At 52.6% G+C, this 57,671-nt stretch carries 48 protein-coding genes (2 of these 48 cut by a window edge); 22 read left to right on the top strand and 26 right to left on the bottom strand.

Annotated features, from left to right (window positions below; translation table 11 throughout):
• The 5 genes from deoA to BLW37_RS14035 form a co-directional block, all read right to left on the bottom strand.
• On the bottom strand, window positions 1-142 hold the 5' portion of the coding sequence (deoA, locus tag BLW37_RS14055) for a thymidine phosphorylase (protein ID WP_091343956.1). It extends 1,175 nt beyond the left edge of the window; the window shows 142 of its 1,317 coding nt (coding positions 1-142); its start codon is at window positions 140-142; its stop codon lies beyond the left edge, outside the window.
• A gap of 3 nt (window positions 143-145) precedes the next feature.
• A complete protein-coding gene (locus BLW37_RS14050) occupies window positions 146-580 on the bottom strand; it encodes a cytidine deaminase (protein WP_091343954.1) in 435 nt (144 codons plus the stop codon).
• 94 nt (window positions 581-674) lie between these two features.
• Window positions 675-1,247, bottom strand: a complete 573-nt coding sequence (locus BLW37_RS14045) for a hypothetical protein (RefSeq protein ID WP_245785745.1) — start codon at window positions 1,245-1,247, stop codon at window positions 675-677.
• Window positions 1,244-2,032 carry an amidohydrolase gene (locus tag BLW37_RS14040; protein ID WP_091343953.1) on the bottom strand — a complete coding sequence of 263 codons (789 nt, stop codon included), beginning with the start codon at window positions 2,030-2,032 and terminating at the stop codon, window positions 1,244-1,246. The genes BLW37_RS14045 and BLW37_RS14040 overlap by 4 nt, the downstream gene beginning before the upstream one ends.
• Window positions 2,020-3,171 carry a pyridoxal phosphate-dependent aminotransferase gene (locus BLW37_RS14035; protein ID WP_091343951.1) on the bottom strand — a complete coding sequence of 384 codons (1,152 nt, stop codon included), beginning with the start codon at window positions 3,169-3,171 and terminating at the stop codon, window positions 2,020-2,022. The genes BLW37_RS14040 and BLW37_RS14035 overlap by 13 nt, the downstream gene beginning before the upstream one ends.
• Before the next feature lie 173 nt (window positions 3,172-3,344).
• Here BLW37_RS14035 and BLW37_RS14030 point away from each other — a divergent pair, with 173 nt between their 5' ends.
• Genes BLW37_RS14030 through BLW37_RS14020 form a run of 3 tightly spaced genes read left to right on the top strand, consistent with a single transcriptional unit; the run spans window position 3,345 to window position 5,217 of the window.
• The gene (locus BLW37_RS14030) at window positions 3,345-3,986 is read left to right on the top strand and encodes a methylthioribulose 1-phosphate dehydratase (RefSeq protein ID WP_091343949.1); all 642 of its coding nucleotides are present in this window, start codon (window positions 3,345-3,347) and stop codon (window positions 3,984-3,986) included.
• On the top strand, window positions 3,983-4,657 hold the full coding sequence (gene mtnC / locus BLW37_RS14025) for an acireductone synthase (RefSeq protein WP_091343947.1): 675 nt from the start codon (window positions 3,983-3,985) through the stop codon (window positions 4,655-4,657). Before BLW37_RS14030 ends, mtnC begins: the two co-directional genes overlap by 4 nt.
• A gap of 17 nt (window positions 4,658-4,674) precedes the next feature.
• Window positions 4,675-5,217, top strand: coding sequence for a 1,2-dihydroxy-3-keto-5-methylthiopentene dioxygenase (locus tag BLW37_RS14020; protein WP_091343945.1), 543 nt, complete (start codon window positions 4,675-4,677; stop codon window positions 5,215-5,217).
• A 166-nt stretch (window positions 5,218-5,383) separates the two neighbouring features.
• Here BLW37_RS14020 and mtnA read toward each other — a convergent pair whose 3' ends face one another.
• On the bottom strand, window positions 5,384-6,415 hold the full coding sequence (mtnA, locus tag BLW37_RS14015; RefSeq protein ID WP_091343943.1) for an S-methyl-5-thioribose-1-phosphate isomerase: 1,032 nt from the start codon (window positions 6,413-6,415) through the stop codon (window positions 5,384-5,386).
• Window positions 6,416-6,501: 86 nt separating this feature from the next.
• On the opposite strand from mtnA, the gene mtnK reads away from it, so the two are divergent.
• The 4 genes from mtnK (at window position 6,502) to BLW37_RS13995 (ending at window position 11,291) form a co-directional block, all read left to right on the top strand.
• Window positions 6,502-7,710, top strand: coding sequence for an S-methyl-5-thioribose kinase (gene mtnK / locus BLW37_RS14010; RefSeq protein ID WP_091343941.1), 1,209 nt, complete (start codon window positions 6,502-6,504; stop codon window positions 7,708-7,710).
• Between the two features lie 258 nt (window positions 7,711-7,968).
• Window positions 7,969-8,685 (top strand): DUF5020 family protein, encoded by a 717-nt coding sequence (locus tag BLW37_RS14005; protein WP_091343939.1) that lies wholly within the window; start codon window positions 7,969-7,971, stop codon window positions 8,683-8,685.
• Between the two features lie 17 nt (window positions 8,686-8,702).
• The gene (locus BLW37_RS14000) at window positions 8,703-10,358 is read left to right on the top strand and encodes a methyl-accepting chemotaxis protein (protein WP_091343938.1); all 1,656 of its coding nucleotides are present in this window, start codon (window positions 8,703-8,705) and stop codon (window positions 10,356-10,358) included.
• A gap of 36 nt (window positions 10,359-10,394) precedes the next feature.
• Window positions 10,395-11,291 carry an exo-alpha-sialidase gene (locus BLW37_RS13995; protein WP_245785744.1) on the top strand — a complete coding sequence of 299 codons (897 nt, stop codon included), beginning with the start codon at window positions 10,395-10,397 and terminating at the stop codon, window positions 11,289-11,291.
• A 9-nt stretch (window positions 11,292-11,300) separates the two neighbouring features.
• Here the strand turns inward: BLW37_RS13995 and BLW37_RS13990 are convergent, their stop codons facing one another.
• The 8 genes from BLW37_RS13990 to BLW37_RS13960 all read right to left on the bottom strand — a co-directional run bounded on the left by BLW37_RS13990 (window position 11,301) and on the right by BLW37_RS13960 (window position 23,544).
• The gene (locus tag BLW37_RS13990; protein ID WP_091343936.1) at window positions 11,301-13,397 is read right to left on the bottom strand and encodes a peptidase domain-containing ABC transporter; all 2,097 of its coding nucleotides are present in this window, start codon (window positions 13,395-13,397) and stop codon (window positions 11,301-11,303) included.
• Window positions 13,397-14,638, bottom strand: coding sequence for a beta-barrel domain-containing protein (locus BLW37_RS13985; protein ID WP_091343935.1), 1,242 nt, complete (start codon window positions 14,636-14,638; stop codon window positions 13,397-13,399). Before BLW37_RS13985 ends, BLW37_RS13990 begins: the two co-directional genes overlap by 1 nt.
• A gap of 289 nt (window positions 14,639-14,927) precedes the next feature.
• On the bottom strand, window positions 14,928-18,071 hold the full coding sequence (locus BLW37_RS13980; RefSeq protein WP_171907633.1) for a lantibiotic dehydratase: 3,144 nt from the start codon (window positions 18,069-18,071) through the stop codon (window positions 14,928-14,930).
• A gap of 28 nt (window positions 18,072-18,099) precedes the next feature.
• Window positions 18,100-19,287 carry a lanthionine synthetase LanC family protein gene (locus BLW37_RS13975; RefSeq protein ID WP_171907632.1) on the bottom strand — a complete coding sequence of 396 codons (1,188 nt, stop codon included), beginning with the start codon at window positions 19,285-19,287 and terminating at the stop codon, window positions 18,100-18,102.
• A gap of 72 nt (window positions 19,288-19,359) precedes the next feature.
• A complete protein-coding gene (locus tag BLW37_RS13970) occupies window positions 19,360-20,187 on the bottom strand; it encodes a serine aminopeptidase domain-containing protein (RefSeq protein WP_091343930.1) in 828 nt (275 codons plus the stop codon).
• Between the two features lie 3 nt (window positions 20,188-20,190).
• Window positions 20,191-20,355, bottom strand: coding sequence for a hypothetical protein (locus BLW37_RS18730; protein ID WP_171907631.1), 165 nt, complete (start codon window positions 20,353-20,355; stop codon window positions 20,191-20,193).
• Between the two features lie 445 nt (window positions 20,356-20,800).
• Window positions 20,801-21,403 carry a redoxin domain-containing protein gene (locus BLW37_RS13965; RefSeq protein WP_245785743.1) on the bottom strand — a complete coding sequence of 201 codons (603 nt, stop codon included), beginning with the start codon at window positions 21,401-21,403 and terminating at the stop codon, window positions 20,801-20,803.
• A gap of 68 nt (window positions 21,404-21,471) precedes the next feature.
• Window positions 21,472-23,544, bottom strand: coding sequence for a protein-disulfide reductase DsbD family protein (locus BLW37_RS13960; protein WP_091344124.1), 2,073 nt, complete (start codon window positions 23,542-23,544; stop codon window positions 21,472-21,474).
• A 261-nt stretch (window positions 23,545-23,805) separates the two neighbouring features.
• Here BLW37_RS13960 and BLW37_RS13955 point away from each other — a divergent pair, with 261 nt between their 5' ends.
• Together BLW37_RS13955 and BLW37_RS13950 are read left to right on the top strand one after the other, a co-directional pair.
• Window positions 23,806-24,693 carry a LysR substrate-binding domain-containing protein gene (locus tag BLW37_RS13955; protein ID WP_091343929.1) on the top strand — a complete coding sequence of 296 codons (888 nt, stop codon included), beginning with the start codon at window positions 23,806-23,808 and terminating at the stop codon, window positions 24,691-24,693.
• A gap of 106 nt (window positions 24,694-24,799) precedes the next feature.
• Window positions 24,800-25,297 (top strand): hypothetical protein, encoded by a 498-nt coding sequence (locus tag BLW37_RS13950; RefSeq protein ID WP_139243727.1) that lies wholly within the window; start codon window positions 24,800-24,802, stop codon window positions 25,295-25,297.
• A 42-nt stretch (window positions 25,298-25,339) separates the two neighbouring features.
• Here the strand turns inward: BLW37_RS13950 and BLW37_RS18725 are convergent, their stop codons facing one another.
• Complete coding sequence (locus BLW37_RS18725; protein WP_171907630.1) at window positions 25,340-25,510, bottom strand: hypothetical protein; 171 nt, start codon at window positions 25,508-25,510, stop codon at window positions 25,340-25,342.
• Window positions 25,511-25,686: 176 nt separating this feature from the next.
• On the opposite strand from BLW37_RS18725, the gene BLW37_RS13945 reads away from it, so the two are divergent.
• Window positions 25,687-27,018 (top strand): outer membrane protein assembly factor BamB, encoded by a 1,332-nt coding sequence (locus tag BLW37_RS13945; RefSeq protein WP_171907629.1) that lies wholly within the window; start codon window positions 25,687-25,689, stop codon window positions 27,016-27,018.
• 1 nt (window position 27,019) lies between these two features.
• On the opposite strand, the gene BLW37_RS13940 is transcribed toward BLW37_RS13945, so the two are convergent.
• Together BLW37_RS13940 and BLW37_RS13935 are read right to left on the bottom strand one after the other, a co-directional pair.
• Window positions 27,020-27,448 carry a GNAT family N-acetyltransferase gene (locus tag BLW37_RS13940; protein ID WP_171907628.1) on the bottom strand — a complete coding sequence of 143 codons (429 nt, stop codon included), beginning with the start codon at window positions 27,446-27,448 and terminating at the stop codon, window positions 27,020-27,022.
• An 89-nt stretch (window positions 27,449-27,537) separates the two neighbouring features.
• Window positions 27,538-28,758, bottom strand: a complete 1,221-nt coding sequence (locus BLW37_RS13935; protein WP_091343922.1) for an amidohydrolase family protein — start codon at window positions 28,756-28,758, stop codon at window positions 27,538-27,540.
• A gap of 371 nt (window positions 28,759-29,129) precedes the next feature.
• On the opposite strand from BLW37_RS13935, the gene BLW37_RS13930 reads away from it, so the two are divergent.
• Complete coding sequence (locus tag BLW37_RS13930; RefSeq protein WP_091343920.1) at window positions 29,130-29,963, top strand: alpha/beta hydrolase family protein; 834 nt, start codon at window positions 29,130-29,132, stop codon at window positions 29,961-29,963.
• On the opposite strand, the gene BLW37_RS13925 is transcribed toward BLW37_RS13930, so the two are convergent.
• Window positions 29,960-31,411 carry a winged helix-turn-helix domain-containing protein gene (locus BLW37_RS13925; RefSeq protein WP_171907627.1) on the bottom strand — a complete coding sequence of 484 codons (1,452 nt, stop codon included), beginning with the start codon at window positions 31,409-31,411 and terminating at the stop codon, window positions 29,960-29,962. The genes BLW37_RS13930 and BLW37_RS13925 overlap by 4 nt on opposite strands.
• Window positions 31,412-31,660: 249 nt before the next feature.
• On the opposite strand from BLW37_RS13925, the gene BLW37_RS13920 reads away from it, so the two are divergent.
• Window positions 31,661-32,410: a MipA/OmpV family protein gene (locus BLW37_RS13920; RefSeq protein ID WP_091343917.1), complete on the top strand. Its 750-nt coding sequence runs from the start codon at window positions 31,661-31,663 to the stop codon at window positions 32,408-32,410.
• Window positions 32,411-32,448: 38 nt separating this feature from the next.
• Here the strand turns inward: BLW37_RS13920 and BLW37_RS13915 are convergent, their stop codons facing one another.
• The 4 genes from BLW37_RS13915 to BLW37_RS13900 form a co-directional block, all read right to left on the bottom strand.
• On the bottom strand, window positions 32,449-33,945 hold the full coding sequence (locus tag BLW37_RS13915; RefSeq protein ID WP_091343915.1) for a winged helix-turn-helix domain-containing protein: 1,497 nt from the start codon (window positions 33,943-33,945) through the stop codon (window positions 32,449-32,451).
• 50 nt (window positions 33,946-33,995) lie between these two features.
• The gene (locus tag BLW37_RS13910; RefSeq protein WP_091343913.1) at window positions 33,996-35,621 is read right to left on the bottom strand and encodes a serine hydrolase; all 1,626 of its coding nucleotides are present in this window, start codon (window positions 35,619-35,621) and stop codon (window positions 33,996-33,998) included.
• 322 nt (window positions 35,622-35,943) lie between these two features.
• Complete coding sequence (locus BLW37_RS13905; protein ID WP_091343911.1) at window positions 35,944-36,168, bottom strand: hypothetical protein; 225 nt, start codon at window positions 36,166-36,168, stop codon at window positions 35,944-35,946.
• A 199-nt stretch (window positions 36,169-36,367) separates the two neighbouring features.
• On the bottom strand, window positions 36,368-39,199 hold the full coding sequence (locus tag BLW37_RS13900) for a TonB-dependent receptor plug domain-containing protein (protein ID WP_091343910.1): 2,832 nt from the start codon (window positions 39,197-39,199) through the stop codon (window positions 36,368-36,370).
• Between the two features lie 258 nt (window positions 39,200-39,457).
• Between BLW37_RS13900 and BLW37_RS13895 the strand changes: the two genes are divergently transcribed.
• Together BLW37_RS13895 and BLW37_RS13890 are read left to right on the top strand one after the other, a co-directional pair.
• Window positions 39,458-40,591 (top strand): sensor histidine kinase, encoded by a 1,134-nt coding sequence (locus BLW37_RS13895; RefSeq protein WP_091343908.1) that lies wholly within the window; start codon window positions 39,458-39,460, stop codon window positions 40,589-40,591.
• Entirely contained in the window at window positions 40,588-41,346 is a 759-nt protein-coding gene (locus tag BLW37_RS13890) for a LytR/AlgR family response regulator transcription factor (protein ID WP_091343906.1), read from the top strand. The genes BLW37_RS13895 and BLW37_RS13890 overlap by 4 nt, the downstream gene beginning before the upstream one ends.
• A gap of 47 nt (window positions 41,347-41,393) precedes the next feature.
• On the opposite strand, the gene ppc is transcribed toward BLW37_RS13890, so the two are convergent.
• Window positions 41,394-44,024 (bottom strand): phosphoenolpyruvate carboxylase, encoded by a 2,631-nt coding sequence (gene ppc / locus BLW37_RS13885; protein WP_091343904.1) that lies wholly within the window; start codon window positions 44,022-44,024, stop codon window positions 41,394-41,396.
• A gap of 236 nt (window positions 44,025-44,260) precedes the next feature.
• On the opposite strand from ppc, the gene BLW37_RS13880 reads away from it, so the two are divergent.
• Window positions 44,261-45,142, top strand: a complete 882-nt coding sequence (locus BLW37_RS13880) for a TraB/GumN family protein (protein ID WP_091343902.1) — start codon at window positions 44,261-44,263, stop codon at window positions 45,140-45,142.
• Between the two features lie 20 nt (window positions 45,143-45,162).
• Here BLW37_RS13880 and BLW37_RS13875 read toward each other — a convergent pair whose 3' ends face one another.
• Both BLW37_RS13875 and arfB read right to left on the bottom strand, forming a co-directional pair.
• Complete coding sequence (locus tag BLW37_RS13875; RefSeq protein ID WP_091343899.1) at window positions 45,163-45,942, bottom strand: substrate-binding periplasmic protein; 780 nt, start codon at window positions 45,940-45,942, stop codon at window positions 45,163-45,165.
• A gap of 72 nt (window positions 45,943-46,014) precedes the next feature.
• Window positions 46,015-46,434 carry an alternative ribosome rescue aminoacyl-tRNA hydrolase ArfB gene (gene arfB, locus BLW37_RS13870; RefSeq protein WP_091343897.1) on the bottom strand — a complete coding sequence of 140 codons (420 nt, stop codon included), beginning with the start codon at window positions 46,432-46,434 and terminating at the stop codon, window positions 46,015-46,017.
• A gap of 144 nt (window positions 46,435-46,578) precedes the next feature.
• Between arfB and BLW37_RS13865 the strand changes: the two genes are divergently transcribed.
• The 6 genes from BLW37_RS13865 (at window position 46,579) to dbpA (ending at window position 53,135) form a co-directional block, all read left to right on the top strand.
• Window positions 46,579-48,423: a GNAT family N-acetyltransferase gene (locus BLW37_RS13865; protein ID WP_091343894.1), complete on the top strand. Its 1,845-nt coding sequence runs from the start codon at window positions 46,579-46,581 to the stop codon at window positions 48,421-48,423.
• Between the two features lie 3 nt (window positions 48,424-48,426).
• Window positions 48,427-49,344, top strand: a complete 918-nt coding sequence (locus tag BLW37_RS13860) for a histone deacetylase family protein (RefSeq protein WP_091343891.1) — start codon at window positions 48,427-48,429, stop codon at window positions 49,342-49,344.
• Window positions 49,345-49,537: 193 nt separating this feature from the next.
• Window positions 49,538-50,149 carry a DUF6795 domain-containing protein gene (locus tag BLW37_RS13855; RefSeq protein WP_091343889.1) on the top strand — a complete coding sequence of 204 codons (612 nt, stop codon included), beginning with the start codon at window positions 49,538-49,540 and terminating at the stop codon, window positions 50,147-50,149.
• 176 nt (window positions 50,150-50,325) lie between these two features.
• Window positions 50,326-51,336: a lipase family protein gene (locus BLW37_RS13850; protein ID WP_171907626.1), complete on the top strand. Its 1,011-nt coding sequence runs from the start codon at window positions 50,326-50,328 to the stop codon at window positions 51,334-51,336.
• Between the two features lie 62 nt (window positions 51,337-51,398).
• Window positions 51,399-51,641: a hypothetical protein gene (locus BLW37_RS13845; protein WP_139243726.1), complete on the top strand. Its 243-nt coding sequence runs from the start codon at window positions 51,399-51,401 to the stop codon at window positions 51,639-51,641.
• Between the two features lie 114 nt (window positions 51,642-51,755).
• Window positions 51,756-53,135: an ATP-dependent RNA helicase DbpA gene (gene dbpA, locus BLW37_RS13840; protein ID WP_091343882.1), complete on the top strand. Its 1,380-nt coding sequence runs from the start codon at window positions 51,756-51,758 to the stop codon at window positions 53,133-53,135.
• 31 nt (window positions 53,136-53,166) lie between these two features.
• On the opposite strand, the gene BLW37_RS13835 is transcribed toward dbpA, so the two are convergent.
• On the bottom strand, window positions 53,167-54,870 hold the full coding sequence (locus tag BLW37_RS13835) for a methyl-accepting chemotaxis protein (protein WP_091343881.1): 1,704 nt from the start codon (window positions 54,868-54,870) through the stop codon (window positions 53,167-53,169).
• A 233-nt stretch (window positions 54,871-55,103) separates the two neighbouring features.
• Here BLW37_RS13835 and BLW37_RS13830 point away from each other — a divergent pair, with 233 nt between their 5' ends.
• A protein-coding gene (locus BLW37_RS13830) for a M14 family zinc carboxypeptidase (RefSeq protein WP_091343879.1) crosses the window boundary here: on the top strand, window positions 55,104-57,671 show its 5' portion. Its footprint extends 108 nt past the window's final position; 2,568 of the gene's 2,676 nt are visible here — the first part of the coding sequence; its start codon is at window positions 55,104-55,106; its stop codon lies beyond the right edge, outside the window.

The raw sequence follows: 57,671 nt of genomic DNA, 5'->3' as shown, positions 1-57,671 counted from the left end.
GGTAAATCGCCATCGCCAGTGCTGCCGCCTGACTGTCGCTGAAGCTGCCATCGGTTAATCCTTTGGCAAATTGCTGAATATCGGCCTGGCTAAGGGTTTTGCCATCACGTTTGATTTTGATAATTTCCTGTGGAATTGGCATAGCTTACTCCGTCGGCACCTTGGTGCTGTTGGCTAAATACAAAGGGGTGAAGGCATCTGGTAGCAATTGCTGTACTGTCCAGCTCTGCAATTGCTGCAGATGATTGCTGCTGTATATGTTGGTGTTCGGCAAAAAGAATTCGGCAATGACCTGACGGCACAGGCCACAAGGTGGCGTTAACTTATCTTGCGGGGTGTAGACCATTAAGGCATCAAACTGGCGCTTGCCAGCCACCACACCTGCGGCAATGGCATTGCGTTCGGCACAGACGGTAGCGCCATAGGAGGCATTTTCTACATTGCAGCCGGTGTATATACGACCATCCTGGGCGCGCACCGCTACCCCTACCGGAAACTGACTGTAAGGCGCATAAGCCTGGTCTGCGGCCGCTTTGGCGGCCTGATACAAGGGTTCAAGCTCTGGAGTTAGTGCTGTCATTCGTTGTTCTCATCCAAACTGGTCATAAAGACCCGGACCAACAGTTATGACGGCAAACCAGACTCAGATCAAGGGAAGGGTGGAACTATTGCATTCATTCAAGCTGAATGGCCCGAACTTTCAACACTGCCTGACCACCCTGTTCATCCGTCAAATCCGGCACCAGATAAATGGCACTGACATGCTCCGGCACTATGCCCTTGTTCACCGAGCTGGCAGGGGTCCAATCTGGCCGCTGAAAATCAGCCAAGCTCAGCGCTTCGCTGTGCCAGCCGGTGGTCGCTGGCAGCACCGCCTGGTAATGGGCGTAACTCTGATCGCCCTGCTCGCCGTACTCCAGCTGGGCGAGCTTCACCACCAGATCGGTACTGCTTTGATACGTCAGTCCAATCACGGCTTGCTGTGGCAGGCTGCCGGCGGGCAGATCGTAAATCAGCTCCACCCAGGAATTGTTTTTCGCATCCACTCTGGGCACACGGTGAAATGCAATACGGGCAATGCCTGCTTGTACCAGATCGCCGCTATAGTCGGCACTGCTGCCATGCGGATCGGTGGCATAACGCCAGAAGCCCGCATCCAGGTCGCCTTTTTCAGTGCTGTTCAGGGCCCCGGCATCACCGCAAGCAATCAGCATCAGCGGCACCATGACTATCCCAATCCATTTCATTCGTGTTTCCTTGTTGTCGTGAGCTCAAAGGTGTCGGCATCCAAATAGGCTGGAAATTTATCCTTAAACTGCTGCAGCGCTGCCCCATCCAGCTCTACCCGTAGCACAGTCGCCCGATCAGCACCGTCGGCCAACGGCTGGCCCAGATAATCGATGACCAAACTGTCGCCGCTGTAGTCAACGCCATTGCCATCGCGGCCAATGCGGTTACAGCCAATCACATAGGCCTGATTTTCAATGGCACGGGCCGCCAGCAGGGTGCGCCAGGCCAGGCGGCGCGGCGCCGGCCAGTTGGCGACATAAATCAGCACATCGTAATCATTGCGATTGCGGCTAAACACCGGAAAACGCAGGTCGTAGCAAATTTGCAGGCAAAAACGCAGGCCGCGCCAGGGCACGACTACCCGCTCCGTGCCGGCCTGGTAAGCATCGTGCTCGCCTGCCATCCGAAACAGGTGCTTTTTATCGTACTGAAAGCTCTCACCTCTGGGGGTCACAAAGTACAACCGATTGTAATACTGACCACGCTCCTTGACCGCCACCGAGCCACAAATTGCGGCGCCGCTGCAGGCTGCCTGTTGCTTTAACCAGCTCAGGGTCTCACCGCCAGCAGGCTCGGCAATGGCGGCACTTTGCATCGAAAAACCCGTGGTCAGCATTTCCGGCAACACAATCAAATCCTGACCGTTCAGTGCTGCAATCTGCCCAGCCAACTGCTGTCGGTTGGTCTTTGGATCCTGCCAATGCAGTTCGGTTTGCAGCACCGCCACCTTTAGAGCCGGCATAACACCTCCGCAGCTTGCAGCAGCGTCTGCTCATTTTTAGCAAAGCAAAATCGAATCAAGCGCTGAGCCGGTGGCTGGCGGTAAAACACGCTGAGTGGAATAGCCGCAACCTTGTGCTCAATGGTGAGCCAGCGACAAAACTCCACATCCGGCTGATCGCTGATGGCACTGTAATCGGCCAGCTGAAAATAGGTGCCCTGCGCCGGCAGCAACTGAAAGCGACTGGTCGCAAGCGCAGCCACAAAACAATCGCGCTTTTGCTGGTAAAAAGCAGCTAAGCCGCTGACCTGCTCCGGATGCTGCTCCAGCATGGCGGCTACGGCGAATTGTGCCGGGGTAAAGCTGGAGAAAGTCACGTACTGATGCACTTTGCGAAACTCCGTCATCAACAGAGCTGGCGCTACGCAATAGCCCAGTTTCCAGCCAGTCACATGGAAAGTTTTGCCAAAAGACGACACCACCAGACTACGCGCCGCCAGCTCCGTGAAGCTCAAAGCACTGAGTTGCGGCCGTCCATCAAACACCATGTGCTCGTACACTTCATCACTCAGGCAATACAAACCGTGCTGACAGACCAATGTTTCAAGCTGTTGCCAATCCGCTGCCGTAAACACCTGGCTGCTAGGGTTGTGCGGGCTATTGACGATGATCAGCCGGGTGTTGCGGTTGATGCTGTCAGCTACTTGCTGCCAATCCACCTTAAAATCCGGTGCCGTCAGGGCCAGGTGTACACAACGGCCACCGGCCAATTGCACCGCAGGGGCATAGCTGTCATAGGCTGGATCAAACAGGATCACCTCATCGCCGGGGCGAACCAGCGCCTGGAAAGCACAAAACAGCGCTTCGGTGGCACCGGAAGTGACGGTAATTTGCTGCTCCGGACACACCCTTTGCTGGTAACAGCGCGCAATCAAAGCGGCTATTTGCTGACGCAGCGGCACAATGCCGGCCATAGGCGCATACTGATTCAGCCCCTGTTGACTAAAAGCCGCCAGTTGCTGCAATAAAAAAGGGTCGCAGCCAAAATCCGGAAAGCCTTGCGACAAGTTAATCGCCTGCTGCTCGCTGGCCAGTTGCGACATCTGGCTGAAAATAGAGCTGCCAACATCAGGCAGTTTGGATGGAAAGGTGCTGTGCATAAATTGCCCTGAACATGAACTATCTTTACCTTAGCGTCTGCTGCTGCCATTCTGCAACCACCTATTGCCAGATAGAAAGCCACACCAGTTGCCAAATTGGTCAGGCATGGTATCATTTCAGACCTTTTCATGTATAGACATCTAAACGTCAGGGCGTTCAGGAGTGTAATTTTATGAATCATGCCGCTCAGCAAGGGCATCAGCTCAACCCCTACGCCATTGCCTTGTGTGCCGCTGGCCGCTGGATTGCCAGCCGCCACTGGGTTCCGGCCACAGGCGGCAACTTTTCCATCCGTAGTGGGCAGCACAGAGCGCTGGTTACCGCTTCTGGCAAAGACAAAGGTGAGTTAAGCCCACAGGACTTACTGCCGGTCAGCTGGCCGGAGGGCGAGCTGCTCTGCCCTGGCAAACCCTCGGCTGAAACTGCGTTGCATGTCCGGCTCTACCAGTTGGATGATTCAATCAAAGCGGTATTGCATACCCATTCGGTGCAAGCCACCGTATTTTCACGACTGATTCAGGCTGAACAACACGTGTTTAGCGGCTATGAAATGCAAAAAGCGATTCGTGGCCAGCTCAGCCATGATCAGCACTGCCCCTTGGCCATCTTTGACAATACCCAGGATATACCGGCACTGGCGGCGCAAGTGGCCCGGCGCTGGCCTCAGGTGCAGACAGCTTCGGCCTTGCTGGTACGGGGTCATGGCCTTTATGTCTGGGGACAAAGCCTGGAAGAAGCAAAAAGGCATTTAGAGGGCTGGGAATTTCTTATACACTGTGAACTGGAACGTATCCGACTCACAGGAACCTTATGAACTATCGCGCCCTGATCACCGATATTGAAGGCACCACCAGCCGCATCGCTTTTGTTACCGAGGTGCTGTTTCCTTATGCTGCCAAACACTTGCCGGATTTTATCCGCCAACGTTGCGAGCAGGCCGAGGTGGCGCTTGAGCTGAAGGCCGTTCGGCAAAAGATGCAGCAGCCAAACGCTGATACTGAGGCTGTCATTGCCCAACTGCAGGCCTGGATTGCCGCCGATGAAAAAATCACGCCGTTAAAGGCCTTGCAAGGCATGGTATGGCGACTGGGGTATCAGCAGGGTCATTTCACCGGCCACCTGTATCCAGATGCTGCCGAGCAACTAAAAGCCTGGCACGCACAGGGCCTGCAACTCTTTATCTACAGCTCCGGCTCGGTAGAAGCCCAGCAACTGCTGTTTCGTTACAGTGACTTTGGCGATTTAACCCCACTCTTTAGCGGCTATTTCGATACCCGGGTGGGTGGCAAGAAAGAAATTTCATCCTACGCCGCCATCCTGCAGCATTTGCAGCTACCCCCTGGCCAGGTGTTGTTTTTATCCGATGTCGTAGCCGAACTGGATGCCGCCCGCAAGTTGGGTATTGCCACCTGCCAGTTGATCCGTGAAGGCCAACCGGCCGGCAGCCATCCAACGGCAGAGGACTTCTACCAAGTCAACCTATAGCTATTCGAGGTTTCACTATGTCCGCATTAACCGTGTTTTCCAGCTCAGCACCTGAAGAAGTGCTGTACCAGACTCAGAACGCAGCTGACATTGCTGATAAGTTGCAGCAGGCGGGTATTCGCTTTGAGCAATGGCAAGCCAATCAACCGATCGATGCCAGTACCGACAGCGCCAGTATTCTGGCAGCCTACAGCGATGATATCGAGCGGCTGAAGCAGCAAGGTGGTTATGTCACGGTGGATGTGATTTCGCTCAGCAGCGATCACCCGGATAAAGCGGCGCTGCGGCAAAAATTTCTGGCCGAACATACCCACAGTGAAGACGAAGTGCGCTTCTTTGTGCGTGGTGAAGGCTTGTTCTGCCTGCACCTGGGCGAGCACATCTACCAGGTACTGTGCCAGCAAAACGATTTAATCAGCGTACCCGCCAATACGCCGCACTGGTTCGATATGGGCAGCGAGCCCAACTTCACCGCCATCCGCTTATTCAACAACCCGGAAGGCTGGGTCGCCAACTTTACCGGCAGCGATATTGCGTCGCGTTTTCCGCTGTTGGCTTAATGAACAGCCAAAGGTGTTATACGTGAATTTTTTTCACCCGACGGATGGATTTATCTCCTTTGTCAACAAAGCAGAAACACCTTAGTCTGGCTTTGTCGCCCAGAAAAGGCGGTTCCACCCTGTCTATCCTTGTCTTTTGCCCGGAGCTTGCTCCGGGCATTTTTTATCAGGAAACGGTTAACCGGGTTAAAGCACCCGCTGCCACAGCCACCTGATCAAGCACGCCACTATCCAGTACCCAGCCAGTGACCAGTTTGGCCGGGGTCACATCAAATGCCGGGTTAAACACCGGTGCTTGCTCCGGCGCCCAGTAAACCTGGCCAAAACTCCCCCTCACGCCGCGCACTTCCGCCGCTGGGCGCTGCTCAATCGGGATCTGGCTGCCGTCGCTGCAGCTGGGATCGACCGTGGTATGCGGGGCCACCACATAAAACGGGATCTGATGATAATGCGCTAATACTGCCAGATTGTAAGTACCGACTTTGTTGGCAAAGTCGCCATTGGCAGCAATGCGATCCGAGCCGACAAAGATGCGGTCGACCTCGCCCCGTGCCATCAGCATGGCGGCCATATTATCGCAAATCAGCTGATAAGGAATACCCAGTTGCTCGCATTCCCAGGCCGTTAAACGGCCGCCTTGCAACAACGGTCTGGTTTCGTCCACCCACACTTTGATGCCTTTACCCTGCTGCTGCGCCAGCCGCACTACGCCCAGCGCTGTGCCAACCCCAGCCGTGGCCAAACCACCGGTGTTGCAGTGGGTCAGCAAGCGCTCGCCCGGCTGCACCAGAGCTGCGCCATGCTCAGCCATCTGCAGGCACAGCTGCACGTCTTCGGCAAACAGCTGCTCGGCGCAGGCCACCGCCGCGCTGACATAATCGGACTGCTGTAAGGTGGCTACCATCGCATCCAGATTATTCATCAGATTAACCGCGGTAGGTCGGGACGCTCTGAGCACTTCAGCACTACACAGCAGTTGCGCACGGCTATCGCCCTGCCCGGCCCGGTAGGCCAGCAACAAGGATGCAGCGATACCAATAGCCGGGGCACCCCGCACCTGCAGCTGTTGAATCATCACCACCATCTGTTCTACTTGCTGACAATGCAGCCAGCGTTGCTGATGCGGTAACAGCGTCTGATCCAGAATATACAATTGGCCTTGCTCGGTCTTGATGCTAAGACCCGTCATATTTTTCATGCCTTATGCCTTTTTTAGCCTTGCAGACGTCTAGAATGTTTGCGATTATGCAGCTCTTCTATTGGCCTGACAAGTGCGGATACCCAATGAGTGACTACCAAACCTTTACCGCAGACGATGCCAGACTGTTTGCCCTGACCCATGGTGACACCTTTCGTGACAGCGACCAACTGGAAGCCGAAGAGTTTGGTGACGGCAACCTGAACCTGGTGTTCCGGGTGAAGAACCAACAGGGTCGCAGCCTGATTGTAAAACAAGCCCTGCCCTATGCCCGCTGTGTTGGTGAAAGCTGGCCTCTGACCATCGATCGTGCCCGTATTGAAGCCGAGGTGCTGCTGCGTCATGGCCGCATTTGCCCGCAGCATACCGTGCAGGTGTTGCATTACGATGCGGCCTTGGCCGCCATTGTGATGGAAGACTTAGGCCAGTGGGACATTTTGCGCGGTGCCCTGGTTGCCGGCAAACAGTTCCCCAAACTGGCCAGTCAGATGGCGCACTACCTGGCCCATACTTTGTTTCATACCAGCGATTTTGTCTTGAATGGCTTGCAGAAAAAAACCGAGGTGGCCCGTTTTTTAAACCCGGAGCTCTGCCTGATCACCGAAGACTTGTTCTTTACCGATCCCTACTGCAATCACGAACGCAACAGCATTCATCAGGCCATTTTGCCACAGGCTCGTGAGCTTTGGCACGATGAGGCCTTGCAGGCTGAAGTCGCGCGACTGAAAGCGGATTTTCTTTCCAAGCCACAAGCACTGTTGCATGGCGATGTGCATAGCGGCAGTATTTTTGTCAGTGCCGAGCAGTGCAAGGTGATCGATGCCGAGTTTGGCTTTTACGGCCCTGTAGGCTTTGATGTTGGTAGCCTGCTGGGTAATTTATTACTCAGTTATGCCGGTCAGTTTGGTTTGCAGGAAGACGCCGCTGCCCGCGAGCAGCAACAAAGGTATCTGCTCGGACAAATTGAAACACTTTGGCAAGACTTTGCCAGTGAGTTTAGCCAGCTGATGCAAACCCAGACCAAAGAAAGCAGCTTTGCCAACAGCCGCTACCAAAGCTTTTACTTGCAACAGGTGCTGGCTGACAGCATCGGCTATGCCGGATGTGAGCTGATCCGGCGCACTGTAGGCCTTGCTCATGTAGCGGATTTAGAACAGATCCGCAATGAACAATTGCGCGCTCGCTGCGAGCGCTTTGCACTGGCGCTGGGCCGGCAGCTGATCCTGCAACGGCACGGTCTAACCACCATCCAACAGTTGTTGACCTTGGTGCAGCACTTGCCAATCCCGGCGTAAGCTATCAGCCAATATTTTGTTACAATTTAACAACCTGTCAGTGCAGTCGTAAGCAGCTGCACTGACTTTTTTGTGGCAGAATTTTGGCCCACGAGCTGGACGCCTTTCGCCTGCAGCTGTCCAATGGTGCGGATACCGCTGCCGAGCTGGATCCCATGACTGCGCTGCAAACGGATTAACGCCATGCCATCAAAATAACTTGCCAGAACGCCGATTCAGGTCTTAACTCAATCTATCTGCGTTCTGTGGGCACTTTTTATGCGCATCTTACTGATATGCTTGAGTTTGTCTCTATTGCCGGTCCAAGCTAAGGTGTTGTGGCAGGACTTCCGTTTAACCTATTTGTATGGCGAAAACTACCGGATTGGCGATCCAACCCGCCATGTGTTTACCATTGAACACGCCGCCAATACCAGTTGGGGCGATAACTTCTTTTTCCTCGACCATATGCGGTTTAAAGACGGTACCCGCAGCAACTATGCGGAGCTGCAACCCCGTTTTAGCCTGGGCAAGAATACCAGTGGCAACTACCAGTTTGGTCCGGTTAAGGATGTACTGCTGGCCGCTCATATTGAGATGAGCAGCCTGGCCACCAATTATCTGTATGGTGTCGGCGTGGATTTAGCCGTGCCCGGTTTTCGCTTCGTGCAAGCCAATGTCTACCGTCGCAACAATGATAAAGTTGCCAACAACTGGCAGTTGACACTGGTTTGGGCCTACCCTTTTCGTATCGCTGAGCAGCAGTTCTTACTGGATGGCTTTATGGACTGGGCCAGCAGCAGTGACGATCAGCGTGCCAATTTAAACCTTACCCCCCAATTGAAATGGCTTGCCAGCCCGTCTTTTGGCATGGAAAGTCAACTTTGGCTTGGTATCGAGTATGTCTTCTGGCGCAATAAGTTTGGTATTGCCGACAGCCCTGCTTCCAGAAGCCATGAAAACAATGTCAATCTGCTGGTGAAGTGGCACTTTTAGCCAACTCGAGGTCTCTTATGCAAGCTTTATCCATCAAACAAAAGATCATGGTACTGGCTATTCTGCCAGTGTTGCTGTTGGCTCTGATTCTGACCTGGCAATCCATTCGTCAGGCCAGAGCGATTGCCGACATGAGTATTACCCAAATGCAAGCATCCCTGTTTGCCGAACGACGGGCGCAACTTGATGCCTTTTTAGAACTGGCCATCACCGCCAGTGCCACGGCTCCTGATGAAGAAAGCCGTAAACGGATCCTGCGGCAATTGCGTTACGAGCAAGGGGAAAACTACTTTTTCGTTTACGATACGCAAGGCGTACAGGTAGTCAGCGCCGACAACCCTGCACGGGAAGGGCAAAACTTCTACAATAGCACCACACCGGATGGCCGTCATTTGGTCAGAGAATACATTCAGGCAGCACAGCGTGGTGGTGATTATGTCGAATACAACTGGCCCAGAGTTGGCAGCTCAGTCCCTGCCCCTAAGCTAGCGAAAGCTATGCTGGTTCCCGGTACCAATTGGGTGTTGGCTACAGGTTTTTACATTGACGATCTCAATCAACAGCTGGCAACCCTGCAACAGCAAACCAACCGACAGGTACAAGCGGGCACTTTTCAACTTAGCCTGATTGCACTCCTGCTGTTGGCGGCCATGATTGCACTCGGCCTGACGCTGGCAAGCAGTATTCTTGGACCACTTGCTCAGGCAGTCCAGGCAATGAAAGAGATTGCACAAGGTGATGGTGATTTAACGCAGCGGCTGGATGACCAAGGACATGAACTCGGTGAGCTTGCACACGCTTTTAATGAATTTGCCGCTCAGGTGGCAGAGCTGGTCACCAATATCCGCAACTCAGTCAATAGCCTGAGCGAATCCGGCGAGTCACTATCCGGGCTAATGCATCAGGCCGAGCAAGGCGTGCAACGACAGCACAGTGAAAGTGATCAGGTAGCCACTGCTATGCATGAAATGGCGACCACGGCTCAGGATGTTGCCAGCAGTGCCAGCAACGCAGCTCATGCAGCCAACGATGCTGATAGCCAGGTGCGTAAGGCCGCTGTCACCTTGCAAAATGCCATTGAAGTCATTCATGGCCTTGAAAAGCAAGTACAGACTGGTGTAGAGGTGATCAGCCGGGTTGGTACTGAATCTCAGAGCATTGGTGGTGTGGTCGAAGTCATCCGTGGCATCGCTGAGCAAACCAACCTGCTGGCTCTGAATGCAGCCATTGAAGCAGCCAGGGCCGGTGAGCAGGGGCGTGGTTTTGCCGTGGTTGCCGATGAAGTGCGCACCCTGGCAGCCCGAACCTCAGCCAGTACGCAGGAAATCAACGATATGATTGGCCGGCTGCAGCAAGGTGCGAAAGAAGCGGTATCGGCCATCGATCAGATCAAAGAGGGCAGTCAGCATACCGTGACTGAAGCATCCAAGGTGGATGAAGCCCTGCGCGAAATCCAGGGTGCGGTCAGTACCATCAATGATATGAACAACCAAATCGCCAGTGCCGCCGAAGAGCAAACCACCGTGTCGGAAACCATCAATCAAAATGTGCACGCCATTGTTGCCATTGCGCAGGAAACGGCTGAAGGCACCAGTCAAGCCGTCAGTATCAGTGAACAGCTGGCAGCACTTGCAACCGAGTTGGATCAACTGATATCGAGGTACAAAACCTGATAAGATTGTGACATTCGATCTTTTCTGGAAAAATGTATGGGCATCCAGCATCAGTGTATTTGGCAGCAGGCAGCGCACAATGCCTTTACCGATCTGATCCACTTTCACCGTACTTTCTGGTGCGTGTTCCGGGAAGGCAGTGCCCATATCTCGCCGGACGGGCAATTCCGTATCTTGCGCTCACTGGATGGGGTGCACTGGCTTAGCACAGCGGTGATTCAGTGGCCAGGTGCCGATTTGCGCGATGCCAAATTTAGTATTTTGCCCGATGGCCGGCTAATGCTCTATGGTGCCGGCGCTTTGCATGACCGAAGTCAGCAAAGCCACCAAAGCTATGCCTGGTTTTCGGATGATGGCCTGCATTGGTCAAAGGCTGTGCCAGTAGGCGAGCCAAATATCTGGATCTGGCGGCTCAGCTGGCACCAGCAGCAAGGTCTGGCCATTGGCTACAAATGCGGCAAACCACATTTCATTCGGGCCTATCACACCAGCAACGGCCGTAATTACCAACCCATCAGCCCAGATTGCTACAGTGGCAGCTACGCCAACGAAAGTGGTTTATTGTTTGAAGCTGATGGAACCGCGCTGTGCCTGCTGCGCCGGGACCCAGAACATGGCCTTTATGGTCGCGCCAGGCCGCCCTATCAGCAGTGGGACTGGCGCGATATTGGTTGCCGTATTGGCGGACCCGAGTGGCTGGAGCTGCCAGATGGCCGCTTGCTGGCCTGTGTGCGGCTGTACGATGGCCAGGTGCGCACCAGTTTGTGCTGGATTGACCGACAAAGCGGCCAGTTAAGTGAGTGGCAGGCCCTGCCCTCCGGTGGCGACTGCAGCTATGCCGGCATGGTACTTCAGGGCAGTAAAGTCTATATCAGCTACTACTCGTCGCATGAAGGCCAGAGCCGGATTTATTTGGCGCAACTGACACTTTAAACCAACTCTTTACGTTTGCTTCGAGTTTAGCTCGATCACCCTATCCACCGAAGCAATGGTCTCTGGCCGGTGCGCAATAACCACCCGGGTGATATTAAGCTGCTGAATGGCTTTGCTGACAAAAGATTCAGTTTTGGTATCCAAATGACTGGTTGCTTCATCCATAAACAAGATACGTGGTTGGCGATACAGTGCCCTGGCCAGCAAAATGCGTTGCTTTTGCCCACCTGACAGGGCCGAACCCATATCACCGATCAGGCTGTTGTAGCCCATCGGCATTTGCTCAATATCCTGATGCACCGCGGCCATCTGGGCGCACTCCACCACCCGGCGCATATCAAATTGCTCTTCAAAGAACACGATGTTGTCGCGAATGGAGCCGGATAACAGCTGATCGTCCTGCATCACAGCAGCAATCTGTCGCCGATAGTTGGCTAAACCCAGCTGAGGCAACGGTATCGCATCCACCAGCACTTCCCCCTTACCAGGTTGCAACAAGCCCAGCATCACTTTCATTAAGGTGGTTTTACCACAACCGGAAGGGCCAACCAAAGCAACCGACTCACCAGGCTCAATCACCAGGCTAATATCCTGCAGTACTGGCTTGGTAACATCGCTGTAGGAAAAAGAGATATTCTGCAGTTCCAGTCGTCCATCCAGCAATCGCGGTTCGCGCTCTTGCTCCGGGTGGACCTGCTCTTTGCTGGTCAGGGCAATATCACCCAAGCGTTCAAAGTGCAGGCTGAGCATGCGGAATTGAATCATCTTCTCGACCAGGCGGGCCATTCTGTCCATAAACTGGCTTTTATACGCCATAAAAGCGAACAGCATACCGGTACTAAAACCGCCGGCCAGCACCAGCCGAGCGGCCAGGTAGACCACCAGAATATTTTCCAATCCAAAGAGCAAGCGGTTGACGGTTTGGTAAGAAATGTTGAAGACCCCAAGGCGAATGGATTGGTTGGTCGCATCGATAAAATGGTTCTGCCATAGTCCTTCGCGTTTGGCCTCAGAGCCAAACAGCTTGATGGTTTGAATGCCGCGCACCGTCTCCATAAAGTTGGAGTTCTCTTTGGCCTGAGCCAGGATTTCCTGCTCAGAAACCGCCCGCAAGGAGCGATACATCGCTAGCCGAAAACCGGCGTACAGCAGCACCGCTATCAGCACTACCAGGCTGAGCATAGGGCTATACATCAGAATCACCGCCAGAATCGCTATCGCCATCAGGCCATCGATGATGGCTTCTATCACTCCCGTAGTTAACAGCTCCCGGACCTGGCGTAAGGAACCAAAACGGGATACCACATCGCCCATATGGCGCTTTTCAAAGTAACTCAGCGGCAAACGGATCAGGTGATGAAATAAATTCCCCGCCATCTGAATATTAAGCAGACTGCCAAAGTGCAACAACACAAAACCACGCACGGCACTGGTCGTCACTTCAAACAGCAACACCATGGCAAAGCCTAAAGCGAGCACCAGTAGCAAGCTGGTGTCACTGGTCAGAATCACATCATCCACCACCAACTGCATGTAGTAGGGTGCTACCAGGGTAAACACCTGCAGCAGAATCGACAGGGTAAACAGCAGTACCAGCGAACGCTTAAGACCTGTAATTTTCGACCAGAAGTTCGACAAGCCCAAACGGGTTTGGCCCGGCTTTAGCGTAAATTCATTGGTAGGCAGTAGCTCGAGCGCTATGCCGGTAAAGTGTTTGCTGGCTTCTTCCCAAGTCAACTTACGCAAGCCCATCGCAGGATCATGGATCACAACCTGACCGCCCCGAGCGGACTTCAGCACAACAAAATGATTTAAGTCCCAATGCAAAATGCAGGGCGTTTTCAACGCAGCCAGATCGTCCAGCTCAATTCTAAGTGGCCGGCTGGATAACTGTAATTTTTCAGCAAAATTCATCAGATCAAGCAAAGTACAGCCTTCAATCGACAGCGAAAACTTTTGCCGTAACTCATTCAGGCTGGCCTGATAACCATGAAAACCAGCCACCATGGCCATACAGGCCAGTCCGCACTCAGCCGCTTCGGTTTGATGGACCATCGGCAGGCTGCTACGCTGCCAGAATGTGAGTTTCTCAGTCATGGCCTGCATTACAACTGTCCTTTTAGGCTATAAATCGGATCAAACAACCATTGCAGCAAACTGCGACGCTCGGTAATGATATCGCCATCCAGTGTCATACCAGCCCGCAGCGGTAACTCGCGGTTGTAAGCCTGTATCTGCTGTTTACTCAATCGCACCCGAACCCGATAACTGGGCTCAGTCAGCTGCATATCAATGACTTCGTCAGGCAAGAGCACCGTTTGACTGATTTCGTGCACACGACCTTGATGCACCCCAAAGCGCTCGTAAGGAAAGGCGTGAAAACGCAAGCGAACCTCCTGCCCGGAGTCAATAAAGCTGATCGCCCGCGTTGGCACGTAAACGATGGCCTCCAACTCGGCGCCCTCCGGCAGTAAGCTCAGTACAATACTACCAGCACTCATGAAATGACCCGGCCTTGGCAGAATGCCACTGACCACACCAGCCTTGGGTGCTGTTATCACACTGCGCTGCTCATGCTGCAGGCGTGTCCGTTGGTTACGTAGCTCTGAAATTTGATTCTCCAGCTGACCCAGCGTTGCCCGGTGATCCAACGGTAATTGTTGTTGCAGGCTCAGTTGCTGCTTCAATTGCTCTTCCAACGTCAGTCGCTGGCCCTGCAACACCTGCTCCTGCTGCTGCAATGAAAGTAAGGTATCTTGCTGGCGACTCAATTCCAGATTGGAAATGAAACCCGTGCCTGATAACTGGGAGATTTGTTCGACCAAATGCTGGTTGAGTTCCAACCGTTGTTGAAACGTTCTTTGTTGCTGCTCAATCTGACTCAATTGTTGCTGCGCACTGGCAATTCGTTCAGCCACCTCCAGCATACGAATGCGCTGACGGTCGATTTCCTGCTGCTTTTGTTGTGCCATATTGGCCAGAATAGCGGCCAGCTCCTGCTGTAATGAGGCATTCAGCTCAGAGTGTTCCGATGAAAAATGTTGCATGGTCAACTCCAATAAAGGCTGACCAGCCTCCACCCGCTCCCCTTCCTGCACCAACAAGTGTTGAACCGTCCCTGGCTGGGAGGTTTGCACCCGAATCACACCCTGTTGTGGTTGCAACACACCAAATACCACCGCTTTACGGCTGTAACTGCCACTCAGCAGAAAGATAACTGAACACACCACAATAAAAGCAATCAGGCCGGTCAGCCAGGCAAAGGCTGGCACCTGCACCAAACTAACTTCGCCCTGCATACGCGATGATCGCTGCGCCAGCACCTGCTCACGGAAAAGTGATTTCATAAAAACTCAACGTTATACAATCCTTCTGTACTTTATTGCAGCCAATGTAGCCCACCACCATGGCAATGTTAAGTAAAAAGGCAAATCTTTGTGATAGTTGCCTTTTTACTATGGAGCTATAAATCATTTATGATTCAAACAGGCCGCTTTGGCGGCCAAGGTGGTAAAGTTGTTCCACCAGCTGACAGAGGCGTAACAGGATTTAGATATTTAAGCGGTTGTGAACTACCACCAAATACAAGCTGTAGCTCCTTCGAACTTAAGACTCGCTTTTTAACCTCCTCTAATTTCATAGACTCCCCTTTTGTTGTTGCGATTGGCACGACAAATAAAAACGCCGTAAAAAGTCATACACCACAAATTCCTGCTCGCGGCCGTAGGCTTTAAACATCCGGTTGTTAAACATATGCAGCAATGAGTGCATCAGGGTATCCAGTGTGCAGTTAAGCAGGGCCTGTTGTTGTAAGCCCAAAATACCTGAAGCGATGGGTTGCAGTTTCAGTAGAAATTGCTGTCGTATTACCAACATCTGCTGCCGGGGCTGTTCGTCTGTACCAGAGTCCAGCGCCTGAAAATCTTGCTGCAGCTCTGCCTGGTAGTTGCGGTATTTCTTACCCAATTGGGTACGTAATTGGGCATGCTCTTTAAACTCCTGGCCAAAGCCTTGTCGTAGCCCACTGATTAATTCCAGCTTCTGCGCTAAATCATAGCCAAAGGCAGTGAGCATGGTATCTACCCCAAGCAGCGCCATGCGCCAGCGCACTGACTCGCCATGCTGACGTAACAAGGACACGCTCTGAAGCACAAAATAGCTATCCGCCTGAAACACTTGCTCGGCCAGTGCCATCGCAGCGTCCCCGCCATAGCGCTCGACTTCTCGTTGATAGGTAAACAGCTCTGTTTTATGCACCCGGCCACTCTCAAGCCAAGGGGCCAGCTGCTGGTGCAGCAGTGGCAGCACCTGGCCATAAAGCACCGCTGGCTCGCCATAGAGCCGTAAGCGCAAATGCCAGTCCGGATCGCCGTAACGGATAAAGAACCACTGCTGAAACAGCCCCTGCTGCTGACACTTTTGCAGCAAAGGTGTGATGGTTTCCGACAACACTAACTCAGCTGTGCTTTGTGCGGCATACACTTTCAGGCTAAGCCACTGTGAGCCCGGGGCAAAACGGCGCTGGATCGACATTTCAAGCTGCCTGACCGGATTCGGATGCAAGGTTACAAAGGGCCTGGCTTTCTCATTCAGCATCGGGACGAGAATTTCATGGGCAAAATCCCCTTCCTCGTTGGCCACCATACTCTGATACTGCATAGCCAGCGACTCTTTCAACTGAATATGTTTCTGCCTGGTTGTCTCCCCGAGCAACACCATGATCATCGCCGGATTATGCAAATCGATGGTTAATACATTATCGCTGATGGCATAACAAACATAACGTGGTAGCTGATAGCGCTGCTCAAGGGCATCCCAAGCGTCAGGTTGCCATTTATGATCCACCACCAAAGCGTCCAGCATACTGCGTTCAACCTGCCACTGCGCTTCTTGCAATATCACATGATCAAGTTGCACCCGCGGCTGATAGTCCATCTGCATAAAACTGCTTGGGGTACTAAAGTGCGGCAATCGACCCTGTTGATGTTGCAGCATGCAAAGAAAGCGGTACACACCAAGACTGCGGGCAGAATAATTGTGGGCAGAGGTTAACCGTGGGATCACTTGTTTATGCAGCCGCTTAGACCACAACTTTACCTGGCCCGCCTCAATAAACACATACAAATCCTGCACCGGGATCTGCTGCTCTTCTGGCAGCACCGTATCGGCCAGAAAGACAATTTCATATTGCCGTAATGGTGGCCTGGCAATGACATTGCCAGGGCGCCCATCTGGCATATGCACCACTTCAGCAAACACCACCTCGGGCGATAAGGCCTCTTCTGCAGCTAAATAATCACGTACTTGTTGCTGCAACTCATGACTCAGATGACAAAAACGCCCCAGCAAATTGGCGCCTGACGGCCCTGAGCAACCATGGAAATGCAGTAATGGCTGACCTTCGTTATCCAGATAGCAACTGATATTGGCCGCAAAAGATGCCGGTAGTTGTTGCCATAGCGCCGTTGTATTCGAATGTTTCAGTAGCTCGTCACTGCTTAGCTGAATGCACTTAGCTCTCGCTTGCTGCTGCATGGCTTTTAATACGTGCTGTTCCAGCGCGTTCTGTGGCTGGCTCTTAGCGTTACGCTGCTGACGGTTGGCAATGTTAATCCCCGCCAGTAATGGAGTTTCGTAGCCGGTGTCGTTTGAAAACGGGATGCCCGCTTCGTCATCCAGTAACTGCAGTAAGGGCACAAACTGGCCCTCAAAACGCTGCTGGAAGCTTTTGATAAAGGCTTCGAACGGGCTGTCTGACGCACTGGTTTGAGCTTTTAATGCCAGCAACGTTTTCTCCAGCGAAGCGGGCAGGCTTTGATCCAGCTGCGATTGCGACATCGCGCGCCAGCTGTCGGTCTGAAATAACTTGTTTTCCGATACCGGGTAAGGCAACTGCTTTAACTGTTGCACAATGGCCTGATAATCCTCCGGCTGGCCACTTTGCTGTAGATCCAGCGTCGCCAGGCGATTAATCACTGTTTGCAGCAGTTCACCATCACGCGGATTATTGGCTTGCAATAGTTGCTGTACAAAAGCCTGATCGGGCTGGCCACTGGTGATGGGAAGTTTCAGCTCAGCGACCAATACCTGCTCTTTAATCAGCTGTTGAATATAATTTTCGATGTCGGCTGGTGCAGCTTCTGGATAATCATTGGCGAATAGCTCTACCAACTCAGTTTCCAGCTTTCCCCCTGCGCCAAAACGTAACATGGCCTCCAGCGCTTCATCCAGCTCTACCGAGCTAAGCCGATACTGGCGCTGCTCAGAAGACTGGTAGGATTCAATATAGTGTAGGTAGGAGCCAAGCCGGTACAGGGTACTGTTCGGCACATAACGCAGTTGCTTCCGGCCATCATCACTCTGCGCCCATTGCTGATGAATGGTACTCAGATAAAACATGTCCAGCCGGGTTTTACGGCCATCCTGTTGCAAACTGGCCGGTTTTAATTGCGTTTCATCGGATAAGTTACCTAGGGCAACCCCGGAAAACAAACCAAAGGGAGTAGGCCTGCTGCTCATTCGAATCAGGTATTTCATCAGCGCCGTTGTTACTTTGCGGCCCGATTTACTATCAGGTTTGCTACGCCATAGATCCAAGCGTTCAACCAACGATGGGCTGGCTAAATAAATAGCCTCCAAAACACCGGGGGAAGCCAGCCAGCTTGCCAGGTAGTCGCATAAACCTGCTTCAGATTTGGGAAGTTCCCTTATTTTATCCAGACTCAACCTTGGTACACGGACAACCACAAAGTCAGTCACACAATCGGTCTTACTGCTCATGACACACCTTTTTTTATTTGTTTCTAAGTCAGGCAAGTAACAGGGCATCAGCCCAATCGGGCGAAATACCTTGCCTAGCGAGTAAACAAAGACCTATCCCCGCGTAACCTTCTAATAAGCCAGTTTCCTCAACAAGTTTGCCCGATTTATGAGCATTGAAGCCTTCAAGCGCGTGTTCCTTGTAACGATTCATGGTGTTTTCAAACCAATAGTCAGACGCTTGTTCAAACTCCGCCATTGGGATAATTTGATGCAATAACTGAAAAATAAGCATTAAGCCTGCACTGCCATGACATAACCCTGCATCATAAACCATTGCAGTATCACAGGTTCTCTGAGCTGCATGCATACCAATGTCACATGCATAGTCTAATAAATCCTGCCGATTTATCGCTTTACCAGCTCTTGCTAAAGTCAAAGCAATCGTAAGATCACCATAACACCAACCCAACCGACTTGGCTTATGATCGCCACTAAAACTCGGAAACATACTTATTGTATCTAAGCCGGTCAATTGCTGTTTGAACAACCAACTGCAACCATCAGAAATCAGCTTTGCTGCCTGTTGTCCTAGTAAGGGATGCTTGACTGCTGGAAGCAACGCACAAATTACTCCTGGAACTCCATGCGCCAGCCCCATATTGTATTCAGGCTTATCAGGATATTTCTTATCCAAACGATACACCGATTGAGCAGGTACAGACCAAGAGCAAACGTCAGTAGATTCATAAACGGCAAGTTTTTTTAAGAGAGTTACTATAGAGCTGTATAGCTCTAAGCCTTTGTTGTATTTCAAACGACGCGCGGCAAAAGCTGCAAATCCGCTGAGCCCAAACATAAGTTCTATTTCCCCATTCCATTGGTTGTATTTACTTATTCTTGAGGTGAGTAAATCTTCAATTTCTTGGTTAAAAGCAGGATCATAACCATCATCTCTCTCAGCCAACAGCACCTCAATTAACCATGCGACGCCGGCAATTCCATAACCAAAGCTTATGGAATTACGCAATGCTGGCGCCAGACTTGTCAAATGCTGTATTTGAGCTCCAAGTTGAACCTTGTCTATGGAAATAAACGGTGATTTTGCTGCATACCAATGAAACAATAAGCGACCTGATAAACCACTTAGAAGGGATAAATTTATTTCACGAGAAATATCAAATGACTGAGTTGCATTTACTAAATGCTGAATTATATTATTCAGGTTTGCTTGCATAATTCCTCTTGCAACATTCAGATTAAAAGACACGGATAAATCAAAATTTTCGTGCATGAATCTAAAAAAATTTCAAGGTACAACTCCCAATTTAAGTTGGGTTTCTTTAATAAAGTCATGAACTTCTGCGCGAACATCCTCTAGCTTACATCCTCGAAAAATTGCGCTATGAGGAAATGGGCAGTTATAACTAATCAACTTTACACTAGGTTTTTTGGTTAAAAAATTCAGACTTTCAGGATCTTCAAAAGGGTCGTTGTAATAAGCAAAAACAAGAGCATGAATATCTTCAGCGCTTAACATTTTCCTTATTTGATGTGGCCTTGCTATGTTTCGCCACCAAAATGACACCGTTTTCTTCCTGCCAGAGAATGCCGGAGCAAAAGCAATAGAGCCTGCATATTTTTCTTGGAATCGGTGAGCAGCCATCAATGCAACCCAACCTCCAGCAGAATGCCCGGCAAGGAATATTTGGGAAGAGTCAACACCAGCAGTTAAAATTTCATTAAGAATTGGCTCTAATTCATTCAAACGGTTAAAAATATAACTTCCCGGAATAAAACTAAGCGTTTCAACCGCTGAAGAGCATAAATAAAATATAACGATATTCGCTCCAGTAATCCGCTTTAGAGCATCAGGAACTCTGCTAGATGGGGCGGAGCAATCTTGAGCTTTATTTGAGTTATTCGTACCGTGCATATAGACAATAACCGTTATACCCCTCGTATTTTCAAACTCAATTGCAGGTCTGTCACCTGTATAACCTTTTGAAATAGGCATAGCCCCAATACTATTTGGGAGAAACCCCGTCAAACTGTTACTGGCTGAAAAAGCGGGCAATACATACAGAAAAAATACTGAGAATAACATGCACTGCAAACATATTTTATTTAGCAACATTACTTAATCCACCCAATACAATAACGCATGCCAAATAAATATTGCAGGTAAATAATCACCTGCAAAATCTATAGTTATGGATAAAATAAATTTACCTGGTGAAAATAACGTCAGGTATTTCAGGTATTGGTTGTCCAACGTCTTCTCCACCACCGTCATCGCAGCCACCACCACATCCAATTATCGGATGAGATGCAAACACAGTGACCGTAGTAGTAATTGTCCAGCAGCCTGCTGTACCACCCGCTACCTGTGGTGTCTAGTCATTAGGTAATGCTTTATCATCCTGAGACAAATTAATAAGTTGCGATTTCTTAAGGTTGAGTTTCATTTATTATGTCCTTAATTGGGTTTTATTAAATTACAACACATCAACTGGACCATGCCAGACCACCATTCTAATAACACCTGACAACAAAAAAACACACAAAAAGGCAAGATATCACAAGAATATAGGGTATTTATCAGATGTTTTCTGACGCAAAGTCGGTTAGGCAGTAACAGCCCTCGCTGGGAAGCAATGAAGGCTGTGCTTGAACACAAAAATGGCGAAACATGCACTTCGCCGGCTGCTAATGTGCAAAAGCCGGCTTACATGGATTAATAGTCAGCATTAGTATTTAATACTGCAGCCATAAGGCCGGGTGACAGGCTTGCCGACTGGCTGACCAGCGATAACCTGGTTGCCAGCATTGGCCAGGTAGGGTTCTGCCTTAGGGATATCCGCCGGATTGGCGGTAGGGATGCTGTCGATGCCGCCCATGTACAGCAAGTTGCCATCGGCACCAATCACATACATATGCGGGGTAACGCGGGCATCGAAGGCTCGGCCCATATCACCGCTTTCATCCAGCAATACCGCGGCAGGCTGGGCGCCACGGCTGGCGGTCAGCTCATTGGCCTTTGCCGGGCTAACATGGCCCTGGCTGCCCGGCTTGGACGAAATCACACTCAGCCAAACCGTATCGGCATCCGCAAAGTGCTGCTGCAGTCCCTGCATGTTGTCGCTGACGTAATGTTTCACGACAAAGGGACATTCGTGGTTGGTCCACTCCAGAATCACATTCTTGCCGGCAAAATCGGCCAGTGAATGGGTCTGTCCATGGCTATCGACCACGGTAAAATCCGGAGCCGGAGCGCCGATTTGTGGCGCGGCAGCCACCGCTGTCACCGTACCAGCCAGCGCCAGGGCGCTGAAGAGTTGCTTAAGTTTCATGGTATTACTCCGTTTCATTTTTACGTAAGCAGCCACTACGGCTCTGGCTGCATGATAAGTGTCAGGCACTAACTACCCGACGATGCATTTGCCAACAGCGCCAGCTGATCGCGTAGCGTATTTGGCGTTAAAATCTGTGGCAGAATTTTTGGCTCCTGACCCGGCCAGTACAGCACATACAAGGGCACACCATCACGCTGATACTGTTGCAAATAAGCATGGATTTCAGCGCCTCTAAGCGTCCAGTCACCTTTTAAGTAGGTCACGCCATAGTCCGTCAGTGCCTGGCGGCTGCTGTCGGTATTAAGCGCCACCCGTTCATTGACCAGACAAGTAATGCACCAGTCAGCGGTCATATTCACCAGTACCGGCTGCTGATCCGCTTGCAGTTCAGCCAGGCGTGCCGGGCTCCAGGGTTCCCAATGCCGGTTCTCCGCACTCTGCTGCGCCCCTTGCTGTGGTTGCAGCAGCACCAGCAGTAAGATAGCCAGCAAAGCAAACACCCAACTAAGCTGTGGTGCCAGCCGAAAGCCCCGCCCCAGCTGCTGACGGCCCCAGAGCCACAGCGCAGCAGCCAGACAGACCAAACCAACCAATACCAGCGCCTGCGCATCGACCCCGGCCTGGCGACCCAATACCCACAGCAACCAGACGGTGGTTAAATAAAGCGGATACGCCAGCCACTGCTTCAGTGTGTCCATCCAGGCACCGGGTTTAGGCAGTAAACGCGCCAGCCTTCGGCTGTATGCCAGCAGCAAAAACGGCAACGCCATGCCAAAACCAAGGGCTAAAAACACCAGCAGCGCCACCGGTGCCGATTGGGTGACCGCATAGCCCAGCGCAGCTCCCATGAATGGAGCTGTGCAAGGGCTGGCAACGATCACCGCCAACACCCCGGTAAAGAAGGAACCCTTGGCCCCTTGCTGCTGGCCAAGGTTTGATCCCAACTGCATCAAACGGCTGCCAAAATGCACCAGCCCAGATAAACTCAGACCAAGCGCAAAGAACAAATAAGCCAGAGCCCCTACCAGCCAGGGATTTTGCAACTGAAAGCCCCAGCCCACAGCGGCACCCGCCGCCCGCAGGCCAATTAACGCCAATGCCAACACGGCGAACATCGCCAGCACACCAAGCGTATAACTCCAGGCATCGCGCTTTTGCCTCGCGGCATCGCCACTGGCGTTGGCCAGACTAATGGCTTTTAACGACAACACGGGGAAAACGCAAGGCATCAAATTCAGGATCAGACCGCCACCCGCCGCCAACAGCAGCGCCAGTAAGAAAGCAGCCAGACCAAAGTCGGTACCCGCCTGCGCAGCGCCGCCTGCATCCAACCGCTGCGCCTGCACCACGAAAGCCTGAGGACCACTGGTCAGCACAATCTCAATCTGCTCTGGTGCCTGATGAAAATAGGTATTCTGTGGCTGTCGGATCAGTAAACTACCATCCTGCCAGCTGATCTCCTGCTCACGGGCATGCTCAACCAGATCAGTGGCCGCCACAAAAAAGGCGTCCACCAGCAAATCGTCTTTGGACTCGATCACTGCTGAAAACACGCCATCCTGCAGCTGATAGGAGGCTGTGCGCTGCAAAGCAACGGGCTGCGCTGCCTTACCTTGTTCAAATAGAGGACGATAATGCTCCGAAACAGCTGGCTGACGCGCCACCGCCAACGGCAACTCAAACGTCATATCGCCCGGAATACAAATTTCTTCGCACACCAGCCAGGAGGCGTCGGCTTTGACGAGCAAGCCGGTGCCGCTGTAATCGACTGGTAAGGTCACTTCGCTAAGCAGCACGGTGGAGCCTTCAAAGCCGTAATTCATTAAAGGTGGAATGGAAAAAGCCTGTGGCGCTGGCCACTGAATCTCTGAAACCGTTACTCCCTCTGGCAGTTGCCAGCGGATCTGGGTGGGCATACCGGAGTCACCGGGATTTTGCCAGTAGGTATGCCAATGCTCTTGTGGCAATAAGTGCAGCGCCAGCAGAAATGTCTGGCCAGGAGATACCGTCTGGTGCGAGCTTACCAGCTCTACCTGAATATGCGGTGCCTGCTTCCAGCCCGTCGAAACTGCCTGCGCGCTTGTTGCCAAAACGGTAAGTAGCAAACACAAAAAAACCATCAATAACTGTCGGATCATGCGGTCACACATCGTAGTATTCGGCAGTTCAGTGTACGCCATCCTACAGGGGGGAGATCAAGCATGCAGGCCTTTCTGCGACTAGACCCCAAAAATAGGCGACCAGCCCCGATTGCACCAATCGGGTGAGATGCACCACAAAGGTGCGCCAGCAACCCCTGTTTTGATTAAAATTCAGACGAAAACCCGCAGGTAAGAAAGGCACAAGTCTTGCTGTACCTTTTCGGTTACTACTACGAACATAACCATCAGGAGTTTTTCATGTCGACACGCCTGCCGCCCCTTCGAGGCCTGCGCTGTTTTTGTCTGGCTGCCGACAATCTCAGTTTCAAGCATACGGCGGAACAGTTGTACATCACCCCATCGGCGGTCAGCCATCAGATCAGGCAACTGGAAGAAGATTTGGGCCTGAGCCTGTTTGTGCGAAAGACCCGGGCGCTGGAGCTGACGCCGGCCGGCAAGAGTTTTTACCTGGCCATTCAGCCTGTGATGCAGCAGCTGGTACATACCATCAGCGAGTTCAGCCAAAATACCGGCAGCAAGGAGGTCAGTATCAGTATGCCGGAGTTTTTTGCCAGCGAGCTCTTTATGCCCAGATTACGCGGTTGGTCGGCACAATACCCGGCCATTAACCTGCGCGTGGATACGGTAAAAACCCGCAGTGATCCAAGTCGGCCAACGGATGTTTCTATTATCCTGTCTGGCAGCCCGCCTCAGGCCGTGCTTTGCCATGAGCTCTTTGCCATCAGTTACCAACCCGCCTGCAACCCCAGCCTGTATGAACAATGCAGTCGGCTGGGGTTGGATGCACTGAATCAATTGCCCTTGCTGCTACACCAATCCCGGCCACATGCCTGGCATCAGTGGGCCGAGCTTGCCGGCATCGAATATTTTCGCCCCAAACAAATCCTGCAGCTCGATAGCATGTTTGGTATGGCTCGGGCCGCAGAGCAAGGATTGGGAATTGCTCTGATCCCAATGCCGATCAGCCAGGCCTGGTTTCATAGCGGCGCTTTAGTGGCTCTGTTTGATGGCAGCTGGACTACCCGCGATAAGTATTACCTGATCCAGCACCGGCAACAGCCTGATAGGCCAGAAGTTCAATGGCTGATTGACTGGGTGCTGGCCAGTTTTGAGCAGTACAGATGAGTTTTTCTCAACCGTCGGCCATATTTTTATCCTTTGTCGGATTCAGGAACAATCTCTACAGTTAGGGCTGTCAGCACCTTTAGCTGACAGCAACTGGAGAATCACCATGAACGCGAAATATTCTATGATTGGTTTACCTGTGGCAGCTTTACTGCTTGCCTGCAACGCAGGCTTGGTGAGCGCCAGTGACCACTATCAGATGGCTATTGTAGAAGCAACGCCCGGCGCCAACGCCATTCAACAGGGCGATGCAGCCAAAGGCCTGAGCACCTTGCACAGCAGTAAAGCCGATGGCGATGTTTTTGCCAGAACCATGGCACTGTGTGTTGCCAATACCCAGCTGGCCGATATCAGCGGCGCTAGCTCGGCCTGCACCCGCGCCATTAACCTGGCGCGCAGCCAGGCTCAGGCTTCAGCAACCGAGCGGCGCGAAATGCAAGCGCTGGCACTGAGCAACCGCGGTGTGATGCACTGGGTAGCGCAGGATCTAGCCAAGGCGCAACAAGACTTTCAGCGCGCCGCCAAGCTGAGCGACAGCGAACTGGTACAACACAATCTGCAGCAGTTCTCCAGCCGGCTGGAAAGTCTGACTGCTCAGCGTTAATTTTACTACAGGGAAACCAGGCCCGGCAGGATGTCGGGCTGGTTACATCAAGAGCGGCCAGGCCACCGGCTCTGCCGGTTTAACCGGGCCCAGAGTAAAAGCCTTAGCATCTGCCCCTTCAGACATGCTGGCGACATGGTCATGCCAGCCTGCCCGACACCCACTTAGTAGTTCCAGACAGATCATGGCCAGCATTGCATAGCGCTTTGTCATCGCATGACACCTTGGTTCGTCTCCATGACTGCAAGATGCCCCCTGAGCGGATAAATAGTCCTGAAACTCGCTTAAAGCGCACCTTAAGAAAACTGAAGGCACGAATTAACATCATCTTCAGGACATCCTCCTTAACCCACCGCAGACTCACAGCTCCTTTTGATGGAGCACAACCTATGCAACAAATCACACACTATCTGCTGGCCCTGTACCTGCTGAGCCATAGCTTCCTGCTATGGGCTGATGGACAGAGCGGCTTCAAACACAACACAGACCGTAACAGTTATATTCATGCCTCGATGAAGGGTTGGCAGGATGAACCCGACTGGCAGCTCAGATTACCAGGCCTGGTGGTCAGCTCACCAGTAATTGCTGGCGATACAGTGCTGCTGGCCTCAGAGAACGGCAATCTGTATGCCTTTCACCATCCCACCAAAGCCATTCAGTGGATTTTCCCAACCGGAGGGGCCCTGAGCGCCACGCCTACCGTCCACAACAACACGGTGTATCAACTGAGTCTGGATGATCACCTTTATGCCGTTGATTTAACCACAGGGCTAGAATTATGGCGTTTTCGTACCCTGGGTGAGCAGCGTTTCGCTGGCTGGGGTTATCTGGGCATTCAGGCCGATAAGCCTGTTACCGATCCCTGGGATTTCTTCCTGTCGTCCGCACTGGTTCACGATGGCATGCTGTACTTTGGCAGCAGCGATCAACACCTGTATGCGCTGGATGCCGATACCGGCAAATTACGCTGGGCCTTTAAAACCGGTGGTATGGTACACAGTTCACCGGCGCTGTCAGGTGATTTAGTACTGGTAAGCAGTTGGGATGGCGCACTGTACGCCCTGGATAGACACAGTGGCGAAGAGCAGTGGCGCTTTCAAACAGCAACCGAGCAGAGGCTCAAGGTCTGGTTCGGTATTCAGTCCAGCCCGGTGGTGGATGGCGACCGCGTTTATATGGGCTCTCGCGATGGCTACCTCTATGCCCTTGATCTCCAAACAGGCGCTAAGCTGTGGCGTTACGACGCGGAGCGCTCCTGGATTGTCGGTACCCCTTCGTTTGATGACCACAGCCTCTATGTCGGCACCTCGGATACTGGCTGGTTACTGGCGCTTGATAAAACAACGGGTCAAGAGCGCTGGCGCCACCGTACCTTTGTCTGGACCTTTAGCTCCCCTCTGGTGTTTGACGGCCAGGTGCTGATCGCCAGTATGCGCGGTGACATGCTGTTGCTCGATAGCAGCAGCGGTGAGCTGCTGCAAGCTTATCGCACGGAGACGGCGACAGCAGACCGCTATCAGGTGATGCATGCCGAAAGCGGCCGCTTTGATTATCAGCGCCTGGGACAAAACGACTGGCGCCACGATAGCTATGCCATTATGCAGCGCATTTTGCACAATGGCGGTTTCCTGGCCACGCCAACCGTACACAATAACCAGCTGTACATCACCAGTACCGATGGTGTGCTGCTGCGCTTTGTATTATATGTGGATAACGAGTAACTCAGGGATAGACCAACGTTAATTGCCAGGCCTGTGTCTCCGGATGCAGGCCACGCTCTTTTAAGCGACAACCAAAGCGATAATAAAAGCGCAGTGCATCCAGGTTTTGTTCGAACACATCCAGTTCCAGCAAAGGCTGCAGTTGAGTGACATGGGTCAGCAAGGTCCAACCAATGCCTTGCCCTTGTTGCTCCGGGGCAACAAAAAGTGCGGCCAGCTTATGCTGCACCACCGAGGCAAAGCCCGCGATAGGTGATGCAGGCGCGGCCTGGTAGACATAGTTCCTGGCCAGCGGCAAGTAGTTGTGCTGCATCGCCATCTGCTGTTGCTGCCAAAAATCCTCCGCAATAAAAGGATGCGCCTGGCAGGATGCCCGCAACCAGAGTTCAGACAGCTCGGCAAAATCATCCTGAGTTGCTTTTCGAATCATAGAAAGGTCCATCAAATTATTTCAAAAGCGGCAGCTTGCATCACGCATGTTCAATTAGCAGCTTAAATCTGTTGAAGCATGCTAAAACGCTAATCCAGCAACTGACCTTGCCGCATCTTTAATTGTATACGCCGCAGGGCCGACCAATCGTCCAGTGGGTTGGCATCCAGCACCAGCAAGCTTGCTTCATACCCCTCGGCAAACCGGCCCAGTGCCCGCCCGGGGAACAAAAAGCGCGCCGTATCCGATACCAGCAATTGCAATAGCTGCGGTTCGCTAAAAACATCCAGGCTATGCAAATAATCCACCTCGGCCAGCACATTGGCATCGAAGCGGTCCGACCCCATCAGCATGGGCACTCCGGCTTGCAACAGGCGCTGCAGATTTTGCCGCTGCAGTGCCTTCACGCGCTCCAGCTGCTCTGGTTGGCTGGCATAAAACAGCGGACTGACGCCTGCCGTGGCAACCAGTGGGATCTGCTTATCTGCAGCCAAAGCAATGGCTTCATCGCTCAGTCGGTACAGTTCTGGCGCATAGCCCTGCCACCACTGATAACCAGGCAGATGGGCAATCAAATCCACACCGGCTTCCACCGCCAGGGCAAAGTCTGCCGCCGACTCGACATGCGCCGCCACCCGCACCCCTTGCTGCTGCAAAAAAGCCACCAGCGGCTTCACCACCTTTGGCTGCAAACCATTGACACCAAAGTACTGCTGCTCGCCACGACGCTCTGAGCGTTCATGATGCACCAGAATAATCTTCGCCCAACGGGCGTTATTGTGTGCAAACAGCGGCCACTTGGTAGCGATATCGTCCAGGGTGTCGATCACAATAAAGGACTGGTCATAGACCTCTTCGGCCGTCACTTCAGGCTGCCCCGGCTCAGTGCGCAGCGCCATGCGCAGCGGATGGCCATCGGAGCTGGAAATACAGGCTCCAACCAGCTCGATATCCAAGGTCAGCTCCGCCAGCACCGCTTGGGTATCGCTATAGCTTTGATGGCTGCCACACATCATCAGGCCATAAAAGACCCCATCTTGCAGGTAGCGTTGATGAAAGTTCTGCGCCAGCCAGGGATTTTGCAGGTTGTGATTGTGCGCTTCGGCATAAGGCGGCACCACAAAACCACCCTGCAAATCCACACTTCGGTGGATTTCAGCAGGTGCCTGCTGGGTCAGCACACCATCCCGCACATACCAGGTCTGGGCAACAAAGGTGCCCTCCTGATACCAGTGACCATTCAACAAAGCGGTCGCTGCCATCGAGGGGCCTGCCACCAACAAAGCACAGCACATGAATAGTAATCGCATCCGGTTTTCTCCAAATCGTACCAACCGCTAAAAAGTACCGGTAGTAGTGTAATACTCCAGGCAACCGAAAGTTGTCATAGAGTGTAAGGCTTTGTTTCAAATGAGGCTTATTGAAACCCCATCACAAGCTTTGTCGTCTTTTCCGCAGACATGCTAGACAAACTCAGATAAAACACCTGCATTAAACCTTATTAAATGTGTTGAATGGTAGATTTAACTTGATGCAAGCCGGGTTGTATAGAAAATAACCAGCACATTCACGGCTGCACGAAATAAACGAGCCAGCCCAGGCTGATACAGCAAAGGCAACAAGCACCATAGAACGGATCCCATTTAAAGCGCCGAGCGAAGGTGCTTTACTCGATGGCTATATGGTCCGTGACAACACCATTCGCAGTAAGCAACCTGCCATTATTTTCCTGGTTGGTTCTGGCACAGGATCCACCCTTAAAAATTACCAAAGCACTACGGAGTTCTTTTTTGACCACAACCTGGTCGAGCAAGGATTCACCATGGTGTACTTTGATAAACGGGGCCTGGGCGACTCCGAAGGTGTCTGGTACAGCACCAGCTTTGAGCAAAGAGCGCTGGATGCACGCAATGTCGCGCTTCATCTGCGGGAGTACGATTTTATCGACCATGAGCAAATTTTTGTGGTGGGCCATAGCCAGGGTGGTTGGATCGTGCAGATTGCCCTGGCAGACTATCCGGAATTATTTGCCGGTGGCATCAGCATGGCCGGGCCAACCTTTGGCGTGCGGCGGCAAATGATCAACGATGCCGCCAGCATTCTGCACTGCAAGCAAGGCTTGTCGCAGCAAGAGGCTGAGCGTAAAGCCAGCCGTCAAGTCAGCCGCAATCTGTTCTTTATTTCGCTGGTAGGCTGGAAAGGGAATCTGCGCCAGTTGAATCTGATCAAAGATTTCGAGCCGGATGCTTATCTCAAAGCCATCCATCAACCGTTTTTAATGATGTTTGGCGAAAACGATCCCTTGGTTAGCCCAACATGGAGTCTGCAAGCGTTGGAGCGCCTATTCCCCGAAAGTCTACCCGATAACATGGACTATTACGTCGCCGCAGGCGAAGAGCATTCGTTTAAAATAGCCCCCAGCTGTTATCAGGGCAGCTGGCGCGCGCTTCCATTCTCAACACAGAGCCGGGACAAAATCCGCCAATGGCTAGAGGCCAATACACAACCGCACTAACGTGCCAGCATCGTCTCTGAAAGCTGAATGCTCTGCAGCCAGTTGGTGAAAACAGGGCTTTGATGCAGGGGGGCATACACAGGATCAACGGCCGCCCACAGCAAAGGGATCTGCCTAAGTGCTGCGGCTTGCTGAAAAAGCTGTTCAGCTGTTTCCAGGTCGCCAGTTAAAATGGCGTAGCGCGCCCAGGACAAGGGTGGCCGGTAGTGGCCAATGTCGTCGGTAAACTCATGGGCCAGTAAGTAGCCAAACACCGCCGGCATGCCCTCGGTTTGATAAAGTTTAGTGACCTCATGCAGATGACGACGCCCTTCGTCACTTTGCTGCAATAACCACTGCAATGACTGGAAAGTGTGCTCGTACAAGCCTAGCTCGTAACTGATTCGTAGTGCAGAGCAGTGCCACATCTTGGTTTGTCGTTCTGTTTGGCCAATGCGCTGCAATTCGCGCCAGGCTTCATCGGTATGACCACTCAGCTGGTAGGCCCAGGCCATCCCTGGAAAAGCGTACAAATGCGGCAGCATTTGTAGCGCCCGGTTAGCCAGCTCAAAAGTTGCCTCAAACTGACCATGGGCCAGCAGCATTTCGCCATAGGCATAATAAAAGTTCGCGTCTTCTTTGAGCTGCAAGGCCTGCTCAAAATAGGCCGCCGATTGGGCATAGTCTGAGCGGTGCCAGAAGTGAATGCGCGCCAGCCAGCTCCAGGCTTCAGCATGCCCAGGCTCCAGCGCAACCACTCGTTGCAGCAAGGCATTCAGCTCGGCAAAATGCTGCGGTTGCTCTGGCAAGTCGTTGCCCAGTAAGCGGATCTTTAGCCAGGCCAGATGCCAGTACCCCTGCACCAACTCCGGGTCTTGCAGCAACATATTCCGCCACTTATCCAACAAATCAGGGATCTGTGAACGCTCAGCCTGCTCCGATTGCTGTATCAACCGCTGCAGTGGTGTGATGTCTGCGGTAACTCCCGCATCCTGCTGCGGCTGGGCCATGGGCTCAGGCTCTTGCAACAGCCAGGGCAATGCCAGCCAACTCATCAGCAATACTGCAGCAAAGAGAGGCCAGGCTTTCAGGATAGAGCGCCTCCTGGCCTTTGCTATAGCCTCTGGTGCGGCATCTTCAGCCTGGCGCACAGAGGCAATAAACTGATAACCGATACCAGGAATAGTCTTAATCAGGGTGGGTTGCTTGGCTTGTTCACCAAAGACTTTACGTAACTTGCTGATAGCCACCGTCAGGCTGTCTTCGTTCACCACCTTGCCAGGCCAGTTGTCGGTGATGAGCCGGTCTTTGCCAAGCACCTGCTGTTCACGCTGCACAAAGTAATCCAACAATACAAACAGCTGATGCTCCATCTCATACTGCATCCCATCTTTTCGCAAGATATTGCGGGTTGCATCGAAATACCAATCATCGTTCAGCCAAACTGGGCGACTTGCATTGTGATTCATGATCGTACTCATTGTTGGAACCAGAAAGCAACCAGACATAGTCCTGGCTGCACTCATAGCTGAGACGCGAATTCTGCTTTCCCTCTTACTCTTGGCAAGCTAAGGATCCTGAAGACCATACTTCAGAATAATTCAGAGCATTTAATAAGCCAGCTGCACGCCAGTTCTCTACAATCCGCGCTCCCGGCCTGGCTCACTGAGCATACCAGGCCACCTCGATTTAATCAGTATACAGTAACAGGACAACCTATGAAATCTATGACTCTTTGGACGGCAGTGGCCATGATCATCACTGGTAAATTTATAGCAGTGCAGGCTGCCGAACGCGAGCTGGGTATTGGTATGATTCACTATGCCACCCCCTACAAAAGCGTTACTTCGGAGCAATTTGTACTCCCCTGGTTCAGCTATCAGGGCGATCGATTCAGTATTCATGGCTTGGAAGCTGCTTACCAGCTGAATAAGAACCAGCCGATCCGGTTTTCTGCGAAGTTAGCCCCGGCTGCGGGTTACTTTGATCCCAAAAAAGCCAGCGATCCAGCGATCAGCGCTCTGGACAAACGCCGCTTCAGTTACCTGGCAGGCATAGAGCTGGCATATCAATACGGCGATTACCATACCAAAGCCTCGCTGATGACAGACATCACCGGGACCCACCATGGAGTGACCTCGGCCGTAACGGTGGGGCGCGCTTTTCAGTGGGATAAACTTGGTTTGGTTGTTGTGCCAGAACTCAGTGTGCATTACTGGGATAGCAAGATCGGCAATTATTACTTTGGCATCAGTGAGACCGAGTCGGACCGAACCGGATTGAACCACTATCAGGCCAAAGGCCGTTTTAGAGTGCAATCGGGCATCACCCTGATGAAAGCAACGTCAACCAACAGCAAGCTGATTGTCAGCAGCCAGTTTGCCCGCTTCATCGGAGAACATCGCAGTGAGATGGTAGACAGCCAGAGTTTTTACACCCTGGTAGCCGGCTGGGCTTACACATTCTGATATCAAGCCAAAACAAGCAGCAGTTGGAGTGAGCAAGGTCACTTTGCCGGGAATGGCTTTGGCAGACATGCTGCACGCTGCAGTAACTCACCCAACTGAAGCGTTTCCAGCCAGCGTTGAAAGGGAGGGCTGCAGTGAAGAGGCTGGTAAAATGGATCCACGGCCGCCCACAGTAGCGGAGCCTGCCGGATAGCTACCGTCTGCTCGAAATACTGCAGAGCAGTTTCGTGCTCATCCGCCAGGATCGCGTAACGTGCCCAGGATAAAGGTGGTCGGTAGTGGCCGATATCCCCGCTAAATTGCACACCAAGCAAGTAGCGGTAAACCGCGGTGAGCCCTCCTTGATGAAAATGATGCTCTACTGCCGCAAGCTGCTCCTGCCCTTCGTCCGTTTGTTGCAACAACCAGCGCATTGAGGCAAAGCTTTGCTGATCAAGCCCGAGTTCGTGAGTAATCCGCAGCGCTGAGCGGTGCCACAACCCGCTAGCCCGCTCTGTTTGCGTGATGCGCAGCAATTCTTGCCAGGCCTCTTCACTTCTGCCGCTCAGCTGATAGGCCCAGGCGAGCCCGGGAAAGGCAAAATCATGCGGTCTTAGCTGCCGTGCCTTGTCCACCAGGGCGACGGTCTCGTCAAATTTGCCCCGAGCCAATTGCATTTCGGCATAGCCATAGTAGAAACCCGCATCTTTTTTGAGCTGCAACGCCTGCTGGTAATAGCTGGCAGCTTGCGCATAATCCGCCTGGTGCCAAAAATGCAACCGCGCTAACCAGCTCCATGCTTCTGCATGCGTGGGTTCCAGCGTCACCACTTTTTGCAGCAAGGCGTTCAGTTCGCCAAAGTGCTGCGGTTGCTCAGGCAACTGCTGTCCCAGCAAACGTATTTTTAACCAGGCCAGATACCAGTACCCCTGCACCTGCTCTGGTTCTGCGATCAAAAAAGTACGCCACTGCGCTAAAAGCTCTGGGATCTGACTAAGCGCAGCCTGCTCCGACTGCTGCGTTAATTCCTGCAGCATAACTAAATCTTTCTTAGCACCCGCATCCGGATGCATCGTTTGCGAAGGGGCTGGCTCATGCAACAGCAGTGGCACTGCCAGCCAGCTCATCAACAATACTGCAGCAAACAAAGGCCAGGCTCTGAGCAACGAAGCGCGATCCGACTGGGTTGTACTAAATTCTGTTGCATACTCCGCTGGCTGAACCTGACCAATAAACTGGTAACCGACACCAGGTATGGTTTTAATAAGGCTGGGTTGCCTGGCTTTCTCACCAAAGACTTTGCGTAGCTTGCTGATGGCGACCGTCAGACTGTCCTCGTTAACCACCCGTCCTGGCCAGTTATCCTGCAGCAGCAGGTCCTTGGACAACACCTGCTGTTCACGCCGGATAAAATAATCAAGCAGCACAAACAACTGATGCTCCATGTCTTGTGCTGCGCCATCTTTTTTTCGCAAAATATTATGCCTGGCATCAAAGTACCAGTGCTTGTTTAACCAGACCGCTGAATTGTCGCTACTTTTCACACTGTCACTCATCGTATCCAACCACTGCGCTCAGCTAAGAACGCAGTGGCCCAGGTCATTAGTTATATTTTCGGCGCGCGGAAGGTCTGCCCACCTTGCAAAAGGCGCAGCGCAGTCACAGCGCCGGCTGCATCCAGTTCAAACTCAAACTCCACCGCATCCGTGATTGCTATCAAATGCGTGGCGGATAACGCAAACACCTCACCGGCATTTTGTCCGGTACCCTGAATAAACAATCGATTGTCTTCAGTAAAAACGCGCAGTGCAAAGGTTTCAGCCAATTGATAAACGCCGGTCAGTGCTTTGAGCTGAGCAGAGGTTAAAGACACAGTATTTAAAGGCGCTACCTGAGCCGTTTTCCGCTGTGAACGAGACATCACCCCTTCCCTTTGATGCAATTCGAGCGTGCCATCTCCGGTTAAAGCCAGATAACTCAGCCCTTCGTCATAATGCAGGTATCCGGCTGCTGAGGGCTGCAATGGCCACATCCGTCCGGCACCCCGACGGATATAGAGCTCATCATTAAACAGTCCAATGGTTCGCTCCACGCCATGCTCGTCCAGATAGACGCCCACCCATTGCTCTGCCATGTCGCTGGTTAAGGCAACCAACTCCGGCTGTGGGAACGGTTCATTTAGTGCCATTGCCGCGGCCCGCACTGCAAGCTCACGTGGGTCGGTTTTGCGACTGTTGGTTAAAATAGCGACCATAATGCCTTGCTCCGGCATAGTCAAAACCGCACTAAAGTAACCATACATATAGCCGCCATGCTCAAACGAAGGACGTCCACGAATAGAACGTACTTCCCAGCCCAGACCATAACCGGTGGCAGAACCATTGCTTAAGGTGTGAGAACTAAGCGCCTGCTGCAGACTTTCTTTTGTAATCAGCTGTCCGCTAAAGAGTGCCTGATCCCAGCGCTGCAGATCATCCAGAGTACTGGCCAGTGATCCTGGCCCTATCATGTGCGTCATGCTGACAAAGTCAGCCAGCCGGTACCCTGAGCCGTGCGGGATGTAGCCGCGGGGCATCCCTGGGATCACCGTGTAATTGTCCAGCTGATAACTTTGTTCCATGCCTGCCGGAGCAAACAACCGCTCAGTCACATAATCGCCATACGACAGACCCGACAAGTGCTCAATGATTTCCGCCAACACCAGATAGCCGGAGTTGCTGTAATCAAAGTGCTGATCAGGGGCAAACTTAAGCGGGTAATGTACATAATGTTGACGCATCTCAGACAAGGTAAAGTCATTGCGCCAGTGCTCACGCCACTCATGCCGTGCAATGTAGTTTTCAAGCCCTGAGGTATGGCTTAGCAACTGCCGGATAGTGATCGGGTGGGATAACTGCGGAAAATCCGGCAAATGCTGCTGAATGGTATCATCCAGCGTTAATTTACCCTGCTCCATCAGCTGCAAAATGGCAACCGCAGTGAACTGCTTGCTCACAGAGCCAATGGGAAACACCATATCATCCGTTAACGCCACAGCCAGACTCAAGTCCGCCTTACCAATGGCCGCTCGGTATAAGGTCTCGCCTTGCCGGCTTACCAACACCACAGCGCCGGGCTCATCGGCTGCAAAATGGGCGCTAAACAAATCATGGTAACTTGCTTCTGCTGTGATGGCTGGCACACTGATACTTGCAACTGTCAGGCAGATGCCTGCCCATATTCTTACATTCATGTCTTGTCCTTTATCGAGGGTTCATCATAACGAAACAGTCATAATCAAACCTCATGCCAAATTTAATTATTATTAAAATCAGAATCATACATTAAGCCAACTGTTACTGATTCGATTGTATTGGTCGGAATCACCAACCAATTAGTCAGATTGGCCAACGAGCGAGCATAAGGTTGGTATGCAGTGTGCAGCTTACGGAGTCGGGTACAAGTTAAGGATTCTGAAGAAATCACTTCATCTGGCAAGTAAGGTTATTTAATCGAAGGTGAAGCCATTGCCACCCCTTAAAGGGTTATCTTCACGTGGCCTTCAAACTGTGTACTCACATCAGCAATTGCCAGTCGGTGTGATAGGCCGCAGGATCACACTGCAAATACCAACGGACAGACAACCCAGCCTCCTGCTCCATACAGCATGGTGCCAGTGCGTGCCCGGTTGTTTCTTGTTTCAATCGCCCATCGCCCTGCCTCATCAGCAGGGCAATGATCAAAAGTACTAGTAAGCTACTGGCAACCAATGCGATCTGGCTCTGTTTGTGCGTTATCATAACTTGCTCCAATGGCTGTCTTATCGCTTATTCTGTACCTAAACGACTGTAAAGATCTTCCTCGAAGTGGGCCGATTTGGTAACAAAATGTATGGAACTTCGTCTTTTGTCACCCTTTGACACACATAGACTGCAGATGTAAGCGGGGGCAAACTTTACAGTCTGCCCCCAAGCGTACAACTTTACTTTACGCTATCAATCAGAATGAAGCTCTCAGGCCAAGGTAATAGTAGCGACCGGTAATATCATAAGCCTCTGACACTGTATTCGTCCCTGTTCCAGCATACTGGGCATTTTGGCCTAGTAAAGGCGGCTTTTTATCAAAGACATTATTCATTCCAGCGTAAAAATTCAAAGACTCAGTTAGCTGGTAGCTTAGTTGTAGATCATGATAGACAACAGCTGAAACATTATTCGCATGATCATCGAAACGTCCCCCTGTGCCCCAGTCCATATTTCTGGCTGGCTGATCTGTGCGAGCATTCACGTTGGAGTGCCAATAACGCATGCGCCAGAAGGCATTGAAGTCTTCCAATTTATACCCAATATTCAAAGTGGCGCGATGACGAGGGTACAAAGTTTCGCCTGCATACTTATTGACATTACCAGTTTCTATGCTGGTAATATTGTATTCATGCAGATAAGAGTACACTAAGTCAGTCGTCAAAGTGCCGACTGCTCCCAAATCCAATCTGTAACGAATTTCAGCATCAAAACCTTCGACGTCAATATGGTTCTCGTTACCAGAGCCAGAATTTACTTGTACCAAAACACCATCTTGATTCCTCTGGACGCGACCACCACAGGTAGGATCGAAATCTGTTGCTTCGAAGCAACGGCGAACAACCAATGTTCTGGACGTAGTTGCTATTGCATCCTCGATAGAGATTGAGTACCAGTCCACTGTTGCAGACAGGCCATCCATAAACTCCATGACAGCACCGAAGCTGTAAGTTCTGGCAGTCTCTTCATTAACATCCGGATTTCCTCCAATAAAGCCACCCGTTGTCTGACTTTCTGTCTGACTTAGCAAGAAACCTGTATCAGGAAATGCTGCTGCTCGCGTAGCAATCTCCGCAATAGATAAACAGTTCTCTGCGACAGTGCCAGTATCGCCTACTTTTGTCCCATTACAAGGGTCAGTTACAGAAGCAAACGTTTCTGCATTACCGGCAAACAGATCCGACACATTTGGGGCTCTGACCGCATCGGCTGCAGAAGCACGAAGTTTCAGACGATCTGTTGGTGAAAACTCAACACCTAAGTTCCAGGTAAAGACATTACCAACAGTAGAATAATTACCATGTCGTATTGCTGCATCAATAGCTAGATTGTCCAGCACAGGCAAGCGTGCTTCCAGAAAAAGGTCTCGTACAGTAAAGCTTCCGTTCGTCGGCAGCTGTCTGTTTGATGAGGTGGCTCCAATTTGTGCTAGGTCGCTAGCTTCCTGCCGCCCGAGTTCTTGACGATACTCAACCCCAGCGGCAAGACCTATTGCACCACCGGGCAACTCAACATCTAACTCACCGGATAGTACAGAGCCAACTATGCGCTGCTCAACCAAACCAATGGTTTTTGATGGTGCGGATAAATACTCGACTGCTTCTGGTGTGATGGTATTTTCGCCAAAAACATTAAATGGCACACATCCTTGCAACCTGGCGGTTTGATCACGGCAAATGACTTGACCATCCTGTTCAATAAGATCGAGTGCGAAGAGAGCACGATCCATGTTCAGCTCCCCCCATCCAAATTGATTCACAACCGTCTGCCCCCAATTGATGTGGGTATCTAAACGCCAGTTATCATTAATAAACCAATCTAAACCGGCAACAAATCTGGATGAGGTTCTTGTAGCATCGTTTCCTCGGTCACCAAACTCTGTCAAACGGCGGCCAAAAGCACTCAGTTGATTAAGGTCAGTAAACCCATTCGCTAATAAATTGTCTTTAAGCAGTTGAGGCATGATAAGAGAGCTTTCAATATTATGGCCTCCTTCACCACCACGGTCCTTCAGCCAAACATCAAGTAAATTCAACGGCGTTGGTTCAAAGCGAGAAGATGATCCAACTTGCATCCAGTTGAACTCACTGTAAAACTTTAAATCATCGTTTAATTCTTCCTGCAAGTTTGCTGCAAAGAACTTTCTTTCCAAAGGAATGATTAGCTGACGCCGTGAACCACGATCATATTGATCGGCAGCAGTAAAAGCCTCACCATCTCCACGAAAGTTTGGCTTGCCTGGGCCAGTATTTACCCAACCAATCGGAGCATAAGAAGATAAAACAGGTACCCAGGCACCATTTACCAACGCTATATCTGTTGTCTGGTCTGGTCTCCCTGGCCCATCAATCCCCTGATCGTCATGGTAGCCAAATGAAACCCAGGCACTACCAGTATTCCAACTACGACCAACGGTCATATCAATATCGAAGCGCTCACGATCACTTTTTGCCGACTGTGAGGCCTGAACATTCAGCGTAGCCCCTTCAAAATCACTTTTTGTAATGATATTGATAACACCGGCAACTGCATCAGAACCATACACAGCGGATGAAGCACTTTTTAGGACTTCGATCCTTTCAATCGTCGATGTCGGTATCATGTTCAAATCAACTGCATAACCAGCTGATGGGGCTGTACCCGAAACAAAGCGGCGACCATTTACCAACACCAAAGTTCTGGCAACTCCTGCGTTACGCAAAGATGTAGTATTAATACCCGATGTATTTAGCGAAAAAGTTGAATTGGACTGATCCGTACCTGCAATTGCAACTGGCGTTTTTTGCAGTACATCAGCCACGTTGGTAGCACCGGTAAGACGAATTTCTTCCGCAGTTATAACAGTGACCGGTACTGAGCTTTCAAAATCGGTCCGCCTGATACGTGACCCCGTGACCTCAATACGCTCGACCCTGGCTTCGCTGTCCTCTTGTGCCAGCGCAGGCGCAGCAACCAGACTCAGGCTGGCTGCTACAGAGGTAAGCAATCCCGTACGGATTGCCAGCGATAATTTATTATAGCTTTTCATGTAATTCTCCCATGGTTGCAGACAAATGCTTGTCCAGCTGGGGTGCTGTGTTCGCACCTGCTTGCAAAAGCTAAACCTGAGAGTTCCCCGACTCTAGCGCTATTCCGCCAAAGGGAGCTGCATCGTGACCGAGTGGGGGCAAAGCGCCCTAAGGATTTCGCTCGGCTCCAAGGCCCATTCCATCGCTCGGGTTGAAATGGGGGTTTGCAGGTGCGAAACAGAATTCCAATCGTGCTGGCTTTTGCGTAAAGTGACTTGATGAAACAATCCTCTGCACAAACACCTGGCTTATCCTGGCTGCCACCTGCGCGCTGGTTTTTACTGGCGAGTCTGGCGTATTTGCTGGTGACGCTCATTGCCACCAGTCATAACTACCACTCGTTGCTTAGCATGGGCGTACAGCGCGACTGGAGTCAGGTGTTTCATCGGGTTGCCCCTAACTGGCTGATATGGGCCCTGCTGACGCCGTTTATTGTCCGTTTTACTCAGCATTACCCCTGGAATGAAAGCAAGCGCTGGCAATGCCTGCTGACGCAGCTGACTGCGGCTGTCGTTTTCCTGGCGCTGAACTGGTTGCTCATCGCTAGCTACGTATACTTGTTCATCAACCCGGAGCAACAGCTGAGTTTTGGTTATGTGCTCAGCCGTTATTTTGCCAACCCCTTTCATATTCACTGGGGGGTGTATCTGGGCACTGTCACCGCCTGTTTTTTGCTGCAGTACTATCGCAGTTTCCACCAAAGCCAGCTGCGCACACAACAATTGGAAAAAGGCCTGTTAAAAGCTGAATTGCAAGCACTCAAATCCCAGTTGAACCCGCATTTTTTGTTGAATACCTTAAATGCCATTGTCAGCCTGATACGCACCGAGGATAAAACCAAGGCCTTGCAAGCCACCAACCAACTGAGTCAGCTGCTACGCTTTGTGCTACAGACCCAACAGCAAGAGGCAGTGCCTCTGCGTCATGAGTGGCAATTTATGGATTTGTACTTCGCCCTGCAGCGACTGCGCTTTGGCGAGCGCTTGCAGCTGGATATTGCACTGGATGAACAGCTGGATAACTGCCTGGTACCACCGCTGTTGTTGCAACCCTTGTTTGAAAATGCCATTGAGCACAGCTGCAAGTTGGTCAGTGCTACGTCAACAATTGCCGTCCGTATCAGTCTGGATCCAGACCAACAGATGGTGACAGTATTGGTACAAAACAGCTATGCCTCCCATAACCCACGCCAGGGCTTTGGCATCGGACTAAGTAACACCCGAGCCCGTTTGCAAGCCTTTTTTGGTCCTGAAGCCAGCTTAAAACATGGACCTAGCGGGCCGGATCACTACACCACCACACTGCGTTTTCCAATGATACTAGATGCAAAAGAGGCTGGAGATAGACCATGAGTTACCGCTGCCTGATTGTCGATGATGAACCATTAGTCCGTGCCAGCATTCGCTATTTGTTAGCAGAGCATGCCGATATGGAAGTGATCGCTGAAGCTGAAAATGGCCAGCAAGCACTGCAAGCCATCGAAGACCTGCAACCTGATTTGCTATTCCTGGACATTGATATGCCAGGTATGGATGGGCTGGAGCTGCTGCAACAACTGGTAAAGCCGCCTGTGGTGGTATTCTGTACCGCTTATGCCGAGCACGCCGTCACCGCCTTTGAGCTCTCTGCACAGGACTACCTGCTAAAGCCCTTTAGCGATGAGCGCTTTCTGCAGATGCTCAATCGCTGCCGACAGAAGCTGCAACAACGGGATACGTTATCCTGGCAGCAGCTGCAACTTATTTCGCAGCAACTGGCAGCCAAATCAGGCTATAAAGAGAAAATTATCATTCGGGATCCGGGCCGGGTGAAAATCATTCCGGTCAAAGACATCTGCTGGGTGGGCAGCTCAGGCAACTACGTCGAGTTTCATCTGCAAAACGACGAGCGCAGTTATCTGCTGCGTGAAACCATGACCCGGCTGGAGCAACAACTGGATCCGGCTATCTTTGCCAGAGTACACCGCTGCACTCTGGTGCGCAAAAGCGAGATCATTGAGCTGCGACCTGGCGATAAGGGCGATGCCACCCTGGTGCTAAAAAATGGCCAGTTGGTGCAGATGTCACGCAATTACCGCCACGTGCTGCAGGAATTGTTTGAATCCTGAGCCAACCGCCCAAAATTGCTGTGGCGCCGTTACCGAAAGTGCGCCACTTACCCCGAATTCCGCATCCCTGCCGCAATACCGGCGATGGTGACCATCAAGGCACGCTGGATCTGCGGACTTAACTGCTCTGGCTGATTGCGCTGTCGATGCAGCAACTCAACCTGCAGTAAGTGCAAGGGATCGACATAGGTATTGCGCAGCATAATGGACTCACGGATCCAGCTTTCATTTTCCATCAGCTCCCGGTGCTTCGTCAGGCTCAGCAGCAATTGCTGATCGTGCGCCAGCTGGTTGCGCAGTTGTTCACCGAGCCCATGCAACTCGGCAGGCACCAGCCGCTGATCGTAATAAGCAGAAATCTCACTATCGGCTTTTAAGAACACCATTTCCAGCATCGATAAGCGGGTGGCGAAAAATGGCCAGGCTTGCTGCATCTCGGTCAGCACTGCTTGCTCGCCTTGATCCAGCACCTGCTGCAGCGCATTGCCGGCACCCAGCCAGGCGGGCAACATCAAGCGGTTTTGTGACCAGGCAAAAATCCATGGAATAGCACGTAAACTCTCAACCCCACCCTTAGGGTTACGTTTGGCGGGCCGGCTGCCAAGTGGTAACTGGCCTAATTCCTGCTCTGGCGTGGCCGCGCGGAAATAGCGCACAAAATCCGGATGCTCACGTACCATGGCTCGATACGCCTGGCAGGAGCGTTCAGCCAGCTCCGTCATCACCCGGCGCCAGCTGTTCTTTGGGACCGGCGGTGGCAACAGCATACCTTCCAGCACCGCGCTGGCATAAAGGCTCAGGCTGCGCTCAGCCAGTTTGGGCAGGCCAAATTTAAAGCGGATCATCTCGCCTTGCTCGGTCACTCGAAAGCCACCATCCAAGGAGCCTGGCGGCTGTGATAAAATAGCCGCATGGGCCGGAGCGCCACCGCGACCAATGGTACCACCACGGCCGTGGAACAAGGTAAGCTGCACACCGGCATCACTGCATACTTTCACCAAAGCCTCTTGAGCGCTGTACTGTGCCCAGGAAGCTGCCAGCACACCCGCATCCTTGGCGGAGTCGGAATAGCCAATCATCACTTCCTGCTGGCCCTGGATATAACCACGGTACCAATCAATTGCCAGCAACTGCTCAATGCAATGCGGTGCCTGCTGCAAATCACTTAAAGTTTCAAATAAGGGAGCAACCCGCATGCCAAACCCAATGCCGGCTTCTTTGAGCAACAGCTGCACCGCCAGCACATCAGATGGCTTACCGGCCATTGAAATCACATAGGTGCCTAAGGCTTCTTCACCATGACGCGCCACCATCTCGCAGGTATCCAGCACTTCCTGCACCTCTGCCGATGGTTGCCATTGCTTGGGAAACAAAGGCCGGCGATTGGGCAACTCGCGCAGTAAAAATGCCTGCCGGTCCTCTTCGCTCCAGGCCGCATAGTCACCAAGCCCCAGATGACGGGTCAGCTCACTGAACACAGCAGCGTGACGGGCGGCATCCTGGCGGATATCCAGTTTAAGCAGGGTAACCCCAAAGCAATACACCCGGCGGATGGTATCCTGCAGCCTGCCATCAGCAATTTGCGCCATGCCGCATTCACGTAACGAGCGATCACACAGCAGCAAAGGCTCCAGCAGTTGCTCACGCTGCCAGATTAAATCCGCCGGTCGCTGCAGCCGATCCCGACTGACCGCTTCTGTCAGCCAGTCGCGGGTGGTACTAAGTTGCTGCTGCAACTGTTTCAGCACAGCACGGTATGGCTCGAAGGCCCCCTCACTGAGCTGCTGCAACTCATCATTGGCCTGGTTCATCGACAGCTCTTTGCTGAGCACATCCAGATCCTGAATAAACAAATCGGCCGCTTTCCAGCGACTGAGTAGCAGTACCTGGCGGGTGACCTTGGCCGTGACAAAAGGGTTGCCATCGCGATCACCGCCCATCCAGGAGGCAAAACGCACCGGAGTCGCATCCAGCGGCAGTGACTGGCCGGCAGCATCCCGCATCCAGCTATCCAGCTCACGTAAAAAAGCGGGTACAGCCTGCCACAGCGAGCTCTCAATCATGGCAAAGCCGGATTTGGCTTCATCCACCGGCGTTGGGCGCTGCTCGCGAATTTCATTGGTAAACCACAACTGAGCAATCAGCTCCTGCATGCGTTCACGCAGCCGCAGCTGCTCACAATCGGCGCGTTGTTGCTCCAGTGCAGATAAACAATCGGCGATTTCGGTGAGCTTATGGATCACGGTGCGACGCGATACTTCAGTGGGGTGCGCGGTCAGCACCAGCTCTATCGCCAGCTTATCCACAGCTGTTGCGATGGCTGCCGGATCCAACCTGGCAGCCTGCAAATGTTTCAGCATCGCCTGCAAGGGCGCAGCCTGCGGATCTTCCGCCAGCACTTCCTGGCTGGTGCTGTGCTGCTGCTCGGCCAGGTTGGCCAGATTTAAAAAATGGGCAAACGCACGGGCAACCGGCAGCAGCTCATCATCACTCAGCGATTGCAGCAGCTGCTTTAATTGCTGCTCACGGTCACTATCACCCGCCCGCGCTTCTTTGGAGAGCTGGCGAATTTGTTCAATGCGTTGGTAAACATCCTCACCCAAGTGCTGGCGGATCAAATCACCCAACTGGGTTCCCAGTAAGCCGACATTGGCTCGCAAGGCTGCATAATGTTCCATAACACTCTCCCTACCCTTTGCTATGCCTATACCCTAATGCCAAGGAGAGCTGTACTCAAGCATGATAGCTTACCAAGAGAGCGACATTCTGCCTTTTGGCAGGGAATATGCCCAACGAGTCTTACGATGCGAATTTCACTAGGAGATAAATTGCTTGAGGTTACTTGGGGACAGACTCTTTTGTTATCGGTAATTTACCATTATGATAATGTTTTTAGCGCACAAGGAGCGTCTCTATGATTACACACATTATCTCCCGCCTGGTTGTGATTGGCCTGCTGTTTTGCAGCCAGGCGCTGCTGGCACAAAGTGCTGTCTGGCAAGTCAGTAACGACCAGCATCAGCTATTTATTGGTGGCACCGTGCATTTACTGCCAGCCAACGAATTTCCGCTACCAGCCGAGTTCGATAAAGCCTACCAGCAGGCAGAAAAACTGGTGTTTGAAGTGGATATGAGCAAGATGATGGATCCCAGCATTGGTCCCATGATGCTGAACTATGCCATGTACCAGGATGGTCGCACCCTGAACTCCGTACTAAGCCCGGACAGCTATCAGCGTCTGCAGCAGGCCGCGGCTGAGCTTGGTGTGGATACCAAGGCGCTGGCCCCCTTCAAACCGGATTTTGTACTGCTCCAAATGCTGCAGCTCAAACTGCAACAACTGGGCATGGCCGGTGAAGGCGTCGATATGCACTTTTTCACCAAAGGTGCGCAAGATAATAAAAGCAAAGCCTTTCTGGAAACCATCGAGCAGCAATTTGCACTGCTGTTTTCTATCTCTGATGGCTATGAAGACGACTGGATAGCGCAGAATCTGGATCAACTGGATGAAACCGAGCAGTTTATGCAAAAAACCCTGGCAGCCTGGCGCAGTGGTGATCAGGCAGCACTGGCGGAACTGGTTAGCGACATGCAGGCAACCGAAGTAGGCCAACGTTTTTATCAGCGCCTGCTCACCGAGCGCAATAAGAACTGGGCCGAGCAAATCGATGCCATGCTGCAAAATTCACAAGTGGAGTTTGTGTTGGTAGGCGCCCTGCACCTGGCCGGGCCGGACAATGTGCTGGACTTACTGGCTGAACGTGGTTATCAGGTGCGGCAACTCAGCGCCAACTAACTGCAGCACTGGTAAGCAGGCTAATAGTCTGCTTGCCAGTATTGTTCCAGTTGCTCAATCATATCCGCAGGATAATCCGCCTGATACAAACGGCGCATCGTACCATCCAGATAGCTTTGCTGAAGCGCATCCTGCCAGCGCTGTACCCGCTCTACCGGTATAGCCGGAGAAAATGCCAGATACAAATACGAGTGGTACAGCGGTTGCCAACGCTGCAGCGTTACATCTCCCATGTGGAAAAACTCTCCGTAACGCAGAGCATTCAGTGCAATCACTTCCGCCCTGCCTCGCTCAGCCATCACCTGACATTCATGCGCATTGGCCACCACCGACAAATTACGCCCTTCTTCAAAGCCCAACTGTTTAAAATACCCCAGCTGCGCTGAGCTACGATAAGCGCAACCACGAAGTCTAGCTGCAGCAAAATCCGCCGGATGAGCTACCACTTCCGGCAAGGTATACAACTGCATATCAAAGTATTTGAGCGGCCCAACCCACTGAAACTGCGCCTCGCGCGCTGGGGTTCGCACCGTTTCAAACAGCACTGTATTTGGTTCTGCTTTTGCCAGCTCCATGGCGCGGGCCCAGGGCAACAGCGAAAAGCGCAGCCGTTCGCCCAGCTGCTGCTGCAAATGCTGAATCAGCTGAATCGTGACACCATCGATTTGGCCCGCTTCATTGATGTACTGAGATGGTGGGCTATGCTCCGTCAGAAAATGCAGTTCAGGCTCGGCTGTAACTTCAGCCACCACACTGGCTGCCAACACCAAACTCAGGTAAAACCCAGCTACTAATCGCATAATGGAAGGCTACCAAAGTACTCTGAAGTTACTGCAACTATAGCAGCCCAAACGCCCGATGGCAGCGCGCAATTAATCTGGGCGTGGTTTATTCTGCCGCAGCGACTTGGTGGCACCGCGTTGTTTTTTCTGCTGAATGCGCCGCTGCTGGCTGCCATAGGTTGGCTTGGTGGCTTTGCGCTTTTTTTGCTGCACAGCGGCAGCAGCGATCAGCTCGGTTAACTGCGCCAGCGCCAGCTCGCGGTTTTGTTCCTGGCTACGGCTTTGCTGGCACTTAATCAGAATTTTGCCGCTTTGGGTAATGCGGTGATCGGCCCGGTGCAGCAAACGCTGCTGCAGCCAATCGGGCAACGAACTTTGCCGTATATCCAGCACCAACTGCACCGCCGTCGAGGTTTTATTGACATGCTGGCCACCCGGCCCACTGGCCCGGATAAACTGCCATTCCAGCTCGTCTTCTGCCAGCTCAAGCTGGTCGTTGATCCTGATCATCGTGTCATTGCCTCCATCCGGTTAGAGTACCATACTGTTTGGAGAAAAGTGCCCTTTAGCCTTGCCCAACGCGGTGAGCGTCGCCTAAAGTCGCATGGCTACCAACAGCTTGCTGATAGATACTGGTACAAAATAGGAGCCCTTATGCCTTCTGCCCTTGGCATCGACTGGAAACAACATCTGAAATCCGGCCAGCGCATTTTTATTGGCTCGCATGCGGCGGTGCCAAACGCACTGATGGACGACTTGATAGCCCATGCCCGCCAGCTGCATGATATCGAAATTGTTCAGTTGCTCACCCTGTCCGACAATGCCTGGGCCAACCCGGATCAGCAACACCGCTTTAAAGTGAATACCTTTTTTATTGGCGGTGACACCATTCGTCAGGCCGTGGCAGAGGGCCGGGCCGATTACACCCCTTGCTTTATGTCGGATATTCCGCATCTTTTTACCGACGATATTCTGCCACTGGATGCCGCCCTGATTATGGTGAGTCCGGCCGATCAACATGGCTACCATTCGCTCGGTGTGTCGGTGGATGTGGTGGCTGCTGCCGCCAAGGCAGCCAAAACAGTCATTGCTCAGATAAACCCGCTGATGCCGGTGACCTATGGCCAAAGCTTTATTCACCGCGACCAGATTGACCTCAGTATCGAATGCGAGCAGCCACTACCCGAGCTACCGCCGATGGATACCGACAATGAGGTCAGTGAACGTATCGGCCAGTACATTGCACTGCTGGTAGAGGATGGTGCCACCATACAGCTCGGTGTCGGCCGTATTTGCAATGCGGTGCTGAAGTACCTGGGCAACCACAAAGACTTGGGCGTGCACAGTGACATGATCACCGATGGCATCATGGCGCTGATCCAGAAAGGCGTGATCACCAACCGGCGCAAAACCTTTCACCCGGGCAAAGTGGTGACCAGCTTTTTCGTCGGCAGTAAGGCGCTGTACGATTTTGTCCATCACAATCCGCATATCGGCTTTTATCCCAGCGAGTACGTCAACTCCCCCGCCAACATTGCACGCAACGAGCGAATGATGGCCATAAACAGCGCCATTGAGGTGGATTTGACCGGCCAGGTGGTGGCAGACTCCATTGGCCATCAGTTTTACAGCGGCATTGGTGGCCAGGTCGATTTCAGTCGAGGTGCTTCGATGAGCGTGGGCGGCAAACCCATTGTCGCGCTGCCCTCCACCACCGAAGATGGCAAAACCTCGCGCATTGTACCGCATATCCGCGAAGGCGCCGGTGTAGTGACCAGCCGGGCCCATGTGCACTATGTAGTCACCGAGTTTGGCGTGGCCTCCTTGCGTGGTAAAAGCATCCGCGAGCGGGCGCTGGAGCTAATCCGGGTTGCCCACCCCAAGTTTCGCCACCAACTGCTGCAAAAAGTGCGGGAACATTACTGGGTGCCGCATTACCAACAACAAACGCCGGTAGATGTGCCGGAGCTTGGCAAGGTAGGTTTTAAAGAGTTACGTATTGCAGGCGAAAGCTTTGATCTAAGGCCATTAAACCCATCCGATGAACGGCGCTTGCAGGAGTTCTTTTATTCACACACCAAAGAAACCCTGCAACTGCGCTACAACGCCGTGCCCACCCAGATGAGCCGGGAAAAATCCTGCAACCTGGTCAGTGTCGATCAATCGAAAGACTTGGCCCTGTGCATCGTGCGGCAAAAAGGGTCGGCGGTGCAAATTCAGGCGGTAGGCCGCTATTACCTGCTGCCCGCAGCCAACAGCTGCGAAGTCGCCTTTGTCACCCGGGAAAAGTACCAGGGCCAGGGCATGGCCAAACGGCTGTTGGATGAAATGATTGCCATTGCCAAAGCGCGGGGTTTAGATGCCATGCTGGCCTATGTACGGGCCGATAACCAGCCCATGCTGAGCGTGTTTGAAAAAGCCGGTTTTGTCCGCCTGCCTGCCGATGAACCGGGCGAAGTCACCCTGAAACTGACGCTGCCGCATAAGAGCAAGGAGTAACCGATGCCACTGACCTTATTCAGCCATGCCCGCTGCGCCTTGCACAACCCGGACCCGGAGCATCCGGAGCAGCCGGCCAGGCTGCATGCCATCAATGACCAGCTGGTCCGCTCCGGCCTTGAGTATGTGATTAAACAAGCCGATGCCCGCCCGGCCGAAGTCACTGATTTGTACCGGGCCCACAGCAAGCTGTACATTGATGAGTTGTTTGCCAAAGCACCAACCGAAGGCCAGATTTGGCTGGATCCGGATACACCAATGACGCCGAAAAGCCTGCCAGCCGCACTGCTGGCGGCGGGCTCCGGCATTCAGGCGGTGGATGAGGTGATGCAGGCCGACAACCAACAGGCCTTTTGTGCGATACGGCCGCCGGGCCATCATGCCACCGCCGATCAGGCCATGGGGTTTTGCCTGCTGAACAACATCGCCATCGCGGCCAGCTATGCGCTGGATCGGTATCAGCTAGAGCGCGTGGCCATCGTCGACTTTGATGTGCACCATGGCAACGGCACCGAAGCGATTTTCCGCCATGATGAGCGGGTGTTGTTTTGCTCGTCCTATCAGCAGGCCCTGTACCCCAACAGCGGCGATGACAGCAGCACCGATCGCATTCTGAACCTGCCTCTGCCCGCTGGCTGCAAAGGTGAGCAATGGCGTAAAGCAGTGCAACAGCGCTGGTTTGCTGCGCTGGACGCCTTTGCGCCGCAGCTGATTTTTATTTCCGCCGGCTTCGACGGCCATGCCGAAGACGAGATGTCGCAGTTTTTACTCAAAGAAGACGACTACGCCTGGCTGACCGGAGAGCTGAAACAACTGGCCAGCCGCCACTGCCATGGCCGCATGGTCTCAATGCTGGAGGGCGGCTACGATTTAAGCTCACTCGGGCGCAGCGTGGTAGCGCATGTAAAAGCCATGCTGTGAAGGCTGGCTTTCTGCTATGCCGCTTAGGGCGTTCGTGGCACAAAAATGACCAATAGCCGGGATTGAATTGTTTAATATATTCTACCAGCTCACAAAATTGTTAATTAGTACGCACCAAGCAGTTATGCAGGCGTTGATATATCTATTTAACTATCTATAATACCCGCATTATTACATTAACAGAATGATTGCAATGCTGGGATGGCAATTAATCAAGCGTCAGGCCGTAGCCGTTGGCTTAGCGCTACTACTGTTGATGATCGCAACCAAGGTGGAGGCAGGTGTGTTTGGTTGGTTTAAAAGAACAGAAATTCAGTGGTCACCGGAGATTCGAGGGGTTCTCTTCAATCAGGGGGAGCCTGTGACTAATAGAGAAGTGAAGCGCAGGTTATATTATGAAGGTAAAGAGCGCTACGATAGCGTGGCCACCGATGCACACGGTCATTTTTACTTTCCCCGTAAAACACTTAAGGTTCGTCGTGTCTTATTTGATGTTAGTGTTGCCATGGAGTTATATGTAACTGAGTATCCTGACAAAAAGGATGAAGATCTGGTTTTTAGTATCGGTAATCTGAACCATCTTAATTACCAAAGCCTTAATCTCATTCTCAGTGACATGCAATGCGAATTAACAGCCCCGTCCAAAAACGAGCAACTTAAATATCTGGAGAACCCAGAGCTTTTGGAGATAGCACCGTCTTTTACTTCTAAATGCTCATTTACTCATTCCAGTAAGGCTTTGTTCTCAGATGAAGAACTGCAACAAATAATAGATGAAGACTCAAAGAATATAGAAAGCTTTTAAGTCTTAACAACAAGGACGACTCGACTATGAAGACAATCACTCCGAGAGCAGCAGTATGGCTAGCAAGAGCACCATATGAAGTACAAGGTGTGAAAGCTGGACAAAGCTTTACTGGTGGTCAAAGGTTTATCACTGAACACTTTGATTTCAATCAAACAGGTGGAGTAGTCCATGCTGTGTCGGGCAGCATACTTTCGACACTATTTAACCGCACCACTGGCTTTGCTGTTGTTGGCAAGGGCAAAGGCCGCTTTAGTGGCGATGTCGCTATCGGGATCCGTGGTACCAATATGACCAGTGGCCGGGACTGGTTTAGTAACCTGAATGCCGGTATTGCCGTCGCCGATAACCAAAGCCGGGTGCATGCCGGTTTTCAAAAGGTGTTTCACAGCATGCAGCCTGCACTGGAACGGCAGCTTGCCCCTTTATTACGCAACAGTAGCAATGGGCTTGTGCATTGTGCCGGCCATAGTCTGGGCGGTGCGCTTGCCCACCTGGCCGCTGTTTGGGTGAAACAACATTTTGGCAACCGGGTGGCGCTGTATACCTTTGGTGCGCCACGGGTTGGCCTGAATGACTTTGCGCTGAAATCATCCGGCAGCATTGATAAAATTTACCGTTGTGTGCATGGGGATGACCCTGTGCCTATGGTGCCGGTATGGCCGTTTTTTCACGCCCCGCTGAATGGCAGCAGTGTGTTGCTTACCTCGGCAACCGGTATTAACCCTTTTTCTCATTCCATGATGGCTACCCCCGGCTATGTCACCACGGCTCGCGGCCAATGGGAAGACTTGCAGCGCCGTGGCGATACCATCAAGGCCGTGCGCTTAAGCTACGACCGGCGTTTTGAGTGCCACTTTAGCAACCATTGGCAGGAAAAACTGATGCATGCACTGATCACCCTGCTGAAGGATGCCGGTGTGTTAGCTGGTGTAACGTTGCAAATGGCGACTAGCGGCATCATGACATTTTACGATCACCTGGCCGCCACGATTGAGAAAGTCGTTCTAATGTCCCCACAGCTTGAAGCGCAGGTATTGGGTTTGCTCGGCCATATGCTGGTTTTTGCCGGTAAGCTTGCAGTCACCATTACTGAACTGAGCGCACGCTTTATTCGCTGGGTATTTCAAGTCACGTTGGAAGCCATGTACAGCAAAGCCCGCCGCGCGGTTGACATGCTGAACTAATGGGTTCCGGAAGTTGTAACTGTGCCCCCAGTGCTGGGGCATTTTTAAAAGGTGTATGTACGTTGGCAGCAGTAATTAGTAAAAAAGAAGCGATCGCTTTGTTGAAACATTGGCAAAACCAAGGGCATTCCTTGCTTTCATTGTTTCGGGTACAAAATGGCAGCCGTGGTACTCTGATGATTAGCTTACCAGATTATGTCAGCAATCAATGGCTGACAGTAAAAGGAGACTATGCCAGTTACGAATTGGCGCTGGCCGCTTTTGGCCAATGGCTTGACGACTTGTTGGCTGGTAAATTGCTCTAGGGAGCACCGCAATAATATCAACCTGAACTGTCGGTGTTTACGAGGGCCAAAACTGCTATAATGCCGGCTGTTTAAACCCCGCTGGCTCTTTGCCATCGTCACGGAGCCAGACCTATGACTGCATCTGATTTTGCCTCACTCACGCTAACCCCATCGCTGCTTGCTACCTTGCAGGAGCTGAACTACCAGCAGATGACCCCTATCCAGCAACAAAGCCTGCCGGCCATTCTGGCGGGCAAGGATGTGATTGCACAAGCACAAACCGGCTCGGGCAAAACCGCCGCCTTTGCACTGGGCATGCTGACTAAGCTGAACGTGAAGCGTTTTCGCATTCAGGGCCTGGTACTGTGCCCTACCCGCGAGCTGGCCGAACAGGTGGCAAAAGAGCTGCGCACCCTGGGACGCAGCATTCACAACATCAAGGTACTGACCTTGTGCGGTGGCGTGCCTGCCCGCCATCAGATTTTATCGCTGGAACATGGCGCGCACATTCTGGTAGGCACCCCTGGCCGGGTGCTGGATCATTTGCAGCAGCAGCGGCTGGATCTTACTGAACTTAGCATGCTGGTGCTGGATGAAGCCGATCGCATGCTGGATATGGGCTTTTTGGACGATGTCGCCACCATTGCCGCCGCCACGCCGGCCGGGCGGCAAACCTTGTTATTCAGCGCCACGTACCCTACCGGCATTGAGCAACTGGCCGCCCGTTTGTTGCAACACCCCCAGCGGGTGTCGGTGGCAGCCAGTGCAAGCCACAACGCCATTGAACAACAGTTTTTTGCGTTGGCGGGCACCAAACCAGAACAGGCGGTTATGTTGCTGCTGCATCACTTTCAGCCAGAAAGCTGCGTGGTGTTCTGCAACACCAAGCGGGTGACCCAGCAACTGGCCGATGCCTTGCAGCAGCATGGCTTTAGTGCCAAGGCCTTGCATGGCGATTTGGAGCAAAAAGACCGCGACCAAACCCTGCTGCAATTTGCTAATAAAAGCGCCCGCATTTTGGTGGCGACCGATGTGGCTGCCCGCGGCCTGGATATCAGCGAGCTGGATCTGGTCATCAATGCCGAGCTGGCGCACGATGCCGACACCCACACCCATCGCATTGGCCGCACCGGCCGCGCTGGCGCCAAAGGCCTGGCCGTCACCCTGGCCGATAGCAAAGACGACTACAAACTCAGCCTGCTGCAAGATGAACTAAGCCAAACCATTGCTCTGCAAGCGCTGCCTGATGCGGCTTTGCTCAACAGCAGGCCAGCCGCCGCCGACATGGTGACCCTGCAAATTCAGGGCGGCAAGAAGCAAAAACTACGTCCGGGCGATATTGTTGGCGCTTTAACACGCGATCAGCAAATTGCTTTTGAGGATGTCGGTAAAATTCAGCTGCATGATTTGTGGGCCTATGTGGCGGTGAAACGCAGTGCGGCGAAAAAAGCACTGCAGATTTTAAATCACGATAAAATGAAAGGCCGTAACTTCCGCGCCTGGCAGCTGTAACCACTCCAGGCTGCCAGCCACACAACCAGCGCTACAGTTTAAAGCCCTGCAACGATGTTTTCATCCGCGCTGCCATACTTCGCAATTGCTGGCTGGCACCGGTTAACTCGTTCGATTTGGCGGTGGTATCCTGTACCGCATTGGCAATGTGCTCCATATTCTCATTGATAGTCGCAGAGACCGTGGCCAGCTCTTCCGTCGCACTGGCCAGCTGATCATTGACATCGGTAATGCTGGATACCGCCTGATTGATCTTAGCCAGCGTTTTTCCGGCTTGCTGCGAGCGCTCGATGGTTTGCTCGGTTTCCTGCTGACTGGATGCCATGGATTGTACCGCCTGCTCAGAATCGTGCTGAATGTCCTGAATGCGCTGATTGATGCCCTGCGTTGACTCCTGCGACCGGCTGGCCAGGGTGCGCACTTCATCGGCGACCACCGCAAAACCACGCCCCATTTCGCCGGCCCGGGCCGCTTCAATGGCGGCATTTAATGCCAGCAAATTGGTTTGCTCAGCAATATTACCAATGACATCCGTGACCGCCCCCACCTCCTCACTGCGTTTGGATAGCTGCTGAATCACAGTACCAACTTGTTCAATTTTCTGCTTCAACGCCTCAATCGCCAAAATGGTATCTTCCACCGCTTTGGTGCCAGAGCGGGTTTGCTGATCGGCATCCCGGGCCGATTGCGCAGCCGTGGCAGCATTGCGCGCCATGTCTTCACAGGTGGCCGTCATTTCACTGACCGCGGTGGCAACCTGGGCGGTTTGGTCCATCACACTTTGTAAAATATGCTGGGTTTGCTGGCTGGTATCATCCAGCATTGCCGATTGTTCGGCCAATTGCTCAGCCATCTCTGTTTGCTGGCTAATAATTTCCCGCAATCGCTGCACCAAACCACTCAGTGCCGCCAGTAAGCTGCTGTTATCGCCGGGCTTGAGGGCAAAATCAGCCCGAAAATCGCCGCCAGCAACCTGACGGACCAAGGCCCGGGCACTGGCCACCTCCCCCCCTAACTGGCTTAACAACCACTGCCGGATATACAGCGACAACCCCACTGTTATTGCGATAATCAACACGACCACCAGCGCAATACGGGCAGCGACGGCCCAAAAGGCCGCTTGGACATCATCAATGTAAATGCCCGAGCCTAGCACCCAGCCCCACTGCGGGTCCCGGTCAACAAAGGACAGCTTGGTGTAACGCTCCTCAGTCAGCCCACCACCGGCAAGTGGCTTCGGCCACTGGTATTCAACAAAGCCGGAACCATAGCGATTGACCGCATCCACAAAGCTGACAAACAAGTTGGCGTTGTCCAGACGCTGCGACTGGCGGCCATCTTTGCTGCGCATCTGAGTCGCGTAGTGAAAGTTGCGCTCATCCAAAATGGTGCCATCCAGCCTGGGTGCCGTCGGGTGCATAATCATCCGCGGAATAGGCCGTCCCATGTCGTTGATCCAGATGTATTCGGTACCATCGTAACGAATGGCTTGAATGGCTTGCAAAGCCTGCTGTTGTGCTTGCTCTGTGGTTAGCTCACCACTGGCCTCCAATTGCTGGTAATGTTGCACCAGATGCAAGCCGGCTTCGATAATCGCCATCACCCGGGCTTCCCGCCCTTGCATCAGGCTGGTGTTCAGCGCATTAAGCGCCACGGTTGCCAGCAACAAAAAGCCGATTAAGGCTACCAGCGGTATAGTGAGTAAGCGACCAGCCACCGTTGAAAAAAAGTTCATCCTTAGCTCCTTGTTGCCTGGCATCTTGGTTGAATAATTATTTGTACCTCATGCAGTTAAGGCGAGCGGAGCTGGGTTGTCAAGCAATAGGGCCTCGATTAGGACCAAGGTTGAAACCTACCGGCATCAGCCGTATTCCAGCCAGCATTTATCGCAAGTTGCCTGCCCGGTACTTGTACTAGCTACCCTAGCCCTTTAGGCTCAGGTTAGCCCGTACCTTTGGTGAGAGACCCATGCTAAATCTAACCCGCCCTTTGCTCTGGCTACTGGCCTGCTGCATCCCTGCCATCGCCGCTGAACCAGCGCATCCGCCCCAGTTCCCGGGTAGCCAATACCGCCCAAACGTCGCCACCGTAGAACAGGTGCTGGGGTACCCGCTTGGTCAACGGATTTCAGAGCCAACCGCCATTGCCCGCTACTTTGAACACCTGGCATCGGCGCACCCAGAGCAAGTAAGGCTGGTACCCTATGCTACAAGCTGGCAAGGCCGGCCGTTGTTTTATGTAGTGATTGGCAGTCCAACCCATATTGCACAGCTGGACCGCATTGAGGCCGATATGCGCCGGCTGGCTGATCCGCGAAACCTGCCAGCGGCAGAGGCCCGCTCGTTAATACAACAATTGCCTGCCAGCGTCTGGATTGCCAGTACCTTGCACGGCAATGAAATAAGCCCAGCCGATGCGGCTATGGCGCTAGCCTACCATTTGCTGGCCGATAGCAGTGAGCGCACCCAGGCCATTCTGGCCAATACCCTGGTATACATTGATCCGCTGCAAAACCCAGATGGCCATCACCGCTTTGTCAGTCGTTACTACGCCACCGTTGGGCTGGCACATTCTGCCGACCGCCTGTCGGCCGAGCACAATGAGCCCTGGCCCAATGGCCGCACCAACCATTACCTGTTCGATATGAACCGCGACTGGATTTCACTGACCCAGCCAGAAACCCGAGGTCGGGTGCACGCTCTGCAACAGATGTATCCGCTGATTTTTGTCGACTCGCATGAAATGGGCGGCGACATGGGCTATTACTTCAGCCCGGAGGCCGAACCCTACAACCCGCACATTCAGGCAGCACAGCGCACGGTGTTGCATAACATTGGCCGGAACAATGCCCATTGGTTTGATGAGCTGGGTTACGACTATTTTACCCGGGAAATTTTCGATGCCTTCTACCCTGGCTATGGCGCCAGCTGGCCGCTGTATTACGGCAGCATTGCCATGACCTATGAAATGGCCTCGGCCCGAGGTCATCAGTTCCGCAAGCGCGATGGCGACATCCTGACCTTTGCCGATGGCGTGCAGCGCAACTTTGTTGCCTTTAAAGCCACGCTGGAAACCGCCAGCCGCGAAGCGAATACCTTGCTGCAAAACTTCTACCAGTACCGCCTTTCGGCCAGCCAGCAAGGCGAGCAAGACGGCATTCGCAGTTACATTTTTCCGGCGCAGCGTGATACTGCTGGCCATCAGAAGCTGATGGGCGTGTTAAGCCAGCATGGCATTGAAGTCGACCAGGCCCAGGAAGACTTTCGCGCCTGCGGCAACAGCTACCAGTCAGGTGCCTACATCGTGCACACCAATCAACCCAGCTATCACCTGATCCGTACCCTGCTGGATGATACCGTGCCGATGGACCGCGAGTTTATCGCCCGCCAGGAAGAGCGCCGTGCCAACAACCTGCCCGATCAGATATACGACGTCACGGCCTGGTCGCTGCCGTTGATGTACAACCTGGAGCTCGACCGCTGCAACCGGGTGGTGCGTGTCAACGCCAGCCGTGTTGGGCCTGAAACCGTGCTGGCTGGCAGCGTGCAGCAACCTGAGGCACGCTTTGGCTATCTGATCCCCTGGGGCGATATGGCCAGTGCCCGTTTTATGAGCCAGGCACTGCAACAAGGGTTGCAGCTGCGCAGCAGTGATCTGCCCTTTACCCATCAAAATGGCAAGCGCTACCCGGCGGGCAGCCTGATCCTGAGCCGGGCGGATAACCCGGCAGGGTTGACCGGCCGGGTGCAACAACTGGCGGCCCAAACCGGTGCCATGGTAGAAGGCATTGACAGCAGCTGGGTGCTGGATGGGCCCAACTTTGGCTCGATGAATGTCAAAACCCTGCATGCACCACAAATCGCCATGGTTTGGGACGAACCAACCAATCCACTGAGCGCTGGCAGTGCCCGCTTTGTGCTGGAACAGGGCATTGGCTACCCGGTCACTGCCATTCGGCCAGCTCAATTGCGCACTGCGGACCTGAGCCATTATCAGGTGCTGATTTTGCCGGCAACCAGCCGCGCTGGCTACGTCGCAGCCCTCGGTCAGACAGGCCAGAACAATCTACGTCACTTTGTTGAGCGCGGCGGTGTACTGATAGCGCTTGGCAATGCCACCGAATGGCTGCTGGAAGGCGAGCAACCTTTGCTTGCCAGCAAGCGGGAATTTCGGGTGAGTGCGCAGGAAAAGCCGCTGAATGAACCGCGTGTGCCTGGGCGTTTGTTAGCAGAACACAGTGAGGTGCAGGCACTGCTGGAACCCTACCAAGCGGATCCCGACTGGGTACCGGGCTTCCTGGTCAATGCCCGTGTGGATCAAAACCATTGGCTGACCGCTGGCATCGCCCCGACCGTGCGCAGCATCTATGTTGGCAATCAGGTGTATCAGCCGCTGCGTATCAATGACGGGCGCAATGTGGTCAGTTTTAAAGGCCCGGATGAACTGCTGGCCGGTGGCTTTGTCTGGGATGAAAACCGGCTGCAAATTGCCCACAAGCCGCTGCTGATGGTGCAACCTGTAGGCCGTGGCCAGGTG

Source organism: Alkalimonas amylolytica (genome assembly GCF_900107845.1).
In the GTDB taxonomy this organism is placed as follows: Bacteria; Pseudomonadota; Gammaproteobacteria; order Enterobacterales; family Alteromonadaceae; genus Alkalimonas; species Alkalimonas amylolytica.
This window is presented reverse-complemented; position numbering and strand designations above follow the sequence as displayed.

What these genes read in the sequence shown, in the direction of transcription:
- BLW37_RS14050 (WP_091343954.1), bottom strand. Translation starts at nt 580, where the DNA reads ATGACAGCACTAACTCCAGAGCTTGAACCCTTGTATCAGGCCGCCAAA.
- BLW37_RS14045 (WP_245785745.1), bottom strand. Translation starts at nt 1,247, where the DNA reads ATGAAATGGATTGGGATAGTCATGGTGCCGCTGATGCTGATTGCTTGC.
- BLW37_RS14040 (WP_091343953.1), bottom strand. Translation starts at nt 2,032, where the DNA reads ATGCCGGCTCTAAAGGTGGCGGTGCTGCAAACCGAACTGCATTGGCAG.
- BLW37_RS14035 (WP_091343951.1), bottom strand. Translation starts at nt 3,171, where the DNA reads ATGCACAGCACCTTTCCATCCAAACTGCCTGATGTTGGCAGCTCTATT.
- BLW37_RS14030 (WP_091343949.1), top strand. Translation starts at nt 3,345, where the DNA reads ATGAATCATGCCGCTCAGCAAGGGCATCAGCTCAACCCCTACGCCATT.
- mtnC (WP_091343947.1), top strand. Translation starts at nt 3,983, where the DNA reads ATGAACTATCGCGCCCTGATCACCGATATTGAAGGCACCACCAGCCGC.
- BLW37_RS14020 (WP_091343945.1), top strand. Translation starts at nt 4,675, where the DNA reads ATGTCCGCATTAACCGTGTTTTCCAGCTCAGCACCTGAAGAAGTGCTG.
- mtnA (WP_091343943.1), bottom strand. Translation starts at nt 6,415, where the DNA reads ATGAAAAATATGACGGGTCTTAGCATCAAGACCGAGCAAGGCCAATTG.
- mtnK (WP_091343941.1), top strand. Translation starts at nt 6,502, where the DNA reads ATGAGTGACTACCAAACCTTTACCGCAGACGATGCCAGACTGTTTGCC.
- BLW37_RS14005 (WP_091343939.1), top strand. Translation starts at nt 7,969, where the DNA reads ATGCGCATCTTACTGATATGCTTGAGTTTGTCTCTATTGCCGGTCCAA.
- BLW37_RS14000 (WP_091343938.1), top strand. Translation starts at nt 8,703, where the DNA reads ATGCAAGCTTTATCCATCAAACAAAAGATCATGGTACTGGCTATTCTG.
- BLW37_RS13995 (WP_245785744.1), top strand. Translation starts at nt 10,395, where the DNA reads ATGGGCATCCAGCATCAGTGTATTTGGCAGCAGGCAGCGCACAATGCC.
- BLW37_RS13990 (WP_091343936.1), bottom strand. Translation starts at nt 13,397, where the DNA reads ATGCAGGCCATGACTGAGAAACTCACATTCTGGCAGCGTAGCAGCCTG.
- BLW37_RS13985 (WP_091343935.1), bottom strand. Translation starts at nt 14,638, where the DNA reads ATGAAATCACTTTTCCGTGAGCAGGTGCTGGCGCAGCGATCATCGCGT.
- BLW37_RS13980 (WP_171907633.1), bottom strand. Translation starts at nt 18,071, where the DNA reads ATGAGCAGTAAGACCGATTGTGTGACTGACTTTGTGGTTGTCCGTGTA.
- BLW37_RS13975 (WP_171907632.1), bottom strand. Translation starts at nt 19,287, where the DNA reads ATGCAAGCAAACCTGAATAATATAATTCAGCATTTAGTAAATGCAACT.
- BLW37_RS13970 (WP_091343930.1), bottom strand. Translation starts at nt 20,187, where the DNA reads ATGTTGCTAAATAAAATATGTTTGCAGTGCATGTTATTCTCAGTATTT.
- BLW37_RS13965 (WP_245785743.1), bottom strand. Translation starts at nt 21,403, where the DNA reads ATGAAACTTAAGCAACTCTTCAGCGCCCTGGCGCTGGCTGGTACGGTG.
- BLW37_RS13960 (WP_091344124.1), bottom strand. Translation starts at nt 23,544, where the DNA reads ATGATCCGACAGTTATTGATGGTTTTTTTGTGTTTGCTACTTACCGTT.
- BLW37_RS13955 (WP_091343929.1), top strand. Translation starts at nt 23,806, where the DNA reads ATGTCGACACGCCTGCCGCCCCTTCGAGGCCTGCGCTGTTTTTGTCTG.
- BLW37_RS13950 (WP_139243727.1), top strand. Translation starts at nt 24,800, where the DNA reads ATGAACGCGAAATATTCTATGATTGGTTTACCTGTGGCAGCTTTACTG.
- BLW37_RS18725 (WP_171907630.1), bottom strand. Translation starts at nt 25,510, where the DNA reads ATGACAAAGCGCTATGCAATGCTGGCCATGATCTGTCTGGAACTACTA.
- BLW37_RS13945 (WP_171907629.1), top strand. Translation starts at nt 25,687, where the DNA reads ATGCAACAAATCACACACTATCTGCTGGCCCTGTACCTGCTGAGCCAT.
- BLW37_RS13940 (WP_171907628.1), bottom strand. Translation starts at nt 27,448, where the DNA reads ATGATTCGAAAAGCAACTCAGGATGATTTTGCCGAGCTGTCTGAACTC.
- BLW37_RS13935 (WP_091343922.1), bottom strand. Translation starts at nt 28,758, where the DNA reads ATGCGATTACTATTCATGTGCTGTGCTTTGTTGGTGGCAGGCCCCTCG.
- BLW37_RS13930 (WP_091343920.1), top strand. Translation starts at nt 29,130, where the DNA reads ATGGTCCGTGACAACACCATTCGCAGTAAGCAACCTGCCATTATTTTC.
- BLW37_RS13925 (WP_171907627.1), bottom strand. Translation starts at nt 31,411, where the DNA reads ATGAATCACAATGCAAGTCGCCCAGTTTGGCTGAACGATGATTGGTAT.
- BLW37_RS13920 (WP_091343917.1), top strand. Translation starts at nt 31,661, where the DNA reads ATGAAATCTATGACTCTTTGGACGGCAGTGGCCATGATCATCACTGGT.
- BLW37_RS13915 (WP_091343915.1), bottom strand. Translation starts at nt 33,945, where the DNA reads ATGAGTGACAGTGTGAAAAGTAGCGACAATTCAGCGGTCTGGTTAAAC.
- BLW37_RS13910 (WP_091343913.1), bottom strand. Translation starts at nt 35,621, where the DNA reads ATGAATGTAAGAATATGGGCAGGCATCTGCCTGACAGTTGCAAGTATC.
- BLW37_RS13905 (WP_091343911.1), bottom strand. Translation starts at nt 36,168, where the DNA reads ATGATAACGCACAAACAGAGCCAGATCGCATTGGTTGCCAGTAGCTTA.
- BLW37_RS13900 (WP_091343910.1), bottom strand. Translation starts at nt 39,199, where the DNA reads ATGAAAAGCTATAATAAATTATCGCTGGCAATCCGTACGGGATTGCTT.
- BLW37_RS13895 (WP_091343908.1), top strand. Translation starts at nt 39,458, where the DNA reads ATGAAACAATCCTCTGCACAAACACCTGGCTTATCCTGGCTGCCACCT.
- BLW37_RS13890 (WP_091343906.1), top strand. Translation starts at nt 40,588, where the DNA reads ATGAGTTACCGCTGCCTGATTGTCGATGATGAACCATTAGTCCGTGCC.
- ppc (WP_091343904.1), bottom strand. Translation starts at nt 44,024, where the DNA reads ATGGAACATTATGCAGCCTTGCGAGCCAATGTCGGCTTACTGGGAACC.
- BLW37_RS13880 (WP_091343902.1), top strand. Translation starts at nt 44,261, where the DNA reads ATGATTACACACATTATCTCCCGCCTGGTTGTGATTGGCCTGCTGTTT.
- BLW37_RS13875 (WP_091343899.1), bottom strand. Translation starts at nt 45,942, where the DNA reads ATGCGATTAGTAGCTGGGTTTTACCTGAGTTTGGTGTTGGCAGCCAGT.
- arfB (WP_091343897.1), bottom strand. Translation starts at nt 46,434, where the DNA reads ATGATCAGGATCAACGACCAGCTTGAGCTGGCAGAAGACGAGCTGGAA.
- BLW37_RS13865 (WP_091343894.1), top strand. Translation starts at nt 46,579, where the DNA reads ATGCCTTCTGCCCTTGGCATCGACTGGAAACAACATCTGAAATCCGGC.
- BLW37_RS13860 (WP_091343891.1), top strand. Translation starts at nt 48,427, where the DNA reads ATGCCACTGACCTTATTCAGCCATGCCCGCTGCGCCTTGCACAACCCG.
- BLW37_RS13855 (WP_091343889.1), top strand. Translation starts at nt 49,538, where the DNA reads ATGCTGGGATGGCAATTAATCAAGCGTCAGGCCGTAGCCGTTGGCTTA.
- dbpA (WP_091343882.1), top strand. Translation starts at nt 51,756, where the DNA reads ATGACTGCATCTGATTTTGCCTCACTCACGCTAACCCCATCGCTGCTT.
- BLW37_RS13835 (WP_091343881.1), bottom strand. Translation starts at nt 54,870, where the DNA reads ATGAACTTTTTTTCAACGGTGGCTGGTCGCTTACTCACTATACCGCTG.